Origin of the sequence: Noviherbaspirillum aerium (assembly GCF_008929045.1) — a bacterium.
Lineage (GTDB): Bacteria > Pseudomonadota > Gammaproteobacteria > Burkholderiales > Burkholderiaceae_D > Noviherbaspirillum > Noviherbaspirillum aerium.
Genome location: NZ_VFAH01000032.1, coordinates 1 through 57671, shown reverse-complemented (window position 1 = coordinate 57671; position 57671 = coordinate 1). Strand labels below are relative to the sequence as shown.

Sequence of the window (57671 nt, the reverse complement as noted above, 5' to 3'; positions counted from 1 at the left end):
AGGAGACGTTTCGCCGCCTCGGTGACGCGTTCCTCGGTTACCAGCCTTGCCTGCACAAGGTCGGTGATTGTCTTGTTGACATTGAAGCCCGACAAGGTATCGGTACCGCCGTTGATCGCGGCAGCGACGCGCTCCGGCACGGTTCTGCTTTCCAGGCCCCAGGCGCGGTCGTTGATGATGCCGGTGTCGGAATTGACATAGCCCTTGAAGCCAAGCTTGCCGCGCAACAGATCGGTGACAACCTGCTTCGAGAACGCCATGCCGGTCTGTTCGTAGACGACGCCGTCATAGGCCACCGAGATCGGAACGCCGTAGTAAGGCATGATGGATGAGACGCCGGCATTGATTGCCGCCATGAACGGCTTCAGATGGTAGCCGAAATTATTGCCCGGATAGACCTGGTTCTTGCCGAACGCATAGTGCGGATCCAGGCCCTGCTCCTGGGGTCCGCCGCCCGGGAAATGCTTCATTGTCAATGCGACCGCCGAGTCCTTGTTGAGCGGTCCGCCCTGAAGATTCTCGACAAGCGTTTTCATGATGTTTGCGTTGAGGTCGGCGTCTTCCGTGAACGTTTCATGAACGCGATACCAGCGCGGCTCGGTGGCGAGGTCGGCCATATAGCCATACATGCCCCGCAGGCCGATCGATTTCCACTCCTCGGCCATCACCTGGGAAAACTCCTTGATGACGCTCATGTCTCCGGTGCCGAGCGCCGCCGCGGCGAGCCCGCCCTCCTTCGGAAACTCCGTGAATGCGCCCGCGGCTTCATTGATGCCTACCCGGGCATCTTTTTCATAATGATTACGTGCATTGGACTTGAACAGTGCGGGAATGCCGAGGCGGGTTGCTTCGCGCAGGGCCTGCACCGAATTCATGAATTTCGCCGCATCTTCCGGCGTGACCGGCTGGCCGCTGCGTCCTGCGGTCGCCGTGCAGGCGGGGGTGCCGGTGACGACATTGCGGAGAATGAAGCGCGCCATCTTCTGCGTGTTGACGAAATCGACACCTGCCTGAGGAACCGCGCCCTTGCAGTCGGCATTCAGGGTATCGATCAGCATCAAGCCTGCTTTTTCATCCAGGGTCATCTGGCTGGCCAGGTCATTGACACGGTCGTCGACAGGCAGGCGCCAGTCTTCATAGGGATCGAGCTTCTGGTTGCCGTTCAGATCCTTGAACTGCAGGTTGTCGACAGTAAGAAGCGCTTTTGACCGCACCTCAAGCTTGGGCTGCACCACTGACTGGCCGGCACTCTGCGCGCCGCCGGAACCGCCTCCGCACGCCGTCAGCGACAGCAGCGCGCCGCCGAGCAGGGCCGTGAGCCCGATGCCCGACCTGTCGCCGATGCCGTCTTTCCCGCCCTTGATGCAGGCGGCGCCGCCTGCATCACCCCCCGGTTGCCGTGCTGAGCCGGTCCGTTTTTTCCTTGTCATTCTCGTCTCCATGAAATACCGTCCGCGACTTGCGGACGCAATGTGGTTTGGCTTTCTTAGTTAAGCGCTTAACTTAGTATGCCATCGATGAATTTGCCTTGGCAAGGAGATTTTTGTCAGCTCACTATGCTGGTAGGAGCGGTGCGGCACTCACGTTCCGCCTTATGAATATTGGTCAATAACGAGGGGAGAGAGCGATCCAGTGTAAACCGCAATGGTGGATGATTACACTGGGAAAATCTTTTTCACTTATCAATACCGAACTAAATGGCAGTCTTTAGTGAAACGCTTTCCTGAATAACTGCTATCGATGCCACCGATACCTCATCAAATGATTGCCTGTCGTCCGAACTTCGTCCGGCATGTGTTCAACATGGATTCATCCGCAACCGACATCGATCCACCGCAATCAATTGAAAGCACGAGATGGATTTGACGGAAAGAAACTCGGGCGGCGGATGTCAAGAGTGCCGGTCAAAATGCCGTTGGCAAGGAAGGCGACCAGTGGAGACAGTGCGGACATACGGCAAGGAGGCGCAATGCGGCTTTTGATAGGCGCTCCAAGAACGCGTCCCAGGCCCCGGGGCGGAAAAGACGCAGGTCCTCGCTTACTAGAGCGTTTTCGCCCTGACCATGGCCAAGCCATGGCTAGAAGTCACAACGCAGTGCCGGCGGCTATCTGTCCGGGATCGGCAGGCAGGTCAGGGTGAAACCGCTCTATCCCTTGCATGCGCCTTCGGATATTTTTTGTATCGGCGAATTTGGCACAATCGCTTCCCATGCCGCATTGGGATCAAAGAAGGAGTCAAGCAGCTGGCCTTCACCCATGCGCTGGGAATGATAGGTAAGGTAAGTCACGCGCCACATATTTTCGCTGCAATGCAGTTCGACCTGGACCTTGCTCGACTTGTACGTTCCCTTGGCCGCTGTCTTGACGGTAGAGTGATCGACAAGATGCCAGAGCCGCAAGTATTTTCCCGTCTTGCGGACCATGGTCGATTCGTAATAGAAGGCATCGTCTTCGGTCTCCGCAACCTTGATCCACTTGGCATTGGCGATACTGCATGCTGCGAGAAGGAATACCCCCGCCGCAAATTTACTTTTGTACATACCGTTCCGACATCATTTCAGCATTCAGCGAGCACCCGCATGCGGGCGGACTCGCGGATTTGAGAGCGTCTATCAAAATGACCGATGGCAAGGCGCGCAACGCGGCAAGCTGCACTTTGATAGACGCTCTACAACAGGATTTCTCGATCGGCCAGGATATCCCCCCGGTGTTCGAAGTCAGGCAGCATACCGCATGCGGGCAGCCAAAATCCGTCATCCGATCAAGGAATGCCGGATTTTCGCATGGGCGTGATCGGCCTGACGAGACATCCTTGGGTGAAACGGGCAATTCGCAGACTGGGAACCCATCGCGAATGAACACCGCTCCGCCGCCGGCTTCTTCTCTTTACTCCAGCCGCGAGCGGTTGGCGTTGACTGTCTGGCACGATACGGCGCGAGCCACCACCAGCCGCTGGCGGCGGGCGGCGGGCGGCGCAATTCCTCTATCGATTCCCGGCCGCATTTCCCCTTCCCGCACTTCCGGATCCCGAACCGGAATTACCGCGAGTGCTATCTGCAGAAGTGCCAGCGGGGTCGCTTACCGGTGTGGTTGTCGGTGTGGTTGTCGGTGTGGTTGTCGGTGTGGTTGCCGGTGTGGTTGCCGGTGTGGTTGTCGGTGTGGTTGCCGGTGTCGTTGCCGGTGTCGTTGCCGGTGTCGTTGCCGGTGTCGTTGCCGGTGTCGTTGCCGGTGTCGTTGCCGGTGTCGTTGCCGGTGTGGTTGCCGGTGTCGTTGCCGGTGTCGTTGCCGGTGTGGTTACCGGTGTGCCTGCCGGTGTGGTTACCGGTGTGCCTGCCGGTGTGGTTACCGGTGTGGTTACCGGTGTGCCTGCCGGTGTCGTTGCCGGCGTGCCTGCCGCTGGCGACGCGGAAGGCGTAGTCGCAGGCGCTGCGGATGGAACCGGCCTGGCTGCTGCCGGGCGGGCCGGCCTTGCGCTTGCCCAGGCGCCTCTGTTACCGGCGGCATCAGTCCAGGTGCCGACAAAGGCACCTTCCGGCTGAATGATGCCATTGAGGGTCCGTCCGGTGGTTGAGGTCAGTGCAATGGCGCCATCGTCCCTGACGCTGCCGCTGACCGGGACAGCGCTTCCACCAGCGCCCGTGTCGGCCAGGGAACCGGTTACCGTGCCATTCGTATTGATGGTCAGCGCGACGCTGGCGACTGCGGCACTCGGAGCGGCCGGGTCGCGGCCGCTGGCAAGCGTGGCAGACCACTGGCCGGTGAAATCGGACTCGGCGACGGTGGCAACCGGAGCGGTAATGGTGTTGGTCGTGCCCTTGCCGAACCGGTCGGACATTTCCGCCGCCCCCTTGCTGAGCGATTTCGGCAAGGTACTTGCATCGTAATAAGCCGTCTCCGCGGGCGCGGCCGGTGTCCTGTCGAGTGCCGCGCCATCGACCGTGCCATCGGTAAGATCTCTTGCAAGCTGCTCGGTGATGCCTAGTGCCGGCGGTGCCGCGGTGGTTGGCCGGCGTTTGGCCGCCGCTTTTGCCAGCCCGCCGAGCACCGTCGCCGCCACGCCGTAACGATTGGCGGGCAGGGCATTTTCCGCGCTGCTGCTGTCAACCGGTGTCGGCAGACTCTTCACCGAGGCCAGCTGCAGCTGCGGTTCCAGGGTGGCATTGACTGCGTTGCGTACCGCTTCATTGGCCGCGCGCACCTGTTCGGCGGTCAGACCGGTCAAATTGCCGGCAGACTGTGCCGCCGTACCGCCCGCGGTAGGGGATCGGAAATTGTTGAGCGCGTAACGGTAGGCCGACTCGGTCAGCGGCGACACGCCGATGTTTTCGTCGAACCTGTCGACGAGCGCATGCAGGACCTGCCCCGGGCCGAAGTCAACAAGCCGGTCCAGGCCCTCGTCATAGTATTGCGCTCCCGGACGCCCGGTCAGTGTCAGCAGAACCGGCCCATCTGAAGCGCGCGGGCGAATGGTGACCAGTCCGCGCGCAGAATCGGTCACGGCCGAGCCGAGCACGGCGCCGTCGGAAAGCCGCGTCACCGTCATGAGCGCATTGATAACCTTGCCCTCGCCGCCGCCGGCACCGGCGCCGCCTTCGCCGCCTCCGCCTGATCCGCCCGACCCACCTGATCCGCCGCCGCCCGAGCCGCTGCCTCCGCCAGCACCGCCTTCACCGCCACCCACACCGCCTGCATTGCCGACGCCACCGCTCTGGCTTGCGCCGCAGTTATCGACGCCGGTCTGCAGCACGCCGCCCCAGCCATCCGGATACACCGCGTTGATGTCGCCGCTGAATCCGGTTGCGATATAGCCGACGCAGGGCAAGGTTTGCGTACCGCCCGGCGCGTTCGCCGATGGTGTTCCGGTCGGCGTGGTTTGCGCCGTATTCGCACCCGCGCCCGTAGAGGCGGGAGAGCCGCCGTCACCGCCACCGCCGCCGCAGGCGGACAGTGCCAACGCCATTGCCAGGGCAAGGGTGGCGGGCTTCAAGGGGCGGGAAATTTGATTTGTCAGTTTCATGTCGGTGATTCCTTTATTGCGGGTGATGTCCGTAGTTCCGTGCCGCCGGCGATGCCGCCAGGTGGTTTGCTTCCTTGTTCAACCGCTGCTGCGCTGCAGACGGAAAGCCAGCCACGCCGGCCGATGCCATGTCTGCGTGCTGGTCCTGCAATCGGTGCAGCGCCACGGATGCCTTCCGGGCTTGTTTTCCGTCCTGTTCTACGTCCTGTCCCATCGCCAATGAACGGCCAACCACTTCGGGCTTGAAATATTTGTCGCGGTAGCGCGACATCGGGTAGTAGTCGGTCCGATCTCCATCGGGGCGATTGATGGTCCACCCTATCAGCGCGTCGGCGCCCTTGGCGGCATCGAAATATCCATCCTCGTTCCACAATACCCAGCGGCCGTCGCGCGTGGCGAACAGGGACATCAGCAGCGTGCCATCCTGCACCCGGCGCCAACGCAGGGTGCCATCCGCCATTGCCACCACAGCCACGCGGCCGTCCGCGCTGATGTTCACCGCACGCGCTTCGGTGGCGAGCGGAATCTGCCAGCGTTCGTAGCCGTCCGCCTCGATTCGGCGAAGGCTTCGGCTGGTTGCCAGCAGCAAGGCCGAGTCGTCCGGCAGAACGGCGACCGCGCGCGAGATCTCCGTCGGCGCCATTGGCACCGGACGCCCGGCAACCGAGACTTCATAACTGTTTTCCCAGATGCCGATCGGAATACGCTTGCTGCTTGTCCTGGATTGCCGTTTTGCATTGCGTTCGCCGGGCGTCAGATTGCGGCCGTTCACGGAAAAGGAATGTTGCTGCTCGCCCGGGGCGAAGCGCCAGGCGACGGTCTTCGCATCGTCGCTGATGGCCAGCGCATCGGCCTCGTAGAACTGGGCGCTCTTGGGCGCGGCCATGATCCTTGCGCGCTGGCCTTGCACCACGCCCCACGCAGGCTCCACCGTCGAGAACAGCACGCGGTTGTCCGACAAGGGCAGCATGTCGGTAATGGAATTGGTGGCTGCGCTCGTGTCGCTCACTTCGCCTTGCGGCCAGCTGATGCGCTTGATGACGAAGTCGTTGCGGCCGCGATAACCCGATCCCGCCGCATACAGGGCCGCGCCGTCGCGCTGCCAGGCAACATTGCGCAGATTGCCATGCGCAATGTCGTCGAATACGAAGGTCTTGGCCAGCGACTGTGTTGCCACGTCGAATACGTCGACCTGCACTTCGCGGGCCGACTTGCGCGACAGATAGCCGACGGCCAGCAGGTCGCCCTCGGGCGAGAACTGTACTCCCCTGGGATCCGGAAGGGCGCCGCGCAAGGTGGCCAGCAGCTGAACCGCACCGGCGATCCCGTAGACCCGCACCGTGCCGTCCGATACCGGCAGCGCAAGCAATCCGTTGCGCGAAAGCGTGATGCTCCAGGCATCCGCAGGCAAACGTTCCTCATGCACGAGATCGCCGTCGTCGTCGAATACGCGGAAGGCAGACGAGCCGGCATAAGCGGCGGCAAGCAACATGCCGTCGGGCGACCACTGCAGGGACTTGATATCGCCGCCGCGCGCGTTGACTGCCTTGAGAAAGGCCATTTTGCGGAGGTCATAGAGATAAATCCGGTGCCGGCCCTCGGGTGCCGCGGTAGTGCCGGCGAGCGCGAGCTTGCCTTGCGGGGAAACGGCGGCGGCGTAGAGACGACCGATGTTTTCCGGGCCGACCGGAAGATGCAGAGTCTGCAGCAGGCGGCCGCTGGATATCTCCCAGATGCGCGCCGTCTTGTCGTCGGAGGCGGTGACCAGGATCTTCTCTTCGGCATCGACCGCGATCTGTCGAATCGCCGCGGTGTGCGTGCCCGGATCGAGGGTCAGCACGGGGCCTTGCAACCTGTCCGTCGCCGCAGCGGAAAACGCCGCGGTCATCAGGAAGACGAAAGCGGCGATGCCAGGCGTTATGCGTTGTATCCGGTCACAAAGCCATTGTAAAAACGTGATGTGAGTCATGTTCCTGCTTCAATCATCGCCCCGTGGTTCTGCCTTTTCATGCTGGAATGAAAGGTGGGATCGGTAGTCCAATCCAATCTGCGCAGCATTCCGGGGAGCCAAGCCCGCGCAATAACGCCGGGCAGAGGCAGCCAGGAAATAACTGGCATAAGTGGCAATAAAATACTGTGGACTGCAGAAAACAAAATGAAGTTCAGGCTTCTTACAAATACGACTTGCATGAATGCATTTCCGCCGCTGGAATGCGGTGATGCCAGGCCTGAAAGTGTTATGCGTGAAAAGGAGAAAGTTTTCGCAAAGGAAAATGAACAGCGGTCGCCTTCGGACAGTAACAGTGACAGTGCTATGCCCTGTTCGTAATGAAGACCCCCGTGTGCGGATGAACGTGATGCTGATACCAAAACGGCCGTCCCAATGACGGCCGTTTTACGTGCTTGCTGGTTTGATGGCTTGCAGCATGGCTGCAGGATCAAATGACGTGATCGGTTACCGCATTCGCAAAGCGCTCCCTCGCGCTACGCCGGTAGCCCGGCACTCGCATCGTCATGTGCCCGGATGCCGGCAATAGCGCCGGGGACGCAGTCTTCCACCGCAGCCAGTCGCGATGTCATGCGAGAGTTTGCTTACTGCTGCCGCATGATCCCCGTGGTGGCGCCGTTCGTGATTACATGCACCGTCTCGCCAACCTTGTGCTGCATGGTCGGGCGCTCAATGACATATCTGCCTTCGGTACCGTCATTGAAGAGCACGGTGATTGCCGCGGGTCCGCCGGTTGCGGTAGTCACGACGGCGCTGTTGCCGGAGCTGGTGCCCACCAGTGCCTGGTCGACCACGGCGACGGTTTCGACGGCGGTCACCTTGCCGGTTTTATGACCGCTCTGGCCGGCGGCGGCACGTGTTTGCGACGCTGACGATGAGGGCGACGATGCGCAACCCGTGATCAGGGCAACGCCCAGCGAACAGATTGCGAGCGATTTAATGATTCCTGAATTCATGATGTTCTCCTTTTTAAGTCGGCGAGCAAGAAATTGATTTTCAGCATCAGACATTCGTAAAGCAGACGTGTGACTTCAAAGGTCCGGGCGAGTTCATCAAAGGCGATCCGGTGCGGCGCGGGCAGGCCGCACAGTGCGCTCCAAAACGGAAGATGCCGGACACTATCCCCGCGGCATCGCTTTGCCGCTAGAGCGGATTGCAGGCGGATGTATGGGAGAATCGGTTTGCCCTGGGATGCAGGGCAAGGCGGGAGAAGCGCCGTGTGGCGGGCCACACCAGCGACGAACAACGCGGGACACGCCCGGGGCAAGCCGGGGCGACCGACCACTCATCTGCAATTCGCGCTGAGGTTTGCATGGAAATGGTTCCATGCCGCGCTGGCCGGCATCAGCGCAGCGTCAACTCGTCGGCCTGAGACCAGCCGCCGCCGAGCGCCTGTATCAATGCGACCGCGGAGGTTTGGCGGTCGACTTGCGCCTGTGCCAGCGAACGACGCGCATTCAGCGCCGTCACCTGCGCGTTGACCACTTCCGTGTAGCCTACCTGCCCTGCCCGATAGCGGTTCAGCATCTGCTCCTCGGCCTGATCGGCCGCGGCCGATGCCTGCCTGCGCAATTCGACCTGGCGTCCCAGCACCCTAGTGGCCGCAAGCTGGTCTTCCACATCCTGGAATGCCGCCAGTACTGTCTGGCGATAGCGGGCGGTGACTTGCTCATGGGCGGCGCGAGCGGCGTCGACCCGGGCTCCTGTTGCACCGGCATCAAATATCGTCTGCACGGCGGACAGGCCGAGCGACCATAGCGTCGACGACGCGTTGAACAGATTCGCGACGCTGCCCGCGGATGTCCCATAAGCCGCATCGAGTCCGATGTTGGGAAAATAACCGGAGCGGGCGATGCCGATCTGTTCGTTCGCAGCGGCAACGCGCCGCTCTGCGGCGGCGATGTCGGGACGGCGCTGCAGCAGCGACGAGGGCACGACGGCGGGAACATCGGGCACGACGCTTTTCCAGGGGGCGGGCGCCAGAGCAAAAGAGGAAGGCAGCTTTCCGATCAATACCGCGATCGCATGCTCGAGCTGCGCGCGCTGGCGTTCCAGTCCGGCTTCGTCGGCCTGGGCATTGGCAAGCTGGGTTTCCGCCTGGAGGACATCGGTCTTCGGCGCAATGCCGGCATCGTAGCGGTTGCGCGTGATCTGCAGCACCCGCTGGTATCCGGCGATGGTGTTGCGCAGCAAGGCGGTCTGCAGATCGGTCAGCCGGAGCGTGAAGTAGTTGACCGCCAGCTCGCCCTGCGCGGAAAGGCGTGCCGATGCCAGATCGGCCGCGCTCGCCTGTGCGCTCGCGCTGGCATTATTGACGCCGGCCCGCAATCTGCCCCAGACATCCGGTTCCCAGCTGCCGCCGATACCGAACTGATAGGAATTGGATACGCGCCCGCCGCCTGCCGCCGCGATGGCGCCGCCGGTGCCGGTGCCGGTGGCAGAGCGGCGGGCGCCGGAACGGCCGGCGCCGCCATCGATCGATACCGCGGGAAAAAATGCCGAGCGCTGTTCGCGTACAAGCGCCCTCGCCTGCTCATAGGCTGCCGCGGCGGCTCCGACATTCTGGTTCGACACTTCGACCGCTGCCGCCAGTTCATTCAACACCGGGTCATCGAACACGGACCACCATGCCCCGCGGTCGATGCCGTCGGCGGGAGCCGCCGGCTGCCAGCCTTCGGCTTCCTTGAAGTGCGCCGGCAGCGGCGTCGCCGGCCGCTGGTACTCGGGTCCGATGGCGCATCCTCCGAGCAGGGCGGTGACGGCTGCGGCAATGGCGAGACGGCGGAGCTGGAGCAGGGATGTGTTCATGTCGAAGTGGGAGTGGCGTCATCAATGCGGCGCAGGCCGCGCTCGTCCGGGCTGCGCAGCCGCAGCTTGTCGAGCAGGAGGTAAACGACGGGTGTGGTCAACAGGGTGAGGAGCTGGCTTGCGATCAGGCCGCCGATGATGGCAACGCCGAGCGGACGCCGCAGTTCCGAGCCTTCGCCGAAACCGATCGCCAGCGGCAGCGCCCCAAGCGCGGCAGCCAGCGTCGTCATCAGGATGGGACGGAAGCGCAGCAGGCAGGCTTCGCGCACCGCCTCGAGCGGAGTCAGGCCGCGCGAGCGCTCCGCGTCCAGCGCGAAATCGATGATCAGGATCGCATTCTTCTTCACGATGCCGATGAGCAGGAACACGCCGATCAGCGCGATGATGGAAAAATCCATCTTGAACAGCAGCAGCGCCAGTACCGCTCCGACGCCGGCCGAGGGCAAGGTCGACAGCACGGTGAGCGGATGGACCAGGCTTTCGTACAGGATTCCCAGCACGATATAAATCACCACGAGCGCCGCCAGGATCAGCAGCGGCTGCTGGCTCTGCGATTCCTGGAAGCTGCGCGCCGCGCCGGCAAAGTTGCCGCGCACATTGGTCGGCATGCTGATCTCCGCCTCGGCCGCCTTGACCGCATCCTGCGCCTGGCCCAGCGTGGCGCCGTCGGCGAGATTGAAGGAAATGGTGGTTTCGAGTTCGGCATCCTCGTGGCTGACGGAGGCGGGAGCCGGCCGTTCCGCAAAGCGGGCGATGCCGGCCAGCGGCACCATGGTACTGGGAGCGGTGCTCAGGGCCTGGCCGGCGGACGGATCGCGCAACGCCGGGTTGGACACGGTGGCGGAGGCGGAAGCCGGCGCCGTCGCGGCGCCGGCCCCGGCAGCAGCGGTGTTGGCCGCAGTAGCAGTGCCGGTAGCAGCGCCAGCAACAGCGCCAGCAGCAGCGGCCACGTTCCCGCCGGCCCGCACCGGCACATAGATGTCCTTCAATGCCTCGGGGCTCCTCGCATATTGCGGCGCCACCTCCATCACCACGTGATACTGGTTCAGTTCGTCATAGACGGTGGCGACCTGCCGCTGGCCGAAGGCGTTGTACAGGGCGTTATCGACATCGCGCGAACTGACGCCCAGGCGAGCGGCCGTTTCGCGATCCACCTCCACATAGGTTTCGACCGCGTTCTCCGCCTGGTCGGTATCGACATCGATCAGGGCCGGCTGCCGCTTCATGGCTTCGGCAAGCTTCAGCGCCCAGGTCTTCAGGTCGGCGCTGCTGTCGCTTTTCAGGCTGTACAGATACGTGGAATTGCTCTGCCGTCCGCCGACCCGCAGGTCTTGCACCGTGTTCAGAAACAGCGTGACCCCGGTCACCTGCGCCAGCTGAGGACGCAGGCGGGCGATGACGGCCTGCCCTCCTTCACTCCGCTCCGAGCGCGGCTTGAGGTTGATGAACATGAAGCCGCCGCCGGCGCGGCGTCCGCCGGTAAAGCCGACCACCGTATCTACCGCGGGATCGCGCCGGATGATGTCGACCAGCTGCTGCAGCTTGCCCTGCATGGCCTGGAAGGAAATGCTGCGGTCGGCGCGCAGGCCGCCGTTGATCTGGCCGGTATCCTGCTGCGGAAAGAATCCCTTGGGCGCCGCGATGAACAGATAGACATTCAAGCCCACCACGGCGAGCAGGATGAACATGACGATGGCACGGTGATACAGGGCCCAGTCAAGGCTGCGTTCATAGCAGCGCAGCACCCAGCCGAAGCTGCGCTCGAAGAAGCCCGACAAAGACCGCGACAGGCGGCCCCGCTGCGTTGCTGCCTGTCCTTCGGACGCGGGCTTGAGCAGCAACGCGCACATCATCGGCGTGGTGGTCAGCGATACCACCATCGAAATCATGACCGCCGCCGACAGCGTCACGGCAAACTCGCGGAACAGCCGTCCGATCTGTCCTTCCATGAAGAGCAGCGGTATGAACACGGCCACCAGCGACACGCTGATCGACAGCACCGTGAAGCCCACTTCGCGCGCGCCCAGCAGGGCGGCCTTGAAACGATCCATGCCCTGTTCGAGATGGCGACTGGTGTTTTCCAGGACGACGATGGCATCGTCGACCACGAAACCGGTGGCCACCGTCAGGGCCATCAGGCTGAGGTTGTTGAGACTGAAGCCGAGCACGTACATGATGCCGAAGGTGGCCAGCAGCGATACCACCGTCGCCACGGCGGGAATGACGGTGGCGCGGAAGCTGCGCAGGAACGCGCTGACGACCAGCACCACCAGGACCACCGAAAGAATCAGCGTGAATTCGATTTCATGCAGCGATGAACGGATGGAATTGGTGCGGTCCGACGCCACCTGCAGGCGCACGTCCTGCGGCAACTGTTCCTGCAGCTCCGGCAGCAGCGCGCGCACGCCGTCGACGGTCTTGATGACATTGGCCCCGGGCTGCTGGGTCACCAGGACAATGACCGCCGGCTGGCCGTTGAAGAGGCCGATGGTCCGCCGGTCCTCGACGCCATCGATGACTTGCGCGACATCCTGCAGGCGGATCGCGGCGCCATTGCGCCAGGCCACCACCAGCCCACGATAGTCGGCGGCGCTCTTGCCGCCGTTCACGGTATCGGCCTGCGAATAAATCTGCAGCCGCCGCTCATCGCCTTCGATGGCTCCCTTCGGCCGGTTCGCCGTGCTGGCCTGGATCGCCGCACGCACGTCTTCCATGCTCACGCCATAGCGGTTGAGCGCGAAGGGCAGCAGCTCGACGCGCACCGCCGGCAGCGAGCCGCCGCCGATTTCCACGTCGCCCACGCCGGGCACCTGGGACAGCTTCTGCTGCACCAGGTTGGAGACTTCTTCGTAAATCTGCCCCGGCGAGCGCGTGCGTGAGGTCAGCGCCAGAATGATGACCGGCGACGCCGACGGGCTGACCTTGCGATACGTCGGATTGCTCTTGAGGGTGGCTGGCAAATCGACGCGGGAGGCATTGATCGCCGCCTGCACTTCGCGGGCGGCGGCATCGATCTTGCGGTTGAGGTCGAACTGCAGGCTGATGCGCGTCGACCCGGTGTTGCTGGTCGAGGTCATTTCATTAACACCCGCAATCACACCAAGCCGCCGCTCCAGCGGAGTGGCCACGCTGGTCGCCATCGTGTCCGGGCTGGCGCCGGGCAATGAGGCGCTGACCGTGATCGACGGATATTCGACCTGCGGCAGCGGCGACACCGGCAGGACAAAGAAGCCGACAATGCCGGCGAAGGCAATGCCGATCGTCAGCAATATGGTGGCGACCGGGCGGCGGACGAAGGGTTCGGACAGGTTCACGCAACCACCTCGTTCGTGCCGCGCCCTGTCCAGCGCCGCCCGAGCCGGTCGAAGGCGAGATAGATGACGGGCGTGGTGAACAGGGTCAGCACCTGGCTGACGATCAGTCCGCCGAAAATGGCCAGGCCAAGCGGCCTGCGCAGCTCGGCGCCCTCGCCCCAGCCGAACATCAGCGGCAGTGCCGCGAACAGCGCGGCCAGCGTCGTCATCAGGATGGGACGGAAGCGCAGCAACGCGGCCTGGTGAATCGCTTCACGCGGCGGCATGCCCTGGTTGCGCTCGGCATCGATGGCGAAGTCGATCATCATGATGGCGTTTTTCTTGACGATGCCGATCAGCAGGATGATGCCGATGATGCCGATCACGCCCAGCCCCTGCCCGGTAACCATCAGCGCCAGCAAGGCGCCCACGCCGGCCGAGGGCAGGGTCGACAGGATGGTCAGCGGATGGATATAGCTTTCGTACAGCACGCCCAGCACGATATAGACGCAGACCAGCGCGGCCAGGATCAGCCACAGCTGATTGGTCAGCGAAGCTTCATAGGCGCCGGCGGCGCCGAGGAAACTCATGGTGACCGAGCCCGGCAGGCCGATCTCTTTCGCGGCCTGCCTTACCTCGTCGACCGCCTTGCCGAGGGAAGTGCCGGGGGCGGTGTCGAACCCCAGGGTGGTGGCGGGAAACTGCGCCACATGCGTGATCTGCAGCGGCGCCGGGCGCTCGGTGATGGTGGCGACGGCGGACAACGGCGTGGACTTGCCGGAGCCGGTGCGCAGCGGCAGCAGGCCCAGCGACTCCGGCGTCGACAGCAGTCCGGGCCGGGCTTCCAGGATGACCCGGTACTGGTTGGTCTCGGTGAATATGGTGGAGACGATGCGCTGGCCGAAGGCGTTGTACAAGGCGTCGTCAATGGAGGACGCGGTCACCGACAGCCGCGAGGCGGTGTCGCGGTCGATCCTGACGAAAGCGGAGACGCCGGTGGCACCCGCGTCGGACACCACGTTGCGCAGCGCCGGCATGCCTGCCATGCGCTGTGCCAGCCTGTCGGCCCACTGCACCACGGTCGCATTGTCCGCGCCTTCCAGGGACACCCGGAACTGGGTCGGTCCGGTTTCGGCATCGATGGTCAGGTCCTGTGTCGGCTGCAGGTAAAGCGCCAGGCCGGGAATGCGGGCGACGCGTTCGCGCAACCGGTCCATCGTTTCCTGCTGCGAACCGCTGCGCTCTCGCTTGAGATTGATCAGCATGCTGCCGGTGTGAAGCATGGTGTTGTTGGCCGCATCCACGCCGACCACGGAGCTGAGGTTGTCCACATCGGGATCTTGCAGGATGGTCTCGGCAGCCAGCTGCTGCAGTTGCGCCATGCGCTGGTAGGACACCGACTGGGTTGCTTCGAGGCGGGCCCGGAGCTGGCCGGTATCCTGCACCGGGAAGAGCCCCTTCGGGATCACGATGTAGAGCACGGCGGTCAGCACCAGCGTCAGCAAGGCCACGGCGAGCGTCAGACCCTGGCGCGCCAGCACCCATTGCAGGCTCCGGTCATAGCGCACGACAACCCTGTCGAACATGCGCTGCAGTTTGCTCTCCCTGCGTTCCTCGCCGGGGCCATGCAGCCAGCGGGCGGACATCATGGGCACCAGCGTGAGCGACACCAGTCCGGAAATCAGGATGGTGATCGACAGCGTGACGGCGAATTCGCGGAACAGCCGTCCGATCACGTCGCCCATGAACAGCAGGGGAATCAACACCGCGATCAGCGAAACGGTCAGGGAAATGATGGTGAAGCCGATCTGCGCCGCGCCCTTGAGCGCCGCGGCCATCGGCGTCTCGCCCTCCTCGATATAGCGGGCGATGTTCTCGATCATGACGATGGCGTCATCGACCACGAACCCCGTGGCGATGGTCAGGGCCATCAGGCTCAGGTTGTTCAGGCTGTAGCCGAGCAGGTACATCGCGCCGCAGGTGCCGATCAGCGAAATCGGCACCGCGAGGCTGGCGATGACGGTGGCCCGCAGATCATGCAGGAAGGCGAAAATGACGAGCACCACCAGCACCACGGCCAGCACCAGCTCCATCTCGACGTGCTCGACCGAAGCGCGGATGCCGGTGGTGCGGTCGCTCAGCACATCGACGCGCAGCGATTCCGGCAGGCCCGCCTGCAGCTCGGGCAGGCGGGCCTTGATCGCATCGACGGTGGCGATCACGTTCGCGCCCGGCTGGCGCTGGACATTGAGAATGATGGCCGGCTTCATGTTGGCCCATGCGCCGAGCCGGACGTTTTCCGCGCTTTCCACGACTTGAGCCACATGCGACAGCCGCACCGGCGCGCCGTTGCGGTAGGCAACGATCAGGGCCTCGTAATCGGCCACCGTCAGCAGCTGGTCGTTGGAATTGATGCTGTAGGAACGGGTCGGGCCGTCGAAGCTGCCCTTCGCGCCGTTGGCATTGGCGGCGGTGATCGCGCTGCGCAAGGTGTCGAGCCCCAGGCCGTAGGAAGCCAGCGCCTGAGTATCGGCCTGGATGCGTACGGCGGGGCGTTGTCCGCCGTTGAGCGTCACCAGGCCGACGCCGGGCACCTGGCTGATCTTCAATGCCAGGCGCGTGTTGACCATATTCTGCACTTCCGTCAGCGGCAGCGTATCGGAGGTGATGGCCAGCGTCAGCACCGGGGCATCCGCCGGATTGATCTTGGCATACACCGGAGGCGCGGGCAGGTCGGCCGGCAGCAGCGAGCCGCCCGCATTGATGGCCGCCTGGACTTCCTGTTCGGCCACGTCGAGCGTCTGACCGAGACCGAATTGCAGCGTCACGATGGATACGCCGGAGGCGCTGGTGGAACTCATGCGCTGCAGGCCGGACATCTGCCCGAACTGGCGTTCAAGCGGCGCGGTCACCGTCTGGCTCATCACTTCCGGGCTGGCGCCGGGATAGAGCGTCTGCACCTGGATGGTCGGAAAATCGACCTGCGGCAATGCCGACAGCGGAAGGAAGCGGAAGCCGATGATGCCGGCAAGGACGATCGCCAGCATGAACAGCGACGTGGCCACCGGCCGCTGGATGAATGGCCGGGAAGGATTCATTGCATGGCTCCCAGTCTGGGTATTGGCGGCGCCTGTGTTGCCTGCATCATTGGCTCGGCGCCTCGCGGTTGCGGCGGGGTTCGCCGGCGGATGGCGTGGCCGGCAGGGGTGAGGCGCCGCCCTGCTCGACATTCGGGGCATTCGAAGCATTCGGACGCCCGCCTTCCCGGGCGCCCTGCCCCGAGTTGCCGTTGCCATCCCCGCCCGCATTGCCGCGGCGCGCGCCGGGAGCGCGGTTGCCGCCCGGACGATCGCTCGACAGCGTCACTTTCGCCCCATCCTTGAGCCGGTCCGCGCCCTCGGTAATGACCTGTTCGCCCGGCTTCAATCCGGAAACGATTTCCACCTTGTCCACCATGGACTGCCCGCGCTTCACCGATCGCAAGGACACCGTACGCTCGGCGGCATCGAGGACATAGACGAAATCGCCGTTCATGCCGTGGCGCACCGCGGACACCGGCACGACGGAAGCCCCCTCGATCGTGCGCAGCAGCAGCCTTACATTGACGAACTGGCTGGGAAACAGCAGTGACTTCGCATTGGCGAAGCGGCCTTTGGCCCGGATCGTGCCGGTCTGCGTATCCACCTGATTGTCCAGCGCAAGAAATTTACCGGTATCCAATTCATTGCGGCGATTGCGGTCGAGTACCGTCACCGGCAGGCTGGCGCCCTCGTTGATGCGTGTGCGCACCTCCGGCACCATATCCTGGGGCAGCGAGAATTCCACGTCGATCGGCGATACCTGGGTAATATCGGCAATGCCGTTGGCATCGCCGGCACTCACCAGGTTGCCGACATCGATTGCCCTCAAGCCAACCCTGCCGCTGATCGGCGCGACAATTCTGGTATAGCCGAGATTGAGCTTTGCCGCCGCCTCGGCCGCCTTGTCGACAACCACCGTTCCTTCAAGCTGCTTGACCAGCGCAGCCTGCGTGTCAACCTCCTGGCGGGCGATCGAGTCCTGTTCGAGCAAGGTCTTGTAGCGCTCGAGCAGCACCCGGGCATTCTGCAATTGGGCCTCGTCACGCTGACGCTGGCCGCTGGCCTGCATCAACGCCGCTTCGAACTGGCGCGGGTCGATGATGGCCATGAGCTGACCGGCGCGCACCGTCTGGCCCTCGGTGAACAACACTTCCTTGAGCACGCCCGACACCTGGGGCCGGACCACCGCGGTGGCCGAGGCGGCGACGGTGCCGAGCGCGTCCACCGTCACCGGAATATCGACACGCTCCACGGTTGCCACGCCCACCGTGGTAGGCGGCGGTCCCCGGCGGGCCTGCGGCGCCGGAGCACCCGAAGCCCCCGCAGCACCCGGCGGGCCGCCCGCATTTTCCGATGAGGGATGGGTCAGGTACCAGGCGAGCCAGGCAAGCAGCGCCAGCGCAATGACAGCGATGATGCTTCCGATCGGCAGTTTGCGCTTGGGCACCGTCGTTGCAACTTTTGAAACAGGTGGTTCGGCTCGTTGGTCCATTCAGTGTTCCTTGTGCCTCGCGACGAGCCTATGGTGTGCATTTGTCATGAGAAATCCAGCGAAGTGATGTTGGTGATCGGATGAGGCGGGCCGAATGCAACGCATGCATGGCACGGGCATGAATGAGGCCGACGTCGCCATGCTTGCATTTTGCCAGTGCAATGTATCGGATTGTTGTCTGTGGCGACGCCATTTGTATCGTACTGTTTGCCAGCATCCGGGATTGGCTTGCTTTGCCTTCGTTCCTGGGCGTGACGCTCATTGTAGACGTTTGTCGGAAGGCATAAGTGCCGCACCCCGGCGGCCTGCGGAAACTTGCCTTTTGGTCAAGCGGGCAGACATGAGGGGATGTCATCCACGACCAGGACAGGACGAGGAAATCTTCTTCGCGGACACGGTAGGGAACTTTATTCCGCCCCGCTCCTTGACGGCGTTTTCACGGTGGCGGATACGGATGCCGCAAACCTTATCCCGGGCATCGCTTTCTTCATCACGGCATGGCGGCACCGCGAGCGGGTCCGGGCCTGCGGTCAGCCGTTTGAGTCAGGTTTGAGTCAGTCGCCTCGATCTGACCGCCTAAACGCGAATTGGACGACACCTTCGCGGTCAGGAAGGCTTATAACCATCCCAAGCCATTCCGTGCCATGGGTTCGGAATCAAATGACAACCCAGTGATTGTCCAGGCGCAGCCTGGCCGGCAGGTCGAGTTCCGCATGGAGGTCCGGGCCGGCACCGTGCGCCTGCATGCTTCCGCCAGCCCACAAATCCCGGTCCCGGTTGGCGAGCGCGCAGGCTTCCTGCAGCGACAGGCCTGCCTGCCAACCGGATCGGGGGCGCCAGCAAGCCACGCTGTGGGCGCGCGGCGCGCTGACGGCGAAGCCATCCCGCCAGGCTGCAATGTCGCCGCCGTAGCCGCGCAGGGAAGCTGTTTTCGCATTCTCGGGGAGAGTCAGGACGCCGCCATCAAAGACGGCCAGGACGGGCGCGGCTTCCCGCTGTGCCGGAGTATCGTGTTCGGCCTGCATGGCGATACCGATCAGGTCTCCGTTGCGGGCAAGGTGCCGCAGGCTCAGCCGGCTGTCGTCGAGCCGCCACTGGCCCAGCATGGATCCATCGCGGGCATCGAGGCGAACCAGGGAAGAATCCATCTTGTGCAGATCGCGCTTGGCCCGGCCTGTCTCGGGCTGGGTGGGCACGCCGCCATTGGCAACCAGGAGTGAAGCGCCGTCAACCAGGATTTCATGCGCATCGATCCCCCGGGTTGGCCACTCGCCCTGCTTTTCAAGTCCGCGCGCATCCCAGACGCCGATCAGCCCCTTTCCCGAATCAAGATCCGTCTCGGTGGTGAAGATGCGCTTGCCGTCCGCGCTCCTTGCCGCATGGCCATTGAAGGCGCGGTCCGCTTCCGCCCAGACCCACTGCGGCTTGCGGCGCTCGGGATGCCAGCGGACCATCCAGTCGCCGGGCCGGCGTGCAAGCGCAAGAATGCTGCCGTCCGCTTCCGCCATCAGCCCGTGGGCACGCGTGGGTACTTCAAGGCTGGACACCGCCGACATGCCATGTCCGCGCGGCTGAAGAATACCGACATGATGGCCGCTGCCGTCATTCCAGGCCGCCGCCAGCCGCGGCCGGCTGGTCCGGCCCGCTGGCATTGCTGGCGTTGTTGAAGTTGCTGATTTTGCCGCGCTCCATGCAGGCATGACGCCGCACAGCAATGACACCATCACCAGGCGACGGCGCGCCAGCAGTTTTTCAGTCGCCGTCCGCATCCGAGAAACCGATACTGACGTTGAGCGCCGGCGCCACTTCATCTTCCGCCATCCGTTTCGTCGCCGCCAGGCTTTTGGCAGCCGGGAGCAAGCGGTTTTGTGCGCCGGGCGAGATGCCGCGCATTTGGGAATCCGCCTGCATGACGCTTGTCTTCCAGCGCTCGGCCAGGGCCCCTTGTCCTCGCCCGCGAAGATAGAGATCGATGGGAATCACGGCGTCGCCGGGCCTTGGCGCATCCTGCCCGGTGGAAATGGCCAGCGCGCGCAGCGATTCCCAATGCGCAGCCCAGCTGCGCGCCGTGGCGCCGCTGGCCGATCTGGGGAAACGCACCGCGCTGCGCGAAGCGGAATTCCTTTCACGCACCGGCCTTTCGATTTGCTGCCAGCGCAGCCGCTCCGCCGAGCCGACCCACTGGTTGATGAACTCGGTGAATGCCGCCGAAGTCATGTCGCTTTCCCACTCTGCCGGCGTGGCGCCGGCAAATGCGCGGTGAATCGCATCCGCCTCGCGAACAATGTCGGCGGCGACTTCTTCCGCATACGCACAGGCTTGAGCGCCCGGCGAGACCGGCTTTTCCCACAACAGCCACTCGAGCGCGGGAAAGCCCTTGGCGGGCGTGCCGATCCTTTCCATTGCGGCCGCGCCGCGGGGCGCCTGCTTGATGGCCCGTTCAATCAGTTGCGGACGCGTCGGCGTGAAATCGATGGCACGTATCGAACGCCGCTCGATGAGCGGGCCGAAGGGCACGGCGGCAAGCCGCTCCCAGGCGGACACGCCGGCTTCCCAGGCGCTCCTCGCCGTCGCGAGCGGTGCCGAAGGATTTGCAGGCGAAGCGCCGCAATATGACGTCAATGCCTGCTGCAGTTCCTTCGCCGCGTTCAGGAACGCGACCGCGCGCGGCTGGCCCCAATGCCGGTATAAGCCATTGACCACATCCGCCGGCTTGTACAGCGGCACGGCGACGTCCTGCCCGGAGAGCTGGGCGAGAGTCGCCGTCGCTGAAGTGGACAGCACAGCGGCAAGGGTCAGTTTGAGGATTTGCCGTCGATGCAGCCTGGTCATAAGGACTCCACGAATTTCACGAGTGCTGCGCGCTCGGCCGGGTTCATCTTCAACACCTGCTGCCTGCTTTCTTCCGCTTCGCCGCCATGCCAGAGAATGGCTTCCAGCACGCCGTCCGCCCGGCCGTCATGCAGCAGCCGGGTATGGCCGTTGACGTCCTTGATCAAACCGATTCCCCACAGCGGAGGTGTGCGCCACTGCCTGCCGTTGGCGGCGTAATCCGGACGCCCGTCCGCCAGACCCTCGCCCATGTCATGCAACAGCAGATCGGTGTACGGCCAAATCTTTTGGCCCTGCAGCGCCTTGCTTGACAGGCTGGGGAAAGGTCCGGCGCCTGTGGTATAGCTCGGCCGGTGGCATGCCGCGCATTGCGCCTGCATGAACAGGCGCTGCCCCTGCTGCAAACTACCCGCATCCTTCATCCGGCGCACGGGCGGCGCAAGCACGGCCTGGTAGAAGATCACATTGGCGAGCGTCTCGTCATCGATTTCCACTCGGGTGGCGGCATCACTGCCGTTCTTCGCCGAGAGGCAGTCCTTCTGCGCCTGCGAGCAGGTTTCGCTTGGAAATTTCGACGAGGTGATGCCGATGTCTCCCACGAATGCGCCGGCCGTCTGATGCGCAAGCGTGGCCACATTGGCCTTCCAGCCGAAACGGCCGATCATTTCGCGCGCGGCGAACGCATCCCAGACCCGGTTCGGCACGCCCTTGACCGGACCAGGGGCTGCGGCCTGCATCGCGGCATTGTTCAGGATTTCCTGTTCGGGAATGGCTTCCAGCAGGCCGGCCCCGATCAGCTGCGGTGCAATGCGCGGACTCACCAGCACATCCCTGGACATGGGGCCGTAGCCGAGATTGCGAAAACCATACAGCGGCTTTTGCAGGGTGTAGGAAGTGCCGTCGGCGAAACGGCCGCGCACTTCCTGCCAGCGCATCCGCACTTCGCCTTCCGGCTTCACGCCACGCACCGCCATGGTGCTGAACTGATCGCCGTAAGTCGGTTCCGGTTTCGGCGCACCGTGTTCGTCCCTGCCCGGCACGGACAGTCGCAGCAGCAGGCCCACCGGCTGCTCATCGCTCAAGCCCTTGCGGAATGCGGGCGGAGCCGCCCTGCCGTCCTGCACGTGGCAACCGCCGCAGGAGCGTGCAATGAAATGGGGGCCGAGTCCGTCGCGCGCAGTGGTGGAGGCCGGCGCCTGCACCCAGTTGCGGCGGAAAAAGGAGTTGCCGATGGCGAAACGGGTCCGCTCTTCGTCGCTCAGGTTGGCGGCGGGGAACGAGAACGCATTGCGTCCGTCGGCATGGACCGTGGTCGCGCCGCCGGGGAGTTCGGCTTGCGGATCGTTTCCGTCGAACGGGATGGCGGCGTGCAGCAGGGTCCCGCCCGCCGCCAGCAGAAAACCGGAGAAGAGAAAAACAGGTTTGATCACGGTTGAACCAGGGTCAGCCGGGTGATGCCAACCGCGTTTGCCGCATCCACCAGGTTCTTGGACTGTTCGACAAGGCTGTCGATGGTTGCCTGCACCCGCTGCCGCCCGGGCGCATCCTTGCCGCCCGAGATCTCGCGATCGAACGGTGCCTGGATGGCTTCCGCCGCTTGCACCGATGCGCGAATTCGCCGCGTCGTCTTTTCCGCCAGCGCGGCATCGCTTGCCGCCACCAGCGCCTGCAGGCCGGGGCCTTTTACCACTTCGCCGCCGGGCCGCTTGTATTCCCCGAGCCAGACGTTTTCTATTCCCTTCGCATTAGTCACCGCGTCGCGGTGGGTATTGTCGGAGAAGCAGCTATGCTCGTCTTCCTGATCCTGGCTCGACAGCGCCACTTCCAGGCGTTCTCCGGCGAGTTCGCCGCGAGACAGAGAGCCGAGGCCGACGAAGATCTTGCGCAAGGATTCCTTGCCGCCCTTCTCGAAGCGCGCACGGTAGTTCCCGCGCTGGCCGGGCGCCCACGCCTTGGTCAGGCTCTGCAGGTCGTCGATCAGCAATTCCGTCGTTACCTTGAGATACTGGCGGCGCCGGTCCGCGTTGGGCGCCTTGCCGTCGACGAAGTCTTCGAACGAACGGTTGCCGGGCCCGTTCTGCGAAAGATCCTGCCCCCACAGCATGAACTCGATGGCATGCCAGCCGGTGGCGATGTTTTCCTCGCCGTCGCGTTCATTCAAGGCGGACAGGGATTTCTTCGTGATCGCCTGCTTGCGGTTGTTGATGATGCCCGCTTTCGGATCGCCTTCGACCGAATCGACGTAGGACTCATCCATCGGCCAGGCATTGAGACGGCCTTCGGGGCCTTTTTCATCATCGATCGGCCCGCCGTAGAAACGGAATGCTTCCGTCTGCCCGTACACCTCGCGGGCGTCGAGCCAGGCCTTGCGGGCCTTGTCCAGCGCTTCCCTGGAAGGAGCGCCGAGAAAGGCGTTGACGGCCTGCTGCATCTGTTTTGCGGCGAGAACCGTGTCTGCATAATTGGCATGGACCAGATTGGCGTAATGGCCGACGACGTGCTCGGGGGTCGGCGCCCCCTGTGCCAGAGCGAAGGGGCTGGACAATCCGAGTGACATTCCCAATACGACTGCTGCAAGCGTACTTTTCATCTGAGTGTTCTTTCCATACCTGATGCCGCAATGATCGCAGCGGATGCTTCCATGGTTGCCGAGTGACTTGCCCGAGGCGACGCCAATATCCTTAGAAATCCACTTTCGCGGCCACCTTCAAGGTTCTCGGACCGCCCACGCCCAGGAAGCCGTTGCCGGCAGTGCTCCAGTAACTCTTGTCGGTGGCGTTATCCAGGACGGCCTGGAGCGTGGTTCGCTTGCCGGCGATCCTGGTGATGTAACGCGCACCGAGAGATACCGTGGTATAGCCGCCGATCGATGCCTGGTTCGCGTTATCTACCGGCCGTTCGCCGACGTAGAAAAGCCCGCCGCTCAATGCCAGACCCGGAACCTGCGGCAAGCGGTACTCGGCGAACAGGCTGGCGGTGCGGCGCGGGGTGTTTTCCGGCGTCCGGCCATAGGTCGCGGCGTTTGCCTGGTTCAATTGTTCGGCATCGAGGAACAGGGCCGAACCGATCAGTGACAGCTGCTTCGTCAGTTCGCCGGATGCCGCGAGCTCAAAGCCCTTGTACTGCGCCAGGCCGTTGAGCACGAAGCGGTTTGCCGAATCAATCGCCGTGGAGGGACGCTTGATGTCGAAGTAGGCTGCCTGAACCAGCACGCCCTGCGCGACTTCGGCCTTGACGCCGACTTCCTTTTGCTTCGCCACCGCCGGCGCGAGCAGCTCGCCGGCATTTGCGCGATTGGCCGGCGCCTGACCGCTCTCTTCCACGCCTTCGATATAGCTGGCATAAACGGACACGTTGGACATCGGCTTGAACATCAGTGCAAGGGCCGGATTGACATCGTCCGTCTCGTAGCGAGTGGTCGCGGTCGTGCTCTCGTATTGGCTCGAACGCACCCCCGCGGTGAGCTGCCAGCGCTCGCCAAGCGAAACCCGGTCCTGCACGTACCATCCGCGGTCCTTGATCGAGGACGGCGCCAGCACCGGAGCGACGGATGGGGACCGTGGCGCGATATCGACCGGACTGTAGAGGTTCTGGGCGACATCGAAGGAACCGTTGGAACGGGAATTCGCATCGCGGTCGTTGCGCGTGAAGCCGAGCGTGAGTTCATGCGTCATCCAGGAACCCGGAATCATGCCGAACAGCTCGGTACGATAGTTCGTGTTTTCCCACTCCTGTCCGCGATTGAAGAAGGTGCGCAGCGTGCCCGCGCCGGTGACCAGACTGTAGTTCTGGAACTGCGAGAAATTGCGGTCGCGTTCCGTCTTGGCATGACCCGCCTCGAACAGTACGCTCCAGGTATCGCTCAACCGATAATCGGTGCGCAAGAGAACATTGGTCGCCTCGGCGTCGTACTTTTGCCATTCTCCCGCCAGGTTGCGCTTCGCATCCGGTACCTGGGGCAAGGCGATGCGACCGCCGGACGCCGGCAGCAGGGCGATGGCGGCCTGCTCGGAAACGTCCTTGCGGTAGTGTTCCAGATCGAGCTTGAAGGAAAGATCCCGGGTGGCCTTCCAGTCGAGCGCGGCGGAAGCCAGCTGGCGGTCGCCCGAGTAGCGATCAATGCCGATGTCCTCGCGGCCCGTTACCAGGTTGATCCGCGCGCCGAACTGTTCCTGCTCGCCAAAACGGCGGCCGATATCGGCATGCGCGGTTGCCGCGCCGTACTGGTTCGCGCTGAGCGCAAAGCTGGTGACCGGCTCTTTGGTCGCGCGCTTGGTCACCAGATTGACAATGCCGGAGGGCGGCACGAAGCCGTAATACAGCGAAGACGCGCCCTTCAGCACCTCGACCCGCTCCTTGTTCTCGAGCGGAATGTCGATGAGGTTGATGATCGGAAGGCTGCCGTTCAGCCGGTAATTGCCCCGGTTTTCCACCAGGATGCCGCGGATGGCCACGTTGTCGTAGGTGGAGCCGCTCAACTGCGAGCGAGTCACGCCGGCGGTATTGCGCAGGGCGCCGAACAGGGTCGTGGCGGCCTGGGCGTCCAGGACCTCCCTTGTCACCACATTGCTGGTCTGCGGCACATCCAAGGGAGCCACGTCGCGGAAAGTGCCGACCTGTACGCTGTTTGTCTTGTAACTGCCGGATCTCTCCGCGGAAACAGTCACCGTGCCCAGCTCCTTTTCCCCTGCCGCTCCGGCTGTTTGCGCAGTTGCATGGGAAGAAGAAAAGGCAAGCGAAAGTGCACTTGCAAGCAGTGTCAGACGAGGGCGCATGTTATCCTTTTTTTGAATGTTAATCTAAATGCGAGTCATTATCGTTCCCGAATGATACTATGATTGGTATCATTCGTGAAAGTCCCGCACCACCATAGTGAAACAATGAAAAGGCCTCCCGGGCCGGATAACTCTCATGCGAAAGCTCTTCGTCCTGCTTCACCGCTATGCCGGTCTTGTACTAGGCTTGTTCCTGTTCGTCACCGGACTGACGGGCAGCGCGATCGTGTTCAGCAAGGCGATAGATACCGCATTGAATCCGGCACTGATGTTCATCCAGCCATCGGCGGACAGCAGGCTCCATCTCGAGGAAGGCCTGCAGAACGCGAGACGCGAAGTCCCGCAGCAGCGCGCGGCCTTCATCTACATGCCTCTCAATGCTGATGAACCGGCCCAGGTCGTCTTCCAACCCGGCGGCGCAAGAGTGCATGCCAACCCCTATACCGGCGAAGTGCTCGGCGTACGGCATCCGAACGAGTCGCTCACCGGATTCCTCATCGATCTACATGTTCACCTGCTCGCGGGCAAGACCGGCCAGAAGATCCAGGGCTGGATCGGCCTGGCAGCAATCCTTCTGACCGTCGTCGGCTTCGTCTTGTGGTGGCCGAAAACCGGCCGGTGGAACCAGGCGCTTTCGATCAAGTGGCGCGCCGGTGCATTCAGGGTGTGGTTCGACTGCCATCGGGTCGTCGGCGCGACGGCAGGAATCCTGATCGTGATCACGGCGCTCACCGGGTCGGCGCTGGCTCTCTATGACATGGTGACCGAGCCTGTCCTTGTTGCGCTGACCGGCAAGGGAACGCGCGAGCCGCCGCCGGCATCCCCGCCCGGCTCAGCCCCGAAGGCCTCGCTGGACAGCCTGATTGCCGAGGCGCGGAAAATGTATCCCGATGCCACGGTGACCCGCATCACGCTCCCGGCCAAGGAAAACGGCGCGGTGGGCGTGCGGATGCGACTGAACGGCGAAGTTCATCAGTTCGGACGTTCGTTCGTATGGTTCAGCCAGAGCGGCGGGGTTCTTCGCGTTGACAATGCCCTCGAAGCCCATCTTGCCGTGAAAATCCAAAGCTGGCTGTTTCCCCTGCACACCGGCTTTTATGGCGGCGCCGCGACCCAGTGGCTGCAGTTGTTCACCGGATTGGGACTTTCCTTCCTGTCCGCCTCGGGCATCTGGCTATGGTTGAAACGGACGCGGGCAAGAGCGGCGGCCAGGCTGCCCTCCGCAACGAGAGTGGCGTAAGCCCGGTTCGTGAACATCTTCTCGGCCGGGAAACGGTGCGCTAAAAGCTAAGTGGATTCCGGATACCGGGCAAGCCCGCAGGCGCCGGGAGCCTCGTCCGGCGGCTGCAAGCGCTGAGCGATCACCACTTTGGCGGCGGCTGCAAACGTCGGGGCGTCGAGGCGATAAGTACGGTAGGAAATCATGCTTCCGCTGTCCGGCCTGACCGCGCCGAAACCTTTCTTCGGTATCTCGCGCATGCCGAATGAACGTGCAAGTCCCGACGCCCTTTCATTCGAGTCCCGGGACTGCACATTGACGAACTCGATCTGCGGATTTTCAAGGAATAGCGCGTCGAAGGCCATCGCGGTCAGCAGCTTGGCCAATCCCCTGCCTTCCACATGGTCAAGCAGCGCATAGGCGAGATTGCATCCCTCACTGGCTTCAACGGCACGAATGTGCATGGCCCAGGCCGCGGCAACGACTTGGCCGTGCAAGCTGGCTGTAAAGCAGAATGGCGAAGTGGAAGTGGTATGCCAGCCGGCCTTGTTGACGGCGTCATGCCCCGGACCGATGACATCGGCGAAGCGCCTGGTGTTTGCCCAGACCAGTTCCTGCGTGCGCCTGGAAAACAGCCGCCGGGCCTCGAGGAAAAGCGGAAATTCATCAAATTGACCGACCGGCACCGGCGCCGGGTCGGAAGCGTTCCAACTGATGCGCATACGACTAAAGATTAAAAAAGGTAATCAAACTGCCTGAGATAGCAATCTTGTCGCAATGTTTAGCGACTGGCTATCGCACTTCCGGCGCGGCGCGGTTCTCGAACCGCCGGTTGTCATCGCCGATTGAGCTTGTGAGCCCAGCCTGAAACCCGCAGCACAATGAAAAAAGCCCGCAGTCCTTGAGGACGGTGCGGGCGAATCCAATTCAAGAAGAGTTGGAGGAGACAGGGCAATGTTAATGGTCTCTCGCAACATAGTCTGCTTTTAAAATGGAATAACAGATATGGGATTGCTGAATACCAACATGAAAAGCCAGGCCTGACCGCTTACCCTGCCCGGCTGACCTGAGCCGTCAGATGGGCGGAGTGCCGGATCACGAAATCCGCCATCGTGGTGACGGCGGGATTATGGTGTTCGGCATGCCAGACAAGATGAAGCTGCGCGGTGATGTCGTCGCGCCAGATTGGCTTGAAGACAATTTCCGGATAGGGAAGACCCATTGCCGATGCCGGCACGATGGCCAGTCCGAGTCCGCCCCTGACCAGCGAAAGAATCGTGTGCGTCTGGCCCAGCTGCTGGACATAACGGGGATGCACCTCGGAGGCGGCGAACAGGCCGGTCACGAGATCGAAAAAGTATTTTCCATCGTCCGGCGAATACATGATCATCGCTTCCTGATGGAGGTCGCCGGCGGCAATCCGTTTGCGCCTGGCCAGTCGATGTCCGCGCGGCAGGGCAAGCATCAGCGGCTCCCGCGCCAGCGGATACTGCTGGAGGCTTCCGTCCGTCGCGAGCGGCCGCACCAGGCCGATATCGATGGATCCCGAGGCAAGCGCCTCCATCTGATCCTTCGACACCATCTCCCTGAGCACGATATCGATGTTGGGCAGCCCTTCCTGTGCGGCTGAAATCAGTTTGGGAATCAGTTCATAGCCGGCAACGGCGGTAAAGCCGATGGTTACCCGCCCCGCTTCGCCCTTCTCAATCCGGCTCGCCAGCACCGCAGCCTGTTCCACATGCCGCAGGATGGATACGGCGTCCGCATAGAACACCTGGCCTGCGGCCGTCAGCCGCACGGCCCGGCTGGTGCGTTCCAGCAGCTTGACGGACAGCGCATGTTCCAGCAGCTGGATCTGCCGGCTCAGCGGCGGCTGGGTCATGAACAGCCGTGCAGCCGCGCGACCGAAATGCAGTTCTTCGGCGACCGTGACAAAACACCTGAGCTGGAAGAGTTCGAACATCGATACAAATCTTGAATTGATCAATACAGCATCTAGCTTAGACGAATATCGATGTCGCGCCTACACTTGCCTGCGTGGTTGTCCTTCAAGAGCAGGACTTCCGCTTGCTGGACACCAGCGAATGCTCCCCCTACCGGATACCGACCCATAGCCCCATAGCCATAGCCATAGCCGATCGCAAGGTAAATAATGAAGAGACTACCCATCCTGTTCGCCGCGAGCCTTCTTGCTCCCCTCGCCGCCCTGCCTTCGCTGACGCACGCGCAGACCTTTCCGGCGCGCCCCGTCACCCTGGTCGTACCCTTCGCGCCCGGCGGCGGCAGCGATACCGGCGCCCGCATCGTGGCGCAGAAGCTGACACAGCGCTGGGGCCAGACCGTGCTCGTTGAAAACAAGCCGGGCGCCGCCGGAATGATCGGCGCCGACTATGTCGCCCGCGCCAATCCCGATGGTTATACGCTGTTGATCGGCAATATCGGGACGCAGTCCATTAACCAGTCGCTGTACAAGAAGATTTCCTATAACGCCGAAACCGCATTCGCGCCGATCTCGCTGATTGCCGAATTGCCGCTGGTACTGGCCGTCAATCCTTCGGTGCCGGCGAAAACCGCCAGGGAGCTTGGCGCGCTTGCAAAGAGCAAACCCGGCGACCTCGCCTACAGCACCTCCGGCGCGGGCAGCGCGATGCATCTGGCGGCGGAATTATTCCAGGACGGTGCGGGAGTGAAGATGCTGCATGTGCCCTATAAGGGAGGCGGTCCCGCCGTGCAGGATCTGCTCGCGGGCCAGGTGTCGCTGTCCTTCCCCACGCTGCTCGAGGCCAGTTCGCACATCAAGTCCGGCAAACTGCGCGCCCTGGCAGTGACCGGAAGCAAGCGGTCTCCCGCCCTGCCCGATGTGCCGACCGTTGCCGAATCCTATCTACCCGGATTCAATTCCATTTCCTGGATCGGCGTACTCGCTCCGGCACGCACGCCGCCCCCCTTGATCGACAGGATTTCCCGCGACATCGCCGACGTCGTGAACATGCCGGAAGTGCGCGAGAAGCTGATCGGCCTCGGCGCGACCCCGATGGCCACCACGCCGGCCGAATTCCAGAAAATCATCGACGATGACCGCAGCCGTTACGCGAAGCTGATCAGGGAAAAAAGCATCAGCGCTGACTAAGAACGTCCATCAACACGACGATGGCAAGGAGTCACAACGCCGTGCCAATGCCAATGCCAATCTGTCCGGCATCGGCGGGCAGGTCAAGGTGAAACCGCTCCAAGCATGATCAGCCCCCCATGCATCGAACACACGGAAACGAAACAATGAAGAAGCGCATCTTGCAAAACGGCCGGCTGCTGCCGGCACTCGAAACTGCCTTGGCCGAGGAATACGATCTGCATCCCTTGTGGCGCGAGCCGGAACCGGCCGCCTACCTGCGTCAGCACGGCGCCTCTTTCGATGGCCTGGTCACGTCGGCTCCGGTCGGCGCCGACGCGGCGCTGCTGCAGGCGCTGCCGAACCTCAAGATCATCAGCAGTTTCGGTGTCGGTTTCGACAAGCTCGATCTGGACATGGCCAGGGAAAGAAAGATCCGGGTCGGCTACACGCCGAACGTGCTGAACGACTGCGTCGCCGATCTCGCCTTCGGCATGATGATCGATATCGCGCGCGGCATCGCTGCCGCGGACCGTTTCGTGCGCCGCGGCGACTGGCTCAATGCCAAATTTCCGATCGCGACGCGGATCAGCGGCAAGCGGCTGGGCATTGTCGGACTTGGCCGCATCGGCCAGGCGATTGCCAGGCGCGCCGGCGGCTTCGACATGGAAATTGCCTACACCAATCTCCAGCCGGTAGAAGGCTTCTCCTATCGGCACGAGCCTTCACTTGCCGGCCTTGCGGCATGGGCGGACTTTCTGGTTGTCTCGGTTGCGGGAGGCGCACAGACCCGCCACCTGATTTCGCGCGATGTGCTTGCCGCGCTTGGCCAGAAGGGCTTCCTCATCAATGTCTCGCGCGGAACCGTGGTCGATGAAGAAGCGCTGGTCGATGCGCTCGTCGGCAAGACCATTGCCGGCGCAGCGCTGGACGTATTCGCCAATGAACCTCATGTGCCCGCCCGACTACTTGAATGCGACAACGTACTGGTCCTTCCGCACATTGCCAGCGGCACCGCCGAGACCCGCGCCGCCATGGCCGATCTTGTGCTGTCGAACCTGCGTGCGCACTTTTCCGGAAAAGAACTGGTGACGCCGCTTGTGTGACCGCTCTAGTGGCTCAAATCGGGGACGCCTGACCGCCGGCGTCAGGCGTCGGCCATCGAGGAAGGACGGATGCCGAGGTGCAGCTGCATTCCATGAAAGAACCTGGTAATGCATGTAACTCTTTGTCGTGTGAGAGATTTTTCAGTCATCCACATTGCCTGTGGAAAACTTTGTGCATAACCGCCCCTTGACAAGAGGCAATGCCATATCTGACGCGGCTTTCATTAGATTGCCTTTTTCTTCAGCAATATGCTGAGGCGATATAAATCAATGACTTAGGAAAAATCAAGTCTTCCGCGCAGCGCGCTTGCGCATGAGGGTCGAAAAATTTTTCAACGTACCCGCGTGTGTACAAGTTCTACGATTCACTGTTTTGTCAAGAGGCTGTCTCCCGCCTTGTTTTCGGCCGGCCGTGCGGGCCATGCCGAAACATCTCCAGCGCAAACCTGAACCATCAGGTCCATTGCCGCATCCATATCTCATCCCGTGTTCCCTCCTGTGCGGTTGTGTAAGCACGGAAATGTCTGATATAAGGCTGAACTCGGCAATGATGTCGGGCGTGCCTGTTACGGCAGTTAAGCATTGCATATCATGACCAGAAAGACGCCATCCCTTTTTGCCGAATACTTTACTGAACGGACAACATGCTGAGCGGACATTATGAAATTCCGCTGGTGCTGGTTTCCATACTGGTCGCCATCTTTGCCTCCTATACCGCGCTCAGCCTGGCCGGACGAGTGAAGAATTCGCATGGGTTGAGCGCGCGGCTCTGGATCAGCGGCGGCGGGCTGGCGATGGGCACCGGCATCTGGGCCATGCACTTCATCGGCATGCTGGCTTTTCGTCTGCCCATCCCGATCGGCTATGACATACCGATCACGCTTCTTTCCCTGCTGCTTCCGGTTACCGTTTCCGGCATGGCCCTGTGGCAAGTCAGCCTGCCTAACCTGCGGCTGTCCGACCTTGCCATCAGTTCCGTACTGATGGGCGTCGGCATCAATGCGATGCATTACACCGGCATGGCTGCAATGAAAATGAATCCGGGGATCATCTATGATCCGCCGCTCTTCATCCTTTCCGTCGCAATTGCAATTATCGCCTCGGCGGGCGCGCTGTGGATCGCCTTCAAACTCCAGGACAACACGCCCAATGCCTGGAGGCTCCGGATCGGCGCCGCCGTCGTGATGGGGTTTGCGATCGTCGGCATGCATTACACCGGCATGGCCGCGGCGAGCTTTCCGCTCGGCAGCGTCTGCACGGCGGCATCGCGCGGCGTCAGCCAGGATGCGCTGGCCGTGCTGGTCATCATTGCGACCGTCGGCGTGCTGACCGTTGCACTGATGGCGTCCATCTACGATGCCCGTCTCGAATCGGGATCCCGCAATCTGGCCTTGTCGCAGGCAAAGGCCGAGGAGCGCCAGCGCATGCTGATGCTGGAGCGCGAGGCGCGCAGCCAGGCCGAGCGCATGAGCGAGATGAAAGACGAGTTTCTCGCCACGCTTTCCCATGAATTGCGCACGCCGCTCAATGCCATCCTCGGCTGGGCGCAGATCCTGCAACGGGGCGTCACCGACGAAGCGACCTTGCGCAAGGGCCTCGACACCATTGAGCGCAACGCCCATGCGCAGGCCCAGCTGATCGAAGACCTGCTCGACATGAGCAAGATCATTTCCGGCAAGGTCAGGCTGGAAATGAAATCCATCGATCCTGTCGGCTTCATCGAGGGCGCGATGGAAACCGTTCGGCCAGCGGCAATGGCAAAGAATATTCGGATGGAAAAATCGCTGGACAGGGATACCGGTCCGATCTATGGCGATCCGAACCGGCTGCAGCAGGTCATGTGGAACCTGTTGTCCAATGCCGTCAAATTCACCCCCGGCGGAGGCACGGTCCGGCTAGAGATGGAAAAGCATGACCGCGGCATCCGTATCCGTGTCAGCGATTCGGGCATCGGCATCAGTCCGGATTTCCTGCCTTATGTCTTCGATCGTTTTCGCCAGGCGGACGCCTCGACCACGCGCCGTTACGGCGGCCTCGGCCTCGGACTGTCGATCGCGCGCCAGCTGGTGGAGCTGCAAGGGGGAACGATCGAGGTGGCCAGTGCCGGTGAAAACATGGGAACCACTTTCACCATCCATCTCCCTCTGATAGAGGCACAACCCGAACCGCTGATGCTCATGACCACCCGGGATCGGACAAATGCCGCACCGGCACTGCTTGATGCAGTCGATCTCTCTGCCATCAAGGTGCTGGTAGTGGATGATGAACCCGATGCGCGGGACCTGGTCGAGCACATTCTTTCCCGGAACGGCGCCAGCGTCATTACCGCTGCAAACGCATTCAAGGCGCTGGCGCTGGTGGAAGATGTCCGGCCCGACGTCATCGTCAGCGACATCGGCATGCCCGATATGGATGGCTATGAATTCATGCGCCAGGTCAGAATGCTGAGCGAGGCGCGGGGCGGCAATGTGCCGGCGCTCGCACTGACCGCCTTTACACGGTCCGATGACCGGATGCGCGCATTGCGGGCCGGATTCAACAGCTACATGTCCAAGCCGGTCGAACCTCCGGCATTGCTTGCCGCCGTAGCGAGCCTGAACCGCAAGGTGGCGGAACCCACCAGCAAATGACGAATAGCCAACGACATGAATTCGTAACTGCATACCGCATAGGCGAATTCGCCTCGTCATCGTTATTGCCCTCGGGACCGCTGCAGATCCTGTCGGCAACGGCATGCTGCAGTGCCGGCGGCAATCCGGCCGGGATCGGCAGGCAGGTCAGGGTGAAAACGGTCCAACCACGCAACGTGTCCTGGAAGACAGCGAGTTGACGCACGACAACTTGAACAGGATTACTTCCTATACCATCGAACTCCGTGACGATGAGGCAAGTCGAACCGGATTCGAGATATAACGGAAGCGTGCTTTTCAGATGGAATGCATACAAGTATTTGATGTCAGTATCGCCGAGCATGCTGCCGACTCCGTCTTCATCACTGACACCTCGGCACGCATCATTTACCAGAATCCCGAAGCAAGAAGAGTATTCCGCTTTCCTGATGAGGAATTGTTCGGACGCTCCATTGTTGAATCCCTGCATCATCACTATCCCGATGGCCGTCCCGTTCCGTTGGAGCAGTGCAAGGTTTATCGGGCTGCGGTCCTCGGGGAATCCGCACGGGATTTCATCTGGCAGTTCATCGGCAGAGATGGCGCCAGCGTGCACGCATCCTGCACCGTGTCGCCATTTTTCTGCGAAGGCAAGCGGGTTGGCGCCATTCTCTTCGCTACCGACATCACCGCCCGCCGCAAAGCCGAACAGGAAGCGGCACGCAACGCCGAAAAACTTCAGCTGGCAATGGAAGCCGCGGAAATTGCCATGTTCGATCATGTCGTCGGTGAGCGGCATCTCGCCTGGTCGCCCAAGCTCAAGGAAATGTTCGGCCTGCCGGCCGATACCGTGGTCACGCTCGATACCTTCTATGCCGGCATCCACCCGGATGATGTCGAAGAAGTGCGGCGGCTCATTCTCGAATCGGCACGGCCGGGCATCGACGGACGATTTCAGTATGAGTTCCGCACCATCGGCCAGCTTGACGGCAAGGAACGCTGGATCTCGGTCCGCGGACAAACGCATTTCGACGGGAACGGACAGGCGGTGCGGCGTGTCGGCGTCGCCGTCGACATCACCCAGCGCCGCGAAGCCGAGCGGCGCATACAGGAGGCTGCGCAGCACGACAGCCTGACCGGACTGCCCAACCGCGCCTTGCTTTATGAATACTGCACGCACCTGTTCGCGCAGGCCGATCGTCTCCATGCCGACTGCGCCGTACTGTTCATCGACCTGGACAGGTTCAAGCCCATCAACGATCTTTACGGCCATGATGTCGGCGACAAGGTGCTGCAGGAAGTGGCGCGCCGGCTGCTGCAATGCACGCGCAAGGAAGACATCGTCAGCAGGCTGGGCGGCGACGAATTCATCGTCGTCCTGCCGCGGGTGCAGGGCAAGGAAGACTCCGAAACCGTGGCGCTGCATATTCTTGAGAGCATCCGCAAGACCATGCATTTCAATGGCCTGCAGATCAGCGTTTCACCGTCGATCGGCATCAGCCTGTATCGAAAGGATGCGGCTTCCATCTCCGAACTGATCCGGTATGCGGACCTGGCCATGTATGCCGCCAAGCGTGCCGGGCGGGATACCTTCAGGCACTTCATCACCGACTACCTGCATCTGGCAGAAGACCGGGTCGAACTCGAACAGCGCCTGAAGGATGCGCTGCGCTCCGGGACTCTCAAGCTGCTCTACCAGCCGGTCATCGATATCGGCACCGGCAAGCCGGTCGGCGCGGAAGCCTTCATCCGGCTGCCGGACAACAATGGCCACCTCGTCAGCCCGGATCGTTTCATTCCGATTGCGGAGTCGGCCGGCCTGATCGACGAGGTCGGATTCTGGGTGGTGAGCGAAGCCTGCCGGCAACAGCAGCGCTGGCGGGACAGCGGGCTGAGCGTATCCAGCATGTCGATCAACGTGTCCGCTTCGCAGTTCAGACATCCGGAATTCGCAATGCGCTTCATTGCCGCCATTGACGAATACGGGATCGAACCGGGCTGGATGGAAATCGAATTGACCGAAAGCGCACTCATGGAAAATATCCCCGACGCCATCAGCAAGCTTGACCAGCTGAAAGCCCGTGGCATACGCATCGCCCTGGATGATTTCGGCACCGGATATTCCAATCTCGGCCATCTCACAAGCCTGCCCCTGGACAAGCTCAAGATCGACCGCTCCTTTACCGACAACCTCGAAACCAATGAAAGCGGCAAATCCATCGCCGACACGATACTGGGCATCGGGCGCGCGCTTGACTTGCAGGTGGTCGGCGAAGGCATTGAATCCGAGGAAGCAATGAATTACCTGCGCGACCATGGATGCAACCAGGTGCAGGGGCATCTGTTCAGCAAGCCTCTTGCGGCGCCGGAATTCGAATCGTGGTATCGCTCGCGGCTCGGTCTTTACCACTGACATGTTGCCGCATATTGCAGGCCAGGCCTTTTCCCGATCAGCTCATCATTGCATGAAGTGAAAAAACAGCACCATAAATCAAAGCCGGAAACTTCATACCGCCGTCAACACAATGGCACAGGATACGAAGCGCAGGATATTAACCAACAGTTGGTCGAAAACTCCATCGATGTTCTCTGCGCCCTCAATGCCACGGGAGAAATTCAACGTATCAACACGGCATGCCTGCAAATGTGGGGCTACCAGTCCGAAGAATTGCAACAATGCCGGCTCTCCGACCTGGTGCACGCCGAGGAACGCAAGGCCGTCGAACAGGCGATGCTGAGCCTGCAGCGGAACGCGCCGTGCGAGACATCGCATGTCACGCTGCAGGCAAGGTTCCTGCGCAAGGGCGGGCAGCCCGTTCCGACCTTGCTGCGGGCAAGGTGGTCCGAATCCGACAAGACGTATTACTGCGTCGCCCATGAAGTTTCCCGCCATGAACCGGTCTGGGGGCGACATCCGGCGACACAGGCCGATGAGGCGCATGAGCGCCTGCGGTCGCTGTTCGAATACCATCCCGACGGCGTGTTCGCCTTCAATCTCGAAGGCGCGCTGATTGCCGCCAACCCGGCATTCTCCGCGCTGACCGGTTATGCGCATGATGAACTGCTGTCCATGCGCTACCAGACCCTGGTCTCGCCGGAAAGCCGCAAAATGGCCAAGGAGCGCTTCATCGCCGCGAGCAAAGGACATGCTTCATCCTTCGAAAGCGCCGGTCTGCGCAAGGATGGCACCCGATATGACGCCGCGTTGACTGCCATACCGATGATGGTCGGCAGCAGGATCGTCGGTGTTCACGGTATTGCGCGGGATATCACCCAGCTCAAGAGCCGCGAACGCTATATCGAGCGCCTTGCCACTCACGACAGTCTGACAGGCCTGCCAAACAGGAACCTGCTCGACGACAGGATCAAGCATGCGGTGGTGCAGGCGGAACGTTCGGGGCGCCGGGTTGCCGTCCTGTTTATCGATCTGAACCGCTTCAAGGTGGTCAATGACAGCCTGGGACACGACAAGGGCGACATCCTCTTGTGCATCATCGCGGACCGCCTCAGGCAGTGCGTGCGTGAAGCCGACACGGTGGCCCGCATCGGCGGCGACGAGTTTGCCATCGTGCTGGAGGAAGTCTCGATGCCGGAAAGCGTCATCACGATCGCCAAGCACGTGCTTGCCGCCATTGAGCGCCCCGTCAGGCTGGAGGGACATCAGCTCGTCGTGTCGGGAAGCGTTGGCTGCAGTCTTTTTCCGAAGGACGGAAGCGATGCGGCGGCGCTGCTGCACAATGCCGATCTGGCAATGTACGAAGCCAAGGCCGCCGGCGGCGGCGCCCTGCGGCTCTACAAGGCCGACATGGATGAACGGGCCAAGTCCCGCCTCACCCATGAACACGATCTGCGCCGCGCGCTGGAGCAGGATGAACTGGTCGTCTATTACCAGCCTCGCGTCGACATCAGCAGCAAGGCCATTGTCGGAGCAGAGGCGCTGGTGCGCTGGATTCATCCGGAACGCGGTCTCGTTCCTCCGAACGAGTTCATTCCCCTTGCCGAGGAAATCGGCCTGATCAGCCAGCTGGGGGAATGGGTGCTGATGCAGGCCTGCAAGCAGAATCGAAGCTGGCAGAAAGCCGGCCTGCCGCCGCTCAAGGTCTCGGTGAACCTGTCGCCGCTGCAGCTCGATCCGGACTCCACCATTACCGAGGCGGTGATGCAGGCGCTGGAGAGAACCGGGCTGGATGCAAAATGGCTGGAACTGGAAATCACGGAGACGAGCCTGATGCAGAACGTGGAATCCACCCTGACCAAGCTCGAAGAAATAAGGAATGCCGGCGTCTCGATTTCCATTGATGACTTCGGAACCGGCTACTCGTCACTCAGCTATCTCAGGCGCCTTCCGGTCAACGGCCTCAAGATCGATCAATCCTTCATCCGCGACATTACGGCGAGCCGTGACGATGAAGCGATTGTTGCCGCCACCATTGCGCTGGCCCACACCATGAACCTGACCGTGGTGGCGGAGGGAGTGACAACGGAAGAGCAGATCAGGTTCTTGCATGCCAATGAATGCGATGAAGTGCAAGGCTTCCTGTTCGGCGCTGCGGTTCCACCGGAGGAACTGGGGCAATTGCTCATGCAGGCGCCCCATAGCCGGCGTACGGTGCATTAGGCTGAGTTTGATAAGCTGCTGCGCGATCCGGATTGGCGCCTGCGGTGCTCGGCGTGCTCGGCGTACCCTGCGTACGCATGCGCTCCCCGGCGCCCATCCGAACCGCTCGCAACGCTTATCAAACTCAGCCTACAGCGGCTTGCCCTCCTCGCCCTCGGTATTCTCGGGTGTTTCCCCGGCTGCCTTCAAGACCAGTACATAGTCGTCCAGCAAGTCGATGCCCGGTGGCTGCCCGGCCGGATCAGGTTCCGCAACTTTCTTGCGTACCGAGAACGAAAGATCGGCCATATCGTATTTGCCTGTAAGACCGGGGCCGAGGATCTGCTTGATGTCTTTATTCGATCTCACGTTCACTTACCTCCTGTGGGCAGACGGAAACCGTCCATCTCCAGTATCCGCCCTTGCTGGCGCGCACCCAAGCGGAATCAAGCGTTTGATTGACGGAAGTAAATGAGTGTCGGCAATTCGTCCATCCGGTTGAGAAACGTCAAGTATTGCCCGGCTTCATGCAATTGGAGGCCTGAAACAGCATTTCGCGTTCAGCCCGGGCCTTGAAGCTAAAATAGCAAGCATGTCCTCCATTTACATTCCGGCCGCTGCATCTCAGCTGCAACGGTATTTCAGCGTCTCCCCTTCCGATTTCAGCGTCGGCAACGAAGTCGCGCCCGGCGACATGGCGCCGATGATCCGCGTGCCGCAACCCGGCGCCGCGCTCGGCGACAGGGCTTGCTCCCAGGCGATGTTCGGTATTGTTCCCCATTGGGCCGAAATGAAAATCACGAGCCAGACTTTCAGCGTGCGCAGCGAAGCGCCCGAAAGCAAGCCGGTGTTTCGCAATGCCTTCAAGCGAGGCCGCTTCTGCCTCATTCCGGCGGAATCCTTCTTCGAAGCTTCCTATGAGCATGGCGCGCGCAAGATGCGCTACGAGGTGGCGCATGCGGACGGCAGCCCGATGGCGATGGCAGGGCTCTGGGAATTCAGGCCGGCGACGGATGAGGCCGGACCGCTGCTGTCCATGTCCATGTTCACCATCAATGCCGACGAGCATCCGCTGATGCATCGTTTCGGCCGCCCGGGGGATGAAAAGCGCATGCCGGTGCTGATCGATGCTTCCCTTTACGATGAATGGCTGCATTGCCCCGTGGAGGAAGCGGAGTCCTTCTTCCGGCAGTATCCGGCGGAGCGCCTGATCGCCAGGCCCAGCCCGAAGGCCAGGAAAAAGGCGGGCCAGCCTTCGCTGCCGTTTATTTGAAAGGAACATGACGGCACCATGCTGACGGGCAGCAAGGCAAGAGCAGCGGGCAGCAGGCAGACCGCGATGTCATTCCGGCATGCGATTTTTTCAATATCCGCCCCGCCGCACCGCGCAAGCCATGACGAACTGTCAAGCAATCCGCCTCTTTTTGCACGCGCCCCGTGCCGCCCGGGGCCAATACCTGCTACCCTGACAAACTCTGTTACCCGATCCTGATAACCCGATCCCCGCAGTATGTCTTATCTTCCGCTGATCCTTCCGCTGCTCTTTATCGTCGCGCTTGCCCTGATGCTGAAACACTTCCTTGCCTCGCTGGCATGGGCGGGCTTGCTTGCAGTGATTACCTGGCCTTTGCACGAGGCCTTGCTGCGGCGCGGCTGGACTCGGGCCGCCAGCGCCACCGCGTTGCTCGGAGGCCTCATCCTGCTGTTCGCCGGTCCCTCGCTGTTCGTTCTCAACGCCTTGAGCGGCGAACTGGCCGCGGTCGAACGCTTCATCGGAAGACAAAATACCGCCGGCATTCCGGTACCCGGATGGATATCGCAGTTGCCGGTGATCGGCACCCATGCGGTCGAATGGTGGGGCAAGCACCTGGAAACGCCGGGCAGCCTGGAGGCGCTGATCCGCTCCACCGTGGGCGGCATGGTGCCGCAATTGTCGGCTGCGGCCAGTGCCGTCGGTTCCACCCTGCTGGCCAATGCGCTCTACATGTTCCTGGCGCTGCTGACATTGTTCATCCTTTACCTGCATGGCAATGCGGTGCGCCACTATGTCGACAGCGCCGGCATGCGCCTGCTGCCAGCCCACTATCCGGCGCTGGCACGGCTGTTTCCGCTTTCGGTGCGCGGCACGGCGCTCGGCTTGTGTTCGGTTGCGCTGCTCGAAGGCGTGGTGCTCGGCGTGGCCTATTACATCGCCGGCGCGCCTTTCCCGGCGCTGCTGGGCGTGATCACCGGATACATGGCCCTGATTCCCGGCGGCGCGCCGCTGTCGTTCACGCTGGTGTCGCTGCTTCTGCTCGGCAAGGGGCAGGCGACGGCGGCGCTCGGCCTGTTCTGCTGGGGTGCGTTCGAGCTGTTCCTGGTGGACAAGTTCGTACGGCCGAAACTGATCGGCAGCCGGGTGGAACTGCCCTTCCTCGCGGTGCTGTTCGGCCTCCTCGGCGGCGTCTCCACGCTCGGCGTGCTTGGCCTGTTCATCGGCCCGTTCATGATGGCCGTGCTGTTCTGGTGGCTGCGCAACCTGCCGAGCACGCCGATGCTCAAGAATTCCAGCAACGAGCAAGGCAAGGCGGACGATCACCGCGAAGCGGCGTAGACCGCTCCTTGAGCCTTTACGGCAGCAGCGGCTCGTTCCTCGCCCGCTTCTGCTCGATGGTGGAAACCATCCGCGGAATCGCCTGCAGGCGCTCCCGGAACCCGGGATGCAACACCGCGTAGCTATTGACCGGCAACTGGGCGGCGGGCACGGCGGAAGCAGCCTGTGCCATGCGCTCCCAGAAAGGACCATAAGCCCGGATGTCGTAGCCGCTGCGTGCCAGCATGTACAGCGCCAGGCGGTCGGCCTGTACGTCCACGGCGGCGGCATAGGGCTTGATCTGGATCGGGGCGGCACTGGCCGCCGTGCCGGTTTTCAGGAAACGGTACTGGTCGATCAGCGAGGCGGCGGCATTGCGGTCGCCTGCGGCCAGCAGATTGCGCGCGAATTCGCCGGCCATCACATACGCCAGTTCGGTTTCCGAGCTGACGAAAGCCAGCATGCCGCGGGTCACCATCACCCGGTAACCGTCCGCGTAGCTGCCGATCTCTTCCGAATCGCCGAGTTCGATGCCGAACGCGCAAGCCTCGGTCAGCGGCACGTCCAGCGCCGCCGCCTGGCCCTGGCGGTCCACGCCCAGCCTGACCTGCTGCTTGCCGCGCGTTTCCGAAATGATCAGCACCGATGCCTCGCGCTCGGCCTGCGGGCCGGAAGGCACCGGCTGGCCGTTGAATTCGAGCAGGATATCGCCGCGCTGAAGTCCCGCGCTCTGCGCGCCGCTGCCCGGCAACACCTGGATTACCTGCAGCCGATCATCGAGTCCGAGCGCGGCCGCCGCGGTATCGGCGAACTGGCTGGTATAGGAAAATCTGTTCTTGGCGGTAAAGCCGAGAATGCGGCGGGCGTTGTTGGGGCAGAGTTCGACGTTGCGTATCATCAGCTTGCCGGCCACGTCATACAGGCGGTTATGGTCGGCGACCCAGCCCCGCAGGCGGTCGATGTCCTGCTGAGACACGACCGGCGCATCGGGCAGCGGCCTGATGCCGTCATCGCGCGGCGCGCCGAGATCAACCGAATAGGTTACCGGTTCTTCTTTCTGCACCTGGGGCGGCGGCACCGGAACCGGCGCTGGCGTAATTGCGGGCCGCGCCGGCGGAACCGGCGTATAGAGAGGAACGCGCGCCGCGCATCCGGCAAATCCGGCGGCAAGGGACAGGATAAGCGTCAGGTTGCCTGCAAGACGCACGCCTTGCAGCCCGGATTGATTCCTACGGTTCATCAGTTCGCCTTTCATTCTTATTGGTGTCGGTTGCCATGCTTGCATCGGCTGCATGCCTTGCGCGCACGCATGCATGATTCATTGCGGATTTTGCAAGCAGGTGACAATGATAGCCCGAGTTTGCAAAACCGCATCTGACGCAAGGGGGTGCGGCCGACCTGCGGTACGTGATTTCACTTAAAAACTAATTGTCCGGCGCCGGGGTCTATCGCTTGCCCCCTTCGACCTTGAACCGCGCGGCAGCACACAGACGCGGAAACCGCCGCAAGCAGAGCCACGACGAGACATGAAGCGTTCATTCCAGCGCGAGAACGACCCGGACAACGCGACCCGGGCATCCCTCCTTCGTTTTCCATTCTCCTCTTTTGCCGGGAAAATCAGCCGGCCGGCGAAATGGGCAATCGTCCTGGCATTGGCGCTGACGCTGCTGCCGGTGCTGCGTTCCCTGCCCTTCTATTTCCAGGCGGCCGCCGGACATCTGAAGCTGATTGCGGCAGCAAGGCCGATCGATGCGCTGCTGCACGACCCGAACACCCCCGAAGAACTGAAACATAAACTGCTGAAAGTCACGCAGATCCGCGAATTCGCCGTGCGGGAACTCGGCCTGCCGGATAACGGCAGCTATCGGGATTATGTCGATATCGGCCGGCCCGCCGTCGCATGGAATGTGTTCGCGACGACGGAGTTTTCCCTGCAGCCGGTGGAGTGGTGCTTCCCGGTGGCGGGCTGCGTCAACTACCGCGGCTATTTCAACAAGGATGACGCCATCGCTTACGCCAAGATCCTGCAGGACGAGGGATATGACGTGCATGTATCCGAAGTGCCGGCCTATTCGACGCTGGGCTGGTTCGGCGATCCCGTGCTGTCGAGCTTCATCCATTATCCGGAAATCAACCTGGCGCGCCTGATCTTCCATGAGCTCGCGCACCAGGCGGTGTATGCAAAGGGCGATACCCAGTTCAATGAATCGTTCGCCGTCGCGGTGGAGACCGAAGGCGTGGCGCGCTGGCTGTCCCGGCACGGTAGCGAAACCATGCGCAAGACTTATTTCGCGTACCAGGCCCGAAAGAAGGATTACCTCGATCTTCTCATGCGCTACCGGAGCCGCCTCGACGCCTTGTATGCCAGCGGCGAAAGCGCGGCAAGCATGCGCAGCGGCAAGGCGAGAATCTTCAGTGAACTGAAGAATGAATTCGGCATGCTCAAGGTTGGCTGGGGCGGCTATACCGGCTATGACAACTGGTTCAATCAGCGCCTGACCAATGCGCACCTGGCGTCCATCGCCGCCTACCATAGCCTGGCGCCGGGCTTTCGCGCCCTGATGGCGCAGCAGCCGGACATGCCGGCATTCTTTGCCGCGGCGAGGGAGCTGGCGGCCTTGCCCAAGCCGCTGCGGGAGCAGAGGCTGATCGCACTGGAAGCCGGCGCGGCAACCGCGGCTCCGCTCCCAGTGCACAGGCCGCAGCCCGCACGCCCGGTGCGGCCGGCCAGGCAAACTGTCGGCTGAAGGAGGCCCGGATCCGGGCTTCAGGCTTGCCGGGCAGTATTGAGCAGCGCCGGCAACTGCCCGCTTTCGATCAGCCTCTGCAGCTCGCTTGCGCCGCCGATCAGCACGCCTTTGACGAATACCATCGGAAAGGTCGGCCAGCCGGTCCACATCTTGAGTGCGTTGCGGCGGCGCCAGCCGCTCAGGTAACTTCCATATTCCAGGTAGACATGCTGCAGGCCGGCGCTTTTCAGCAAGGCGCGCGCCTTGCGCGGAAACGGATTCTGCGCCATGCCGACCACCACGATATCGTGCAGCGCCACGGCGGATTTGACTTCACCGATGATGTCGGCATGGTTGCCGGAAATAGCGGCGCGGATGGCCGGATGGATATGCGCTTCGTCAAGGATGTTGCGAGTCATGCCGGCTCCCGTCAATGCTGAAAAACCTTAGGATAGCCTGCTTTGCCGGATATCGATTCCGCCGCATGCCGCTGTTCATGCGGCCGTGCCGGTACAGGACCGGTCCACGCAGGGTCGGCGGCGCATCAATTCAGCCGTTCACTATCAAGCCATTCTTATAACCGGTATTGGCAGTTGACTAAATCGCCATGCCGGCCGCGGGCTACCATCCTCCAAAAATCTGCAAACAATCATTTACCCCGGCCTTCAAGGCCTGTTCACACTTCGTTCGAGAGTGCGAAGCGAGAACAGGCCCTGGGGCACCGATCAACAAGCAGCAATGCCGGACCCAAGCTTATCCGCGCATTGGAGGAGACAAGCATGTCAGCACCATCCCCGACCCATCATGACCAGACCGGCCAGGCCGGCCAGTCCGACCTCGTCGAGCAGAAATTCCCCTTGTTCAAGCTGGGCACGCTCGGCTTCCAGCATGTACTGGTGATGTATGCCGGCACCGTCGCGGTGCCGCTCATCGTGGGCGGCGCGCTCGGCCTGTCGAAGGCGGATATCGCCTTCCTCATCAATGCCGACCTGCTGGCGGCAGGCATTGCCACCCTGATCCAGGCCCTGGGCAGCCGCCACTTCGGCATCCGCATGCCGGTGATGATGGGCGTGACCTTTGCCTCGGTAGGACCGATGATCGCCATCGGCACCGATCCGTCGATGGGCTTGCCGGCCATCTTCGGGGCGACCATCGCGGCCGGGCTGTTCGGCATCCTGGTGGCGCCATTGATGGGCCGGCTGCTCGGCGTGTTTCCGCCGCTGGTCACCGGCACCGTCATCCTGCTGATCGGCGTATCGCTGATGGGCGTGGCAATCAACTGGGCGGCCAACGGCCAGCCTTTCGTCAGCACGATGGTCGATGGCGTCAAGATGCAGGCGCCCAACCCTTCGTACGCCGACCCGGCCGCATTGGCGATCGCCGCGCTGGTGCTGCTGGTGGTGCTGTGCCTGAGCCGCTTCGGCAAGGGCCTGATCGCCAACATCGCCGTGCTGCTGGGCATCGTGGTCGGCGCGCTGGTGTCGCTGGCGCTCGGCAAGATGCATTTCGAGGGCCTTGAAGAAGCCAGCTGGTTCGCCGTAACCACCCCCTTCCATTTCGGCATGCCGACCTTTCACCTCGGCGCGATCGCGACCATGTGCATCGTGATGCTGATCACGCTGGTGGAATCGACCGGCATGTTCCTCGCGCTGGCCAACATCACCGGCAAGAAGATCACGCCGCAAAGCCTGACCGCCGGCTTGCGCGCCGACGGCCTGGGCACGGTGATCGGCGGCGTGTTCAATGTCTTTCCCTATACCTCGTTCTCGCAGAACGTCGGCCTGGTCAACATTACCGGCGTGCGCTCGCGCTATGTCGCTGTCGCCGGCGGCGTGATCCTGATCGCGCTTGCGCTGTTTCCGAAAATCGCGCATGTGGTGGCCTCGGTGCCGCAGTTCGTGCTCGGCGGCGCGGGCATCGTCATGTTCGGCATGGTAGCCGCCGCCGGCATCCGCATTCTCGGCACGATCGACTTCGAGAAGAACCGGCATGCCTTGTTCGTGATCGCGGTATCGGTCGGCATGGGACTGATTCCCACTCTGTCGCCGTCCTTCTTCCAGCACCTCCCGGCGTGGGCGCATGCCGTCACCGACAGCGGCATCGTGCTTGGCACGCTGACGGCGGTCATACTGAACCTGTTCTATCACGGCGTGGTATCGGCCGACCGGGCCTTCGAAATGGCAGCCGCGACGACGCATGGAACAGAATGACTTTATCGACTACTTGATGGAGATGTAGAAATTCTCAAAAATGTTGACGTACGTCATCTAACGGTCATCAGGCACCGGTATGATGCCGTCATCTGCTGCACATGCAACCGATATGCATGGCGGCAGGCGCAACGCCCTATCGAGCGGATCAGGTCGACAGCCGGCAGGCACATGCCTCCGGCGGACCGGGATCACGGATGGGGCGTTACTTTTTCTGCGCTGATTTTTGGCGTGCCGCCGCCGTAGTGCTTCATCGTTGTTGCGTTCCGGGATCGTCGCGCGGCGCGAGAGCTATCTGTAAGGTACCCGCGCACGTGCCGGAGTTCTTTTGCCGGGACCATCTTTTATCAGGAAATGGTCCGCCCGCCATGCGAGGGCTTTAGTCGACAAATCCACCAGCACTTCGCGTAATTCGCTCGGCATGTTCTGGCCGTCATGCATAAAGTAGTGATGTGCCAGCAAGACGCGTCCGGTTTCATTCGATACCGTGAAAGCCGGACCGATACCCGTGTATAGATAGAGATTCGCTTCCAGCAGCGCTCGGTATGCCTCTGCCTCCCGCCCGATGGGAACATCGCCGAAATCACAATAGATGAACACCATGTCCGGATGAATCGCGTCGTTATGAATCAATGAAAATACGACGTCATTGACAACAACGGCGCCGCCTTCCATGACGCGGCTTGCGTCGGGAAGGCCGCAAAGTGCGCAAAAGCCCTCGATCAGCAGTCTGAATCGATCATTCACTGAAGTTCTGCCTTCCAATGCAAGCCGTATGTTCCGGTCCGGGATAAAGGTGAGTGATAGGGGGCGCGAAACGGTTCCGCAAAATTCTCAGAATCGACGGTGACAGTTCCCGTCATGGCAAGGAACGGCAAGTCGTAGCGAACTATTCCCGGTCTCATGACACTCACGTGATGGGCATAAAGGTACGGCTTCCTGGCATGGGTATTCAGTAAATGATGCCGAGCGATGAAATGGAATGAGCCGATTGGCAGATAAGCGTGTGCGGAGCATGGGATGGTAAATTTACGAACGCAGCAATGGTCAGGCATCGCGGATATTCATCCGATGCTTCGGACTGGTGTATCCCTTCTCCAAACAGCACAGCGAATTTCGCAGCTGCCACTGCCTGGCCCATGGAGAGGCCACCATCCAGCTCTGTCGATGCCGGCACCCATGCATTTCATGGCAATGCGACCTGGCGGACCGATTGCTGGTCCGAACGGGGCACCGGCTGCAGTCCGTTTTGCGCATGCCAATTCTCTTCCTCCGATGCCGCATAACCCGCTTCAATGGATGCTGAATGCGCGGTCCCAATCCGGGCTCGCCGCAACGGCGCGCGCTGCGGTGCAGGACTGGCTGACCTCGGCGACTCAGCAGCATGTCGCGCATCCCGGCCAGCCTTGGCGGCAGAATGGGCCGGCAGGACTGCCGACGCTGCGCCAACTCGGGATTGCCGCATTGGAGCATGCCGTGACGTGGTCGCAGCCGTTCCTGGCGAGCCAGCAGATTTCCGCACGCCCCGCGAGCTACTGGCGGCCAGCCTCGTCGGTGTCAAGCCCTGCTACCTTGCCTCACCTTCTCCGGCAGGGGAGGCGCCTTCAAAGGACTTTGCAGGATTGGCCGACAGGCACGTTCCCGATGACTAATACAAATCGTCCATCACCGCAATCTTTGCACATGCCAGCAACACCCCGATGGCAGACGGCAGCGGTGCGGCCTGCGGCGCAGCGCAATCAATGGGTAGGCGGACAGCCGGTCCTGACGCAAAAGGTAAACGAAAAGACCACCATTCTGGACATGGTCAGGTGGAACACGAAATCCAATATTGATCAGGCGGGAGATGCCATTGTCCTGGGAGCCGCCGCCGGCAATTCCTACTCCGGATTAAAAAATATCAACATAGTTAACAACAAGACGGAAATCAATTTGGGGCTCGACCTGGGCCAGCAGATGTCGCCTGGTCAAAGAATGCAGGCAGAAAAGCAGGGAAAACAGGCCGTGGCGCGCATGCTGAACAATACGATAAGCGAGTATCGGCTGCAGGGTACGCCGGCAGAGGCGCATATTCGACAGGCGATCGCACGGCTGGAGCGCCCGTTTTTCAGAATGACCGTGAAAGCACTGGCCGACATGACGAAGGAAGTGAGCGAAGCCGTGCATGCCGAAGCCAGCAAAAAGCTGGGCGCTTCCGCGGCCGCCCGTGAAGCGGGACGGATGCCGATGGAATGCATGACGCACCTCGCCTCCGAGATACGGCAGGCGCGATCGACAGCGACGCCGGAGCAGAGAGAGCGTTTGAACATGGTCGCGGAGTCGATAAAGGACCGTGTCCTGCGGCATAGGCTGACCTTTCAGGAAACCAGGGATTTCCTCGCTCATGCGGAGAAGGATTTCCAGAAATCCGGGCTGCGCGATCTGAGTGCGCTGGCAAGAAACCTGCGAGCCGACATTCCCGATCCGACCAGGGCCGGGGCATACCAGACCCGGCTTCACGACAATATATATGGACGCGCGATGGAATCGGTATTGATGGCCGAACTGGTCCATAATCCGCCGGCAAACGTCAAGACCTGCATGGGCAAGATGGGTACGACACTGGCGAGCGTTCTGAATACTCAGCCGCTGGCATCGCAGGAAGCAACGGCGCTGGACATGCAGAATATGCTGAGGCAGGAACGACGGGCCTGGCAGGCGCAGTCGCCTGCGCTGGAACGTTTCATTAACGCGCCGACGCCCAGGGAAGCCCTCATCGCCCTGAAAGCATTCCTGCAGGCGCCGATGCACACCGGGATCGACTGCATCGCCATTCCCTACGCGGCAATCAAGCTTTCCGTCTGCATGCAAAATCGCAATGGCTACGCGGTTGAATGGATGAGCGGCGCAAACCGCATGTACGGGGGCGTGGTGAACAGGGCGGCCGCCCGTATTACCGAAACCGCCGCCAATCCCAACCGCATGATCCGAAAGGCGGACATCACCATGCACCATCAACCCGCCATCGTCAAGGGAAGATGGATGGAAGCCGTCATGCATCCCGCAGACCGGAACAGGCCCGACCTAAGCAATGCGACTCCGGAAGTGAAGCAGGCGCTCCAGCATGGCATCGCATATGCGAGCGGCATCTCCGGCACCACCAACATCATCATGCACATGGTGGATGCGTTCAAAAAACGCGGTATCGATATCGATGCCAAGGATGCCATGCTGGGAACCATGATGTTCATCAACTATGACGGCGGCCATTCCATGCACGAGGCGCTCTGGGTCGGTAATCAGCTTGACCGGAAGCTCGGGCTCGGCCTGGGAATGCCCGGCGCAGACCCGAAGACATTCGTCTCCGATTACAAGCAATTCATCGACTCTTTTCCGACCGGGAAAGGCGGCGAGCAATTGAAAACCGCTGCCGACAAGGCATGGAACAGCACGCTCGACTATTTCCGCCAGCACAGCCATTATGCGCAACGGCGCACTTGAATCCGCTGCCCGATTCCTGAAGCCTGCGCACGGCAGCGCATCGGACGGGAGAAAACCAGCGCCGGCATGCGATAACCTGAGGGCCTGAGGGCACATGCAATAGGCGCCGCTCCCCGGCGCTACAGCAAGCTGTCGGCCCAGATGTTGCGTGCCCAGACGGCGGCATAGGCGCCTTCCAGTTCGCTCGCCGCCGACGACACGCCGCCCGCGCCCGGCACCGCAACCAGCGTCTTCCTGCCGGCATCGTAGGCATGCACGGAAGTCACGTGAATGACATCCTTGTCGGAGACATAGCTGTAGCAGGTGTTGGTGAGCATCGGGCTTGCATCCGGCGCGCGCCCGGCGAACATGTCGATGATCGCCGCGGCGCAAATCTTTGCATGCTGGTTCGCCATGTGCGCCGACTTCGGCATCAGCGGCGCGACCTGGATGGCATCGCCGAGCACATGGATGTTCTTCTCCTGCGTCGACTCGAAGCTCAGGAAATCGACCGCGCACCAGCGCTTGTTGGAATTGGCCAGTCCGGCCTGCACCGCAATGGCGGCCGCCGACTGCGGCGGAATCACGTTCAGCACCGCGCCCCGCACTTCGTCGCCGAGTTCCGAGACGACGGTACGGGTCTTCGCATCGACGTCCGCGGCGCGGAAACTGGGCCGGTAATCGATCATGTCCTGGTAGCGTTCCGCCCAGATGCGCTTGAACAGCGCGCCCTTGGACACCACATCCTCGTTGCCGTCGAGAACAATGATCTTCGACTTCGGCTTGGTCCGGCTGAAATAATGGGCAACCTGGCAGGCGCGCTCATACGGCCCCGGCGGACAGCGGTAAGGCGCCGGCGGGATCGACATCACGAAGCTGCCACCGTCTTCCATCGCTTCGAGCTGGCGGCGCAGCGCCGCCGTCTGCTCCCCCGCCTTCCATGCATGCAGCACCGACTCCCGGGCGCCGGCTTGCTGCAGGCCTGGCAGGCTGTCGTACAGGAAATCCACGCCGGGCGACAGCACCAGCCGGTCATAGGCGAGCTCCCTGCCGCCTGCCAGCCTGACGATGCGCTTGCCCGGATCGATGGCCTGCGCGCAGTCGCGCACCAGCCGTATGCCGTGGCGCCGCGTCAGGGCGTCATAGCCGATCGTGAGATCGCTCAGCTGCTTCGAGCCGCCCAGCACGAGATTGGACAACGGGCAGGAAATGAACGAGGGGTTCGGCTCGACCAGGCTGACGTCGATGCCGCCGTTGCTCCACAGCCGCAGGTAGCGGGCCGCCGTCGCGCCGCCATAGCCGGCGCCGATGACGACCACCCTGGGCCGGGCCGCTGCGGCAGCGAACACGGCGGCGGGAACAAGCGCGGTTCCCGCGCCCAGCGTGCCGGCCGTCTTGATGAACTGCCTCCTTTTCATCGGGCCTCCGGTGTCGTCTTTGCCTTCCGGGTTGCCTGGGACGTTTGCGTCTTCTGCATCTTCTGCGACTCAAGGAAGCCGGCGATGAGCGCGATCTGTTCGTCGCTGTAGGCCCTGGCGATCTGGTGCATGATCGTGGGCGATCGTTCGCCGGCCTTGAATGCCTGCATGCTGGCGATCAGCCGCTGCTTCGGCTGACCCGCCAGCGGCGGCAGAGCGCCATTGCCGGCGGGCCTGCCGTCGGTGCCGTGACAGGCGGCGCAGTTTGCATACAGGCGGCGCCCGGCCATGTCCTGGTCTGCCGCCATGGCGGGAAGTGCCATGGCACTGGCAGCCACGCAGCCTGATGCAACAAGCAATCGCAACATTCTCGACAAGGGCATGATCCGCCTCTCCTTTTTCAAGGGCCTGCTCATGGACGCACGCCCGGCGCTTCCATCGGCATGCCCCTGGCCCGCTCGGCGAGATACAGTTCCAGTTCCACCAGTTCCCGCGAACCGAAGGCATGGGGCTGCGCCCTGACGCCGTTCATGCAATTGCGCAGCCGCCGCTGCAGCGATCCCATGGCCTGCCACTCCAGCCGGTAGATCGGATAGCCGCCGGGATGCGCCTGCGGTATCGGGCTGCTGCCCAGGCGCTTGCCCCAGTTGTCGTCATGGCACTGGGCGCACGACAGATTGAGCTGGCCGATGCGCTGCCGCCAGCGCTGCGCGCCGTGCTCGACATGCGGCCGCAATGCGGCATCCTGCGGCGGCGCAATCGGCATGCCGCGCGACTGCAGCGCCACATACGCTTCCAGACTCAGCAAGGACTCGCTCTCGGCGGCGAAGGGTTCGGCCTGCTGCCGCTGCTGGCGGCACTGGTTGATGCGCTGGCCGAGATTGAGCGGCAGCCGGGTCTGCTTATCGAGCGCCGGATAGCGCGCCGCCGCGCCGCGCATGCCTGTCTTCGCCTCGCCGTGGCAGCTTGCGCAGGAACGCTCGCTGCGGCCGGCATTGCGATTCCACAGCGCCTCGCCTTCCTGCACCCACAGCATGGCGGGATTCTGGCTGTCGTCGCTTTGCATCTCCTGCGTGGACCGGCTCATGAAGGCCGAGCCGGGCAGGCGCGCATCGGCGGCCTGCTGTGCATTCGCCGCGGCAAGCCAGGCGAATCCGATCAGCATCAGCGCAGCGCTCCGCATATTAGCCGGTGACCGTAATGGCGACCGATTCGGTCTGGCTGAACCCCTGATCGCCTTCCCAGGTGAAGCTGAGCGTGCCGCTTTCGGTGGCGACGGTATGGAACACGATGTTGGGATTGGCGGCAATCGCGGGATGCAGTTCGGCGCTGAACACGACTTCGCCGTTGTAGCGGCAGGAAAACCGCCGGATGATGTTGCGCGGCAGCACCTGGCCGTCGGCGCCGGGACGATATCCGGTTTCCATCGGATGGCTGATCAGCGTGCGTATCTCGATGACTTCGCCGCGCCTGGCGTTGGGCGGAACCTTGATCAGTGCGCGCGCCATCTCAGCTGTCTCCTTCGATGCAGGCGGCCAGCGTGACCACCACGTCGACCGTATGCGACCAGTAGCTGCCGTCGCTGAGCCTGGCCACCGCCATCAGCTTCTGCGATGTCGCCAGGCGCATCCGGGTCGACACGGCGGCCCTGCCGGCGCGCGGTCCGAGGGTGAAGCGCGCCACGTCCGGCAGCGGATTGCGCTCGTTGAAGATGGCGATGGCCGCCACATGCTCCGCGGCCGTCATCGGACTATCGACGCTGACGGCGACCGGCACGGCATTGCCGTTGTCGACCAGCGTCGCCACATCGAGCCTGACCTTGCCTGGCTGGATTTTCGCGCCGCCGGTAAAGGAACGGATCGCGGCTTCCATCTCGGCCGGTGCCGCAGCTGCCGGTTTCAGCGTCAGCCACAGCATCATGCCGGCGCCCGCGGCCAGCACGCGGCGGCGCGACGCATCATGCCGGCAGGCGGCATCCTCGGATTCAGCCATCACTTCGCCTTTTTATCATTGACATGCGGTCCATCGGCGTCTTTCGTTTCATTGCGCAGGGTGCGCAGGGTGCTCAGGTAAGCCACCACATCCTCGATCTGCTGCGCATCCAGTATCGGCTTGCCCTGCAGGGCGGGACTGACGCGCACCAGTCCTTCCGTACGATAGTAGGAGGGCATGATGGTCGCCGGGTTCAACCGGCCGGCATCGGCAATGCGCAGGCGCAACTGCCCTTCGCTCCAGCGCGAACCGGCCCCCGACAAGTCCGGCGCCAGGTTGCCCTGGAACCACTCCTCCGGAATCGGCCCGGCATGGCACAGCAGGCACAGGCCGACCTGCCGGTTGGCGACGATGGCGCGCCCGCGTGCCGCGTCGCCGCGCCTGCCTTCCAGCGGCTCGCGGATTTCATCGCCGTCGACGCGGACCGCCGGCGAGGCAGCGGCAGCCTGCGCCGACATCATTGCCAACGCTGTCACCGCTGCCACCGCTGCCATCGTTGCTAACGATGCCGCCGATACCATGAAGCCCGGCCGCATCTGAATGCTCAGCCGCATGCTGCCAGCCCGGCCCGTCACGGACTCACGTCCGCTTCAGGCTGTGGTTCTTCAGCGGCAGGTCGCGGATACGCTTGCCGGTGGCCGCGAACACCGCATTGAGCACCGCCGGCGCCGCCACCGCGATGGTGGGCTCGCCCACCCCGCCCCAGAAACCGCCCGAGGGCACAATCACCGTTTCCACCGCAGGCATTTCATCCATCTTCATCACCTGGTAGGTGTTGAAGTTCTCCTGCTCGATGCGGCCGTCCTTGAGCGTGCATTCGCCGTACAGCGCCGCCGACAAGCCGTACACGAACGAGCCTTCCACCTGCGCTTCGATCTGCTGCGGGTTCAAGGCATGGCCGGGATCGGTGGCGGCGACGATGCGATGGATCTTGAGCACGCCATCGTCGCTGACCGACACTTCCGCCACGGCCGCCACATAGCTGCCGAAGCCCATGGTCTGCGCAATGCCGCGATAGACGCCCTTCTTCAGGGGCTTGTCCCAGCCGGCGCGCTCTGCCGCCGCGTTCAGCACCGCCAGGTGCTTCGGATGATTGGCCATCAGCTTGCGGCGCAGTGCCAGCGGGTCCTGTCTGGTCTCATGCGCGATCTCGTCGAGGAAGCACTCCAGGTAGATCGCGTTCTGGTTCAGGTTGACGCCGCGCCAGAAGCCCGGCGGCACCGGCGGATTGCGCATCGCATGATCGACCAGCAGGTTGGGGAAGCTGTAGCCGATGGAGGCTTCCGGCCCCGGCGGATTGAGTCCCTGGAACACGACCGGGTCCTTGCCGTCCTTGATGTTTTGCGGGAACACGCCGGCAAGAATCGACTGCCCGGAAAGACGCATGTGCAGCGCGGTGACATTGCCATCCTTGTCGAGACCGGCGCTCAGCTTGCACTGGGTGATCGGATGATAGCGGCCATGGGTCATGTCTTCTTCGCGCGACCAGATCAGCTTGACGGGCGTGCCCGGCATTTCCCTGGCAATCGCCACCGCCTGCCGCACCCAGTCATGCACCGCGCCGCGCCGGCCGAAACCGCCGCCGAGGTGCAGCTTGTAGACCTCGCACTTGGAGGCCGGCAGTTCGGCGGCCTCCGAGGCTGCCGCGAGCGCGGCTTCGCCGTTCTGGGTGGGCGTCCAGACTTCGCAACGCTCCGGCGTCCATTTCGCCGTGGCGTTCATCGTCTCCATGGTGGCGTGGTTCTGGTGCGGATAGGAGTAGACGGCTTCCATCCGGCGCGCGGCGGAAGCCAGCGCGGTGCGCACATCGCCGTTCTGGTTGCCGACCACCGCGTCATTGGCGGTGAGGCCGGCCTTCAGCATCTCCGCCACGCCGGCGCTGGAAGCCTTCGCATTCGGGCCTTCATCCCATTCGATGGTCAGCGCATCGAGCGCGGTCTTGGCATGCCACCAGGTGTCGGCCACCACGGCGACCGCGCTGTCGCCGACCTGCACCACCTTCTTCACGCCCGGCTTGCCCTGGATCTGGGCGGCATCGAAGCGCTTGACCTTGCCGCCGAATACCGGGCAATCCTTGATCGCCGCGTTCAGCATGCCGGGCAGTTTCAGGTCCATTCCATAGATCTGCGCGCCGGTGGTCTTGTCGACCGTGTCGAGGCGCGCCAGCCGCTTGCCGGCGATCTTCCAGTCCTTCGGATCCTTGAGCACGACGTCGGCGGGCGGCGTCAGCTTCGCCGCCGCTTCCGCCACCTTGCCATAGGTGGTGGTGCGGTTCGACGGGCCGTGCGTGATGACGCTGTTGGCAGCGCGGCATTCGGACGCCGGCACCTGCCACTGGTTGGCCGCCGCCTGCACCAGCATCATGCGCGCCGCCGCGCCGCCCTTGCGGACGTAGTCATGGGACTCGCGGATGCCGCGGCTGCCGCCTGTCGAGAAATTGCCCCAGGCGCGGTTGCGGGCCAGGTTTTGTCCGGGCGTCGGATATTCGGTCGTGACCTTGGCCCAGTTGCAGTCCAGTTCCTCCGCCACCAGCTGCGCCAGCCCGGTCAGCGATCCCTGCCCCATTTCGGATCGGGCGATACGTACCACCACGGTGTCGTCCGGCTTGACCACCACCCAGGCATTGATTTCCGGCGGCACGCCGCCCTGCGCGGCGGCCGTGCCGGCAAAGGGAATATGGAAGCCCACCATCAGCCCGCCGAAGGCGGCGGCCGAAGTGCCGAGAAAGCGGCGGCGGGACGGACTGGCGATATCGCCGGTTTCGGGAGCGGCGCGATTCATGTCGTGCTCCCGTCTGCGTGCTGGATGGCGAGGCCGGCGCTGCGGGTGTTGCCGCCCTGCGCGACGACCTTGATTGCCGCGCGCACCCGGTTATAGGTGCCGCAGCGGCAGATGTTGGTGATCGACTGGTTGATGTCGGCATCGGTGGGATTGGGCTTTTCCTTGAGCAGCGCGGCGACCGCCATGATCATGCCGCTCTGGCAGAAGCCGCATTGCGGCACGTCGAGCGCCGCCCAGGCCTTCTGCACCGGATGCGAGCCGTCTTTCGACAGCCCTTCTATGGTGACGATCTTTTGTTCGGCGGCGACGGTGGAGACCGGACGCACGCAGCTGCGCGTCGGTTCGCCATCGATATGCACGGTGCAGGCGCCGCACTGGGCGACGCCGCAACCGTACTTGGTGCCGGTCAATCCCAGTTGTTCCCGCAGCACCCAGAGCAGCGGCGTATCCTCCTCCGCCTCGAACTCTCTTAACGTACCGTTGACGTTCAGTTTTGCCATGTCTCAACTCCTTGTTGTTGTCGGGCGAATCCGGAGGGGCGCGGAGCAGCATGTCCGGCCTGCGCGGCCTGCGCAGCCGTCATCGATGCTGCCAATGCGGCCTGGATATATTACGACTGTTTTTTCCACCCTGCTCGGCCGGGTCGAAATCGGGGCGATGACGAAGGTTAAGTGATCGGCGAGCCGTGTTGACCGGCATAAAGAACGCGATCCATTCACGATATCAATTGAATCTTCATGCTCCGAGATGGTCTGGATTGACGAACACCCATATCCAACACCACTCTTTTCACCAGCCGCGACCATGGACGCTACTCCCGAATTCGATTTTTTTCCTCCCCTCGAACCGCGCCGCAGCGGCCTGCTGCGGCTGGACGACCTGCATGAAATCTACTGGGAAGAGTGCGGCAATCCCGACGGCATCCCGGTCGTGTACGTGCACGGCGGCCCCGGCGGCGGCTCTTCGCCGGACAAGCGCCGCTGGTACGATCCGGATGCCTACCGCATCATCCTCTTCGATCAGCGCGGCGCCTTCCGCGCCAAGCCACTTGGCGAAGTCGAGCGCAATACCACGCAGCTGCTGGTCGAGGACATGGAGGCGCTGCGCAAGATGCTCGACGTCGACAAGTGGCTGGTGACCGGCGGCTCCTGGGGCACCACGCTGTCGCTGGCCTATGGCCAGACCTATCCCGATGCCTGTCTCGGCTTTGTCCTGCGCGGCATTTTTCTCGGCAGCCCGGACGAGATCGACTGGTTCATGCGCGGCATGCGGCGCTTCTTCCCGAAGGCGCATGACGACTTCATCGGCTGGATTCCCCAGGCGGAAAAGCATGACATCCTGACTGCCTACGAGAAACGCCTGTTCGGCAAGGATGCCGATGCCCGCATGGACGCGGCCCGCCGCTGGTTCAAGTACACCGAATCCTGCTCGCTGCTGCGCCATGATCCGGACCTGGTGGAGGAAGCGGTGAAGAACGATCCGGTGGTCTACGGCACCGGCAGGCTCGACGCCTTCTACTTCAGGAACAGCATGTTTCTCGAACCGGGGAAACTGATCAGGGACATCGGCCGCATTTCCCATCTGCCGGTCATGATCATCCAGGGCGGACATGACGTGATCGCGCCGCCGGCTGCCGCCTATGCCATTCATCGCGCCTGGCCGGGATCGGTCCTGCATGTCGTTGCGGACGCGGGTCATTCGCCGTCGGAACCCGGCATACGCAGCAAGGTCATTCAGACGATTGAATACTACAAGCGCAACAAGCGCTTCGACGCGGCCGCGCTGCAGGCATCGGGGCCGGTCTGATGCATTTCTTACTTCACCTTGCGATTTTTTTTAATTTTTGAAAGAGAGGTTTTCATGGCAACTGTTCGCCTCAGCACCAAGGAAGTTCAGGTCGACGACACGGTTTATGTATTCGATGTGGTGCAGATTGCCGATGCATTCGAAGCCTGCGTGGCCGCCGCCGACGCCGGCCATTGCGAAGTCGATCATCCGCCCGTGTCAAAACGGCCGGCTTCCGCGGAAGGTTCCGTACAGAATGAATGATCAGTTCCATCATTGGAAGGGAAACTGTTTGCAAGACTGGTAAAAGATGTCTGTCTGCAAGCTGACATAAAGCAGCGAAAAGTCCATGTTTTTACGGGTTGTTCCATCTTCATCAAGGCTAGGCCTTCAAAATGGAACGAAGTAGCAACACTCGCCTCGAAAAGTGATTAGCTTCTTACTAACGTTATTTCGTCGAGGTTACATGGATTCGATCATCGTCTTTTGCCATCTGCGCTGGAACTTCGTCTACCAGCGCCCACAGCACCTGCTCTCCCGGCTCTCGCGCCATTACCGCATCATCCTCGTCGAAGAACCCGAATACCGCGACGGCGAGCCGGAACTCCAGGTTTCCCACCCGCTTCCCAACCTCACCGTCTGCAAGCCGTTCACCCCGGTGCGCGAATTCGGCTTCCACGACAAGCAGCTGCCCTACCTGCGCAAGATGGTGCGCGCCCTCGGCAAGCAGCATCCCGATCCCATCGTCTGGTTCTATACCCCCATGGCCCTGCCCCTGCT

General features: G+C 62.5%; 42 protein-coding genes and 1 pseudogene (1 of these 43 running past the window's edge). 14 read left to right on the top strand and 29 right to left on the bottom strand.

Translation table 11 applies throughout. The annotated features are described in order from the left end of the window. The 15 genes from FH061_RS27020 to FH061_RS26950 form a co-directional block, all read right to left on the bottom strand. A protein-coding gene (locus FH061_RS27020) for a glycoside hydrolase family 3 protein (RefSeq protein WP_151638938.1) crosses the window boundary here: on the bottom strand, positions 1-1430 show its 5' portion. 865 nt of this gene lie to the left of the window's left edge; 1430 of the gene's 2295 nt are visible here — the first part of the coding sequence; its start codon is at positions 1428-1430; its stop codon lies off the left edge, out of view. Between the two features lie 717 nt (positions 1431-2147). Beyond that, positions 2148-2540, bottom strand: a complete 393-nt coding sequence (locus tag FH061_RS27015) for a surface-adhesin E family protein (protein ID WP_151638937.1) — start codon at positions 2538-2540, stop codon at positions 2148-2150. A 443-nt stretch (positions 2541-2983) separates the two neighbouring features. After that, positions 2984-5017, bottom strand: a complete 2034-nt coding sequence (locus FH061_RS30730; RefSeq protein WP_192805275.1) for a hypothetical protein — start codon at positions 5015-5017, stop codon at positions 2984-2986. Positions 5018-5030: 13 nt separating this feature from the next. Then, entirely contained in the window at positions 5031-6857 is a 1827-nt protein-coding gene (locus tag FH061_RS27005) for a WD40 repeat domain-containing protein (protein WP_192805274.1), read from the bottom strand. A 125-nt stretch (positions 6858-6982) separates the two neighbouring features. Further along, positions 6983-7207, bottom strand: coding sequence for a hypothetical protein (locus FH061_RS27000; protein ID WP_151638935.1), 225 nt, complete (start codon positions 7205-7207; stop codon positions 6983-6985). Positions 7208-7609: 402 nt separating this feature from the next. Beyond that, complete coding sequence (locus FH061_RS26995) at positions 7610-7981, bottom strand: hypothetical protein (protein WP_151638934.1); 372 nt, start codon at positions 7979-7981, stop codon at positions 7610-7612. A 388-nt stretch (positions 7982-8369) separates the two neighbouring features. Further along, positions 8370-9833, bottom strand: coding sequence for an efflux transporter outer membrane subunit (locus FH061_RS26990; RefSeq protein WP_151638933.1), 1464 nt, complete (start codon positions 9831-9833; stop codon positions 8370-8372). Beyond that, positions 9830-13147, bottom strand: coding sequence for an efflux RND transporter permease subunit (locus tag FH061_RS26985; RefSeq protein WP_151638932.1), 3318 nt, complete (start codon positions 13145-13147; stop codon positions 9830-9832). The genes FH061_RS26990 and FH061_RS26985 overlap by 4 nt, the downstream gene beginning before the upstream one ends. Further along, a complete protein-coding gene (locus tag FH061_RS26980; protein ID WP_151638931.1) occupies positions 13144-16224 on the bottom strand; it encodes an efflux RND transporter permease subunit in 3081 nt (1026 codons plus the stop codon). The genes FH061_RS26985 and FH061_RS26980 overlap by 4 nt, the downstream gene beginning before the upstream one ends. Positions 16225-16270: 46 nt before the next feature. Then, complete coding sequence (locus tag FH061_RS26975) at positions 16271-17698, bottom strand: efflux RND transporter periplasmic adaptor subunit (protein ID WP_151638930.1); 1428 nt, start codon at positions 17696-17698, stop codon at positions 16271-16273. Positions 17699-18354: 656 nt separating this feature from the next. Then, positions 18355-19467: a DUF1513 domain-containing protein gene (locus FH061_RS26970; RefSeq protein ID WP_225984914.1), complete on the bottom strand. Its 1113-nt coding sequence runs from the start codon at positions 19465-19467 to the stop codon at positions 18355-18357. After that, positions 19451-20530, bottom strand: coding sequence for an imelysin family protein (locus tag FH061_RS26965; RefSeq protein ID WP_151638929.1), 1080 nt, complete (start codon positions 20528-20530; stop codon positions 19451-19453). The genes FH061_RS26970 and FH061_RS26965 overlap by 17 nt, the downstream gene beginning before the upstream one ends. Then, complete coding sequence (locus FH061_RS26960; RefSeq protein WP_404822519.1) at positions 20527-21960, bottom strand: di-heme oxidoreductase family protein; 1434 nt, start codon at positions 21958-21960, stop codon at positions 20527-20529. Before FH061_RS26960 ends, FH061_RS26965 begins: the two co-directional genes overlap by 4 nt. Beyond that, the gene (locus tag FH061_RS26955) at positions 21957-23120 is read right to left on the bottom strand and encodes an imelysin family protein (protein WP_151638928.1); all 1164 of its coding nucleotides are present in this window, start codon (positions 23118-23120) and stop codon (positions 21957-21959) included. Before FH061_RS26955 ends, FH061_RS26960 begins: the two co-directional genes overlap by 4 nt. A 91-nt stretch (positions 23121-23211) precedes the next feature. Next, the gene (locus FH061_RS26950; protein ID WP_225984913.1) at positions 23212-25197 is read right to left on the bottom strand and encodes a TonB-dependent siderophore receptor; all 1986 of its coding nucleotides are present in this window, start codon (positions 25195-25197) and stop codon (positions 23212-23214) included. Between the two features lie 244 nt (positions 25198-25441). Between FH061_RS26950 and FH061_RS26945 the strand changes: the two genes are divergently transcribed. After that, positions 25442-26545, top strand: a complete 1104-nt coding sequence (locus FH061_RS26945) for a PepSY-associated TM helix domain-containing protein (RefSeq protein ID WP_151638926.1) — start codon at positions 25442-25444, stop codon at positions 26543-26545. 47 nt (positions 26546-26592) lie between these two features. Here the strand turns inward: FH061_RS26945 and FH061_RS26940 are convergent, their stop codons facing one another. Then, complete coding sequence (locus FH061_RS26940; protein WP_151638925.1) at positions 26593-27246, bottom strand: hypothetical protein; 654 nt, start codon at positions 27244-27246, stop codon at positions 26593-26595. Between the two features lie 326 nt (positions 27247-27572). Then, complete coding sequence (locus FH061_RS26935; protein WP_151638924.1) at positions 27573-28487, bottom strand: LysR family transcriptional regulator; 915 nt, start codon at positions 28485-28487, stop codon at positions 27573-27575. Positions 28488-28676: 189 nt separating this feature from the next. On the opposite strand from FH061_RS26935, the gene FH061_RS26930 reads away from it, so the two are divergent. The 5 genes from FH061_RS26930 to FH061_RS26910 all read left to right on the top strand — a co-directional run bounded on the left by FH061_RS26930 (position 28677) and on the right by FH061_RS26910 (position 37966). Continuing rightward, positions 28677-29654 (top strand): Bug family tripartite tricarboxylate transporter substrate binding protein, encoded by a 978-nt coding sequence (locus tag FH061_RS26930; protein ID WP_151638923.1) that lies wholly within the window; start codon positions 28677-28679, stop codon positions 29652-29654. A 146-nt stretch (positions 29655-29800) separates the two neighbouring features. Further along, positions 29801-30739, top strand: coding sequence for a 2-hydroxyacid dehydrogenase (locus tag FH061_RS26925; protein ID WP_151638922.1), 939 nt, complete (start codon positions 29801-29803; stop codon positions 30737-30739). A 644-nt stretch (positions 30740-31383) separates the two neighbouring features. Next, entirely contained in the window at positions 31384-33369 is a 1986-nt protein-coding gene (locus FH061_RS26920) for an MHYT domain-containing protein (RefSeq protein WP_151638921.1), read from the top strand. Positions 33370-33670: 301 nt separating this feature from the next. Further along, positions 33671-35761, top strand: a complete 2091-nt coding sequence (locus FH061_RS26915) for a putative bifunctional diguanylate cyclase/phosphodiesterase (RefSeq protein ID WP_151638920.1) — start codon at positions 33671-33673, stop codon at positions 35759-35761. A gap of 150 nt (positions 35762-35911) precedes the next feature. Continuing rightward, positions 35912-37966 (top strand): sensor domain-containing protein, encoded by a 2055-nt coding sequence (locus FH061_RS26910; protein WP_151638919.1) that lies wholly within the window; start codon positions 35912-35914, stop codon positions 37964-37966. A gap of 129 nt (positions 37967-38095) precedes the next feature. Here FH061_RS26910 and FH061_RS26905 read toward each other — a convergent pair whose 3' ends face one another. Then, a complete protein-coding gene (locus FH061_RS26905) occupies positions 38096-38314 on the bottom strand; it encodes a hypothetical protein (RefSeq protein WP_151638918.1) in 219 nt (72 codons plus the stop codon). 223 nt (positions 38315-38537) lie between these two features. Here FH061_RS26905 and FH061_RS26900 point away from each other — a divergent pair, with 223 nt between their 5' ends. Together FH061_RS26900 and FH061_RS26895 are read left to right on the top strand one after the other, a co-directional pair. Next, the gene (locus FH061_RS26900; protein WP_151638917.1) at positions 38538-39218 is read left to right on the top strand and encodes an SOS response-associated peptidase; all 681 of its coding nucleotides are present in this window, start codon (positions 38538-38540) and stop codon (positions 39216-39218) included. Between the two features lie 237 nt (positions 39219-39455). After that, entirely contained in the window at positions 39456-40538 is a 1083-nt protein-coding gene (locus FH061_RS26895; RefSeq protein WP_151638916.1) for an AI-2E family transporter, read from the top strand. A gap of 16 nt (positions 40539-40554) precedes the next feature. Here the strand turns inward: FH061_RS26895 and FH061_RS26890 are convergent, their stop codons facing one another. Next, positions 40555-41757 (bottom strand): M48 family metallopeptidase, encoded by a 1203-nt coding sequence (locus tag FH061_RS26890; protein ID WP_192805273.1) that lies wholly within the window; start codon positions 41755-41757, stop codon positions 40555-40557. Between the two features lie 286 nt (positions 41758-42043). Between FH061_RS26890 and FH061_RS26885 the strand changes: the two genes are divergently transcribed. Beyond that, entirely contained in the window at positions 42044-43264 is a 1221-nt protein-coding gene (locus tag FH061_RS26885) for an aminopeptidase (protein ID WP_151638914.1), read from the top strand. Positions 43265-43284: 20 nt separating this feature from the next. Here FH061_RS26885 and FH061_RS26880 read toward each other — a convergent pair whose 3' ends face one another. Then, a complete protein-coding gene (locus FH061_RS26880; RefSeq protein WP_151638913.1) occupies positions 43285-43665 on the bottom strand; it encodes a glutaredoxin domain-containing protein in 381 nt (126 codons plus the stop codon). Positions 43666-44025: 360 nt separating this feature from the next. Here FH061_RS26880 and FH061_RS26875 point away from each other — a divergent pair, with 360 nt between their 5' ends. After that, positions 44026-45456: a nucleobase:cation symporter-2 family protein gene (locus FH061_RS26875; RefSeq protein WP_151638912.1), complete on the top strand. Its 1431-nt coding sequence runs from the start codon at positions 44026-44028 to the stop codon at positions 45454-45456. Between the two features lie 291 nt (positions 45457-45747). Here FH061_RS26875 and FH061_RS26870 read toward each other — a convergent pair whose 3' ends face one another. After that, positions 45748-46203: a CesT family type III secretion system chaperone gene (locus FH061_RS26870; RefSeq protein ID WP_192805272.1), complete on the bottom strand. Its 456-nt coding sequence runs from the start codon at positions 46201-46203 to the stop codon at positions 45748-45750. Between the two features lie 936 nt (positions 46204-47139). On the opposite strand from FH061_RS26870, the gene FH061_RS26865 reads away from it, so the two are divergent. Next, positions 47140-48936, top strand: a complete 1797-nt coding sequence (locus FH061_RS26865; protein ID WP_151638910.1) for a hypothetical protein — start codon at positions 47140-47142, stop codon at positions 48934-48936. 119 nt (positions 48937-49055) lie between these two features. Here FH061_RS26865 and FH061_RS26860 read toward each other — a convergent pair whose 3' ends face one another. The 8 genes from FH061_RS26860 to FH061_RS26825 all read right to left on the bottom strand — a co-directional run bounded on the left by FH061_RS26860 (position 49056) and on the right by FH061_RS26825 (position 55606). After that, positions 49056-50333, bottom strand: a complete 1278-nt coding sequence (locus tag FH061_RS26860) for an NAD(P)/FAD-dependent oxidoreductase (RefSeq protein WP_151638909.1) — start codon at positions 50331-50333, stop codon at positions 49056-49058. Beyond that, positions 50330-50656 (bottom strand): c-type cytochrome, encoded by a 327-nt coding sequence (locus FH061_RS26855; protein WP_225984911.1) that lies wholly within the window; start codon positions 50654-50656, stop codon positions 50330-50332. The genes FH061_RS26860 and FH061_RS26855 overlap by 4 nt, the downstream gene beginning before the upstream one ends. Before the next feature lie 89 nt (positions 50657-50745). Continuing rightward, entirely contained in the window at positions 50746-51498 is a 753-nt protein-coding gene (soxA, locus tag FH061_RS26850; RefSeq protein ID WP_225984910.1) for a sulfur oxidation c-type cytochrome SoxA, read from the bottom strand. 19 nt (positions 51499-51517) lie between these two features. Continuing rightward, positions 51518-51841, bottom strand: coding sequence for a thiosulfate oxidation carrier complex protein SoxZ (gene soxZ / locus FH061_RS26845; protein ID WP_151638907.1), 324 nt, complete (start codon positions 51839-51841; stop codon positions 51518-51520). 1 nt (position 51842) lies between these two features. Next, positions 51843-52325, bottom strand: a complete 483-nt coding sequence (locus FH061_RS26840; protein ID WP_151638906.1) for a SoxY-related AACIE arm protein — start codon at positions 52323-52325, stop codon at positions 51843-51845. Beyond that, on the bottom strand, positions 52325-52879 hold the full coding sequence (soxX, locus tag FH061_RS26835; protein ID WP_225984909.1) for a sulfur oxidation c-type cytochrome SoxX: 555 nt from the start codon (positions 52877-52879) through the stop codon (positions 52325-52327). The genes FH061_RS26840 and soxX overlap by 1 nt, the downstream gene beginning before the upstream one ends. A 25-nt stretch (positions 52880-52904) precedes the next feature. Continuing rightward, positions 52905-55106, bottom strand: a complete 2202-nt coding sequence (locus FH061_RS26830; RefSeq protein ID WP_151638905.1) for a xanthine dehydrogenase family protein molybdopterin-binding subunit — start codon at positions 55104-55106, stop codon at positions 52905-52907. After that, entirely contained in the window at positions 55103-55606 is a 504-nt protein-coding gene (locus FH061_RS26825) for a (2Fe-2S)-binding protein (protein WP_151638904.1), read from the bottom strand. Before FH061_RS26825 ends, FH061_RS26830 begins: the two co-directional genes overlap by 4 nt. Positions 55607-55910: 304 nt before the next feature. Here FH061_RS26825 and pip point away from each other — a divergent pair, with 304 nt between their 5' ends. The 3 genes and pseudogenes from pip to FH061_RS26810 form a co-directional block, all read left to right on the top strand. After that, positions 55911-56912: a prolyl aminopeptidase gene (gene pip, locus FH061_RS26820; protein ID WP_151638903.1), complete on the top strand. Its 1002-nt coding sequence runs from the start codon at positions 55911-55913 to the stop codon at positions 56910-56912. A gap of 54 nt (positions 56913-56966) precedes the next feature. Continuing rightward, a complete protein-coding gene (locus FH061_RS26815) occupies positions 56967-57155 on the top strand; it encodes a hypothetical protein (RefSeq protein WP_151638902.1) in 189 nt (62 codons plus the stop codon). A 202-nt stretch (positions 57156-57357) separates the two neighbouring features. Further along, a pseudogene (locus FH061_RS26810) lies at positions 57358-57671 on the top strand (hypothetical protein); the annotation flags it as partial.

Coding starts and splice junctions, on each gene's coding strand:
- FH061_RS30730 (WP_192805275.1), bottom strand. CDS start 5,017: ATGAAACTGACAAATCAAATTTCCCGCCCCTTGAAGCCCGCCACCCTT.
- FH061_RS26900 (WP_151638917.1), top strand. CDS start 38,538: ATGTCCTCCATTTACATTCCGGCCGCTGCATCTCAGCTGCAACGGTAT.
- FH061_RS26990 (WP_151638933.1), bottom strand. CDS start 9,833: ATGAACACATCCCTGCTCCAGCTCCGCCGTCTCGCCATTGCCGCAGCC.
- FH061_RS26925 (WP_151638922.1), top strand. CDS start 29,801: ATGAAGAAGCGCATCTTGCAAAACGGCCGGCTGCTGCCGGCACTCGAA.
- FH061_RS26975 (WP_151638930.1), bottom strand. CDS start 17,698: ATGGACCAACGAGCCGAACCACCTGTTTCAAAAGTTGCAACGACGGTG.
- FH061_RS27015 (WP_151638937.1), bottom strand. CDS start 2,540: ATGTACAAAAGTAAATTTGCGGCGGGGGTATTCCTTCTCGCAGCATGC.
- FH061_RS26860 (WP_151638909.1), bottom strand. CDS start 50,333: ATGAAAAGGAGGCAGTTCATCAAGACGGCCGGCACGCTGGGCGCGGGA.
- FH061_RS26855 (WP_225984911.1), bottom strand. CDS start 50,656: ATGGCACTTCCCGCCATGGCGGCAGACCAGGACATGGCCGGGCGCCGC.
- FH061_RS26955 (WP_151638928.1), bottom strand. CDS start 23,120: ATGAAAAGTACGCTTGCAGCAGTCGTATTGGGAATGTCACTCGGATTG.
- FH061_RS26865 (WP_151638910.1), top strand. CDS start 47,140: ATGCCAGCAACACCCCGATGGCAGACGGCAGCGGTGCGGCCTGCGGCG.
- FH061_RS26930 (WP_151638923.1), top strand. CDS start 28,677: ATGAAGAGACTACCCATCCTGTTCGCCGCGAGCCTTCTTGCTCCCCTC.
- soxA (WP_225984910.1), bottom strand. CDS start 51,498: ATGCTGATCGGATTCGCCTGGCTTGCCGCGGCGAATGCACAGCAGGCC.
- FH061_RS26965 (WP_151638929.1), bottom strand. CDS start 20,530: ATGACCAGGCTGCATCGACGGCAAATCCTCAAACTGACCCTTGCCGCT.
- FH061_RS26935 (WP_151638924.1), bottom strand. CDS start 28,487: ATGTTCGAACTCTTCCAGCTCAGGTGTTTTGTCACGGTCGCCGAAGAA.
- FH061_RS26830 (WP_151638905.1), bottom strand. CDS start 55,106: ATGAATCGCGCCGCTCCCGAAACCGGCGATATCGCCAGTCCGTCCCGC.
- FH061_RS26980 (WP_151638931.1), bottom strand. CDS start 16,224: ATGAATCCTTCCCGGCCATTCATCCAGCGGCCGGTGGCCACGTCGCTG.
- soxZ (WP_151638907.1), bottom strand. CDS start 51,841: ATGGCGCGCGCACTGATCAAGGTTCCGCCCAACGCCAGGCGCGGCGAA.
- FH061_RS26890 (WP_192805273.1), bottom strand. CDS start 41,757: ATGAACCGTAGGAATCAATCCGGGCTGCAAGGCGTGCGTCTTGCAGGC.
- FH061_RS26825 (WP_151638904.1), bottom strand. CDS start 55,606: ATGGCAAAACTGAACGTCAACGGTACGTTAAGAGAGTTCGAGGCGGAG.
- FH061_RS26875 (WP_151638912.1), top strand. CDS start 44,026: ATGTCAGCACCATCCCCGACCCATCATGACCAGACCGGCCAGGCCGGC.
- FH061_RS26915 (WP_151638920.1), top strand. CDS start 33,671: ATGGAATGCATACAAGTATTTGATGTCAGTATCGCCGAGCATGCTGCC.
- FH061_RS26815 (WP_151638902.1), top strand. CDS start 56,967: ATGGCAACTGTTCGCCTCAGCACCAAGGAAGTTCAGGTCGACGACACG.
- FH061_RS26885 (WP_151638914.1), top strand. CDS start 42,044: ATGAAGCGTTCATTCCAGCGCGAGAACGACCCGGACAACGCGACCCGG.
- FH061_RS27000 (WP_151638935.1), bottom strand. CDS start 7,207: ATGCAAGTCGTATTTGTAAGAAGCCTGAACTTCATTTTGTTTTCTGCA.
- FH061_RS26995 (WP_151638934.1), bottom strand. CDS start 7,981: ATGAATTCAGGAATCATTAAATCGCTCGCAATCTGTTCGCTGGGCGTT.
- soxX (WP_225984909.1), bottom strand. CDS start 52,879: ATGCGGCTGAGCATTCAGATGCGGCCGGGCTTCATGGTATCGGCGGCA.
- FH061_RS26940 (WP_151638925.1), bottom strand. CDS start 27,246: ATGCGCATCAGTTGGAACGCTTCCGACCCGGCGCCGGTGCCGGTCGGT.
- FH061_RS26840 (WP_151638906.1), bottom strand. CDS start 52,325: ATGGCTGAATCCGAGGATGCCGCCTGCCGGCATGATGCGTCGCGCCGC.
- FH061_RS26945 (WP_151638926.1), top strand. CDS start 25,442: ATGCGAAAGCTCTTCGTCCTGCTTCACCGCTATGCCGGTCTTGTACTA.
- FH061_RS26895 (WP_151638916.1), top strand. CDS start 39,456: ATGTCTTATCTTCCGCTGATCCTTCCGCTGCTCTTTATCGTCGCGCTT.
- FH061_RS26920 (WP_151638921.1), top strand. CDS start 31,384: ATGCTGAGCGGACATTATGAAATTCCGCTGGTGCTGGTTTCCATACTG.
- pip (WP_151638903.1), top strand. CDS start 55,911: ATGGACGCTACTCCCGAATTCGATTTTTTTCCTCCCCTCGAACCGCGC.
- FH061_RS26970 (WP_225984914.1), bottom strand. CDS start 19,467: ATGCGGACGGCGACTGAAAAACTGCTGGCGCGCCGTCGCCTGGTGATG.
- FH061_RS26880 (WP_151638913.1), bottom strand. CDS start 43,665: ATGACTCGCAACATCCTTGACGAAGCGCATATCCATCCGGCCATCCGC.